Raw genomic sequence first — 50,145 nt, 5'->3', positions numbered from 1 at the left:
GTCGGGACCTAAGTCGAGGCCGAAAGGCGTAGACGATGGATAACAGGTTGATATTCCTGTACCACCTCCCCGCCGTTATCAGCAATGGGGGGACGCAGAAGGATAGGGTGAGCGCGCTGTTGGTCATGCGCGTCCAAGCAGTGAGGTGTGGAACGAGGCAAATCCCGTTCCTATAACATTGAGCTGTGATGGCAAGGGGAATTATCCCCGGAGTCCCTGATTTCACACTGCCAAGAAAAGCCTCTAGCGAGGCGGGAGGTGCCCGTACCGCAAACCGACACAGGTAGGCGAGGAGAGAATCCTAAGGTGATCGAGAGAACTCTCGTTAAGGAACTCGGCAAAATGACCCCGTAACTTCGGGAGAAGGGGTGCTCTGGTAGGGTGTTAAAGCCCGAGAGAGCCGCAGTGAATAGGCCCAGGCGACTGTTTAGCAAAAACACAGGTCTCTGCAAAACCGTAAGGTGACGTATAGGGGCTGACGCCTGCCCGGTGCTGGAAGGTTAAGAGGAGAGGTCAGCGCAAGCGAAGCTTCGAATTGAAGCCCCAGTAAACGGCGGCCGTAACTATAACGGTCCTAAGGTAGCGAAATTCCTTGTCGGGTAAGTTCCGACCCGCACGAAAGGCGTAACGATCTGGGCACTGTCTCAACGAGAGACTCGGTGAAATTATAATATGCGTGAAGATGCGCATTACCCGCGACAGGACGGAAAGACCCCGTGGAGCTTTACTGTAGCCTGATATTGAATTCCGGTGCAGCCTGTACAGGATAGGTAGGAGCCTTGGAATCCGGAGCGCCAGCTTCGGAGGAGGCAATGGTGGGATACTACCCTGGCTGTATTGGACTTCTAACCCTTGCCCGTGATCCGGGCAGGAGACAGTGTCAGGTGGGCAGTTTGACTGGGGCGGTCGCCTCCTAAAGTGTAACGGAGGCGCCCAAAGGTTCCCTCAGAATGGTTGGACATCATTCGTAGAGTGCAAAGGCATAAGGGAGCTTGACTGCGAGACCTACAAGTCGAGCAGGGTCGAAAGACGGGCTTAGTGATCCGGTGGTTCCGCATGGAAGGGCCATCGCTCAACGGATAAAAGCTACCCCGGGGATAACAGGCTTATCTCCCCCAAGAGTCCACATCGACGGGGAGGTTTGGCACCTCGATGTCGGCTCATCGCATCCTGGGGCTGTAGTCGGTCCCAAGGGTTGGGCTGTTCGCCCATTAAAGCGGTACGCGAGCTGGGTTCAGAACGTCGTGAGACAGTTCGGTCCCTATCCGTCGCGGGCGCAGGAAATTTGAGAGGAGCTGTCCTTAGTACGAGAGGACCGGGATGGACACACCGCTGGTGTACCAGTTGTCTTGCCAAAGGCATCGCTGGGTAGCTATGTGTGGACGGGATAAATGCTGAAAGCATCTAAGCATGAAGCCCCCCTCAAGATGAGATTTCCCATTACATTTGTAAGTAAGATCCCTCAAAGAAGATGAGGTGGATAGGTCCGGGGTGGAAGCGTGGCGACACGTGCAGCTGACGGATACTAATCGATCGAGGACTTAACCTTAAGTTACTTAAGTACGGTTGAACTTGAAGTTCAGCGACAATGTTGGTTTTATCCGGTTTTGAACGAACAAGTATCGTTCAGTTGTCTGGTGACGACGGCGAAGAGGTCACACCCGTTCCCATACCGAACACGGAAGTTAAGCTCTTCAGCGCCGATGGTAGTAGGGGGCTTCCCCCTGTGAGAGTAGGACGTCGCCGGGCAACCCATCACTTTTCGATAAGAATGTGATCAGGTTAGAATTGATCAATTACATTGAATTTGCAGTTAAAGAACCTTGCATTCTATCGAAAGGTTATACATATGGTCCCGTGGTGTAGCGGTTAACATGCCTGCCTGTCACGCAGGAGATCGCCGGTTCGATCCCGGTCGGGACCGCCATCTTAATTTAAACTGTCAACCGATTATGGATTTATTCCAGGATCGGTTTTTTGTTGTTTTTATATTTTGTTAGCGAATTTTTTTTGCAGATTCGGTTTACTTTAAGTCCAAAATTATTCATTTACATACCTCCACCAAACCTCTTGGCTTTCGAAATCGCCTTATTTTCGGTACACTAAAGCAAAGTGGAGATGAAAGGAAAATACGATGACTATAGAATTCAATGTTCATTCCTTATCGGAAGCTGAACAGATTGCAAATACATTAGCAGGGCTGCTTTCGCCTCCCGACGTTTTGACGTTGGAAGGAGATCTTGGGGCAGGGAAGACGACCTTCACAAAAGCACTTGCACGCAGCTTAGGTATTACTCGAACGGTAAACAGCCCGACGTTTACAATTTTAAAGCAATACGAAGGAAGGGTTCCTTTTAATCATTTGGACGTCTATCGACTGGCAGATAGTGATGAAGATCTTGGATGGGACGAACTGTTTTACGGGGATGCGATTTCAGTCGTTGAATGGGCGCATCTAATTGAAGATGATCTACCGAAAGAACGATTGGAGATTCAAATTCTTCATACCGGAGAAACTTCGAGAAAGTTTGTGTTCACTCCAAAAGGGGAACGTTTTGAAAAGATTTGTGAGGCGATGACGTTATGATATGGTTAGGAATAGATACGGCGAACACGCCTTTGTCTGTCGCGATTGTGAAAGATGGAGCCATTTTGGCCGAGGTGAACTCTTCGATAGCTGTCAATCATTCGTTGCGAGCGATGCCGGTTATTGAGGAGCTATTTGAGACGGTGCAACTCAAGCCGAAAGATATAGATGCAATTGCAGTATCGGAAGGACCTGGCTCGTATACGGGAGTCCGCATCGGAGTGACAATTGCGAAGACGTTGGCTTGGACGTTGAAGAAGACATTGTTTGGCGTCTCAAGCTTAAAGGTCCTTGCAGGGAATGCTGTTTATTTTGACGGGTTGATCTGCCCGATTGTGGACGCACGAAGAAATAATGTGTACGCAGGGGTATATGAATTCGTGAATGGCGAGCTAATCGCCAACGCGGAGGACGGGCATTTTGCGATTGAGGATCTGCTGGATGTTTTAGCGAAGAAGGAGCGTCCAGTCCTTTTTGTCGGTAAGGATGTTGCAATGCATGGAGAGCTTATAGTGGAGAAGTTAAAAAAGAATGCAGTTATTGCACCGTTCCCGCTGCAGCTTCCACGGGCGTCTTCATTGATCTTCATCGCGCAGCAAAGCGGGCAAGAGGAGAATATACATGCATTTACGCCGGAATACCGCCGTATCGCAGAGGCGGAAGCGAATTGGCTCATGCAGCAACGGAAGGATCATAGCGGTGAATAAAAGTATCGAATATCGGAAGATGACAATAGAAGATATCCCCGCAGTTGTCGAAATCGAGCAGGAAGCGTTTGCGACTCCGTGGACGCAAGAGGTTTTCGAGCATGAGATGACCGGGAATGATTATGCTCATTATATCGTTGCAGTCGCGGATGGCGAAGTGATCGGGCATTTTGGAATGTGGGTCGTGCTCGATGAATGTCATATCACGAATGTGGCAGTGAGGAAGCATATGAGAGGCCATGGAATCGGTGAGGCGCTCATGCGCAAGGCGATTGAGCTGTGCAAGGTGAATGATGTGAGGCTGATGACGCTTGAAGTCCGCGTGAGCAATCATACAGCGCAAAACTTGTACCGCAAGCTGGGCTTCCAAGATGGCGGCATACGGAAAAACTATTATACGGACGACCATGAAGATGCGCTCGTCATGTGGGTGGAATTGTAATGGACAAAGATATGTATATACTAGGAATTGAAACGAGCTGTGATGAGACAGCGGCTTCGGTCGTGAAGAATGGGCATGAGATCGTCTCGAACGTCGTTGCTTCGCAAATTCAGAGCCAGCAACGGTTCGGAGGCGTGGTGCCGGAAATCGCTTCTCGACATCATGTCGAACAGATTACACTCGTCATAGAGGAAGCGTTAGCAAAGGCTGAGCTTACTCCATCGGATTTGGATGCGGTTTCTGTGACGGAAGGTCCCGGGCTTGTTGGCGCATTGTTGATTGGCATTAATTCGGCGAAGGCGTTCGCGTTTGCTAACGGATTGCCGATTGTCGGCGTTCATCATATCGCAGGGCATATTTATGCGAATCAATTGATGCAGCCAATGGAGTTTCCGCTGCTAGCTCTTATCGTATCCGGAGGGCATACGGAGTTAGTTCTAATGGAGAAGCATGGGTCTTTCAAATTGATTGGCGAAACGCGGGACGATGCAGCAGGAGAAGCATATGACAAAGTCGCCCGTGTTCTTGGGCTCCCTTATCCAGGAGGGCCGCATATCGATAAACTTGCGCTTGAAAGCGATGAAGCAGTCGATTTTCCGCGGGCTTGGCTAGAGCCGGATTCATATGACTTCAGCTTTAGTGGGTTGAAATCAGCTGTTATCAATTATAAACATAATATTGAGCAAAAAGGCGGGGAAGTCAACCCGGCTCACGTAGCGGCAGGCTTCCAGCAAAGTGTCGTCGACGTGTTAACGGAGAAGACGTTGAAGGCTGCGAAGGAATTCGGTGTGAAGCAAGTTATCGCAGCAGGTGGTGTAGCTGCGAATAAAGGATTAAGAGCTTCATTGGATGCAGCATTTGAAAAAGAAGGAATTCCTTTTTACGTTCCTCCGATTTCCCTTTGCACGGACAATGCGGCAATGATTGCGGCGGCAGGAAGTGAGATGTATGCGAGCGGCAAACGAGGTACGTTGGGAATGAACGGCAGGCCTGGCATGGAGCTTGCTTCATGGGATGAATAATAATAAATGAAGGAAATCGTCGAGTTGTGACGATTTCCGTTTTTATTTGTCCTAGAACGAATTCGTCTTGTCAAGAGGGAACGTTCGTACTTATGCACAATTGTTAATAAGTTGTGGATAATTAAAAGATTCGTGTGAATGACTATGACATCTTTTGGATAACTATGTGGGTATTGAAGACAGTTAATGTGGATAACGTGGATAACTATGTTCATATCCTATTATATCAACGTGGATGATGTTGATAAGATTGTGGAAATCAAAAGGGAACCCTTGTCGAAAACAAAAGAAAGCTGTCGAAATGGTGTTCATTCCATTCGACAGCTTTATCCCGCTTTACCTCTGTAAGATTCCCAGTGGGGAATCAACAGCCAGTAAAAATCCCGATTGGTTCAACTAACATTCAGTTGATCCCCACTGGTTGAAGTTTCACTTTATGTGAATTATGAATTCAATATCTCGAGCTCTTCCTGCAAATTCAACCATTCCTCTGATTGGTTGTCGTGCTGCATTTGGAGTTCGTCGATCTGTTCTTGCAGCTCCATCAGTTTCACATGATCATCAGCGAAATCGGGGTTCAACAACTCTTCCTGCAGAACAGCGATTTCGGCATCCATTTTTCCGAGCGACTCTTCAATTTCAGCAATCGCTCTTGTCAATCGGCGTTCTTGCCGTTTGAATTCCTTGTCTTCTTCATTCCGTCCGTTTTTCTGCTGTTTTGGCTGTTCCGAATTACTATTATCGGCTTTCAGCTCTTCCAGCTCATTTTTCTTTTCAACGAAATAATCGTAATCACCAAGATACTCTGTGACACCGGAAGGACCGACGTCAATTACTTTCGTCGCGATCCGGTTAATGAAATAACGGTCATGAGAAACGAAGAGGATTGTGCCCGGAAAGTCGTCTAACGCATTTTCCAGAACTTCCTTGCTGTCGAGGTCAAGATGGTTTGTCGGTTCGTCAAGCACGAGTGTGTTCGATTTTTGAAGCATGAGCTTCGCTAATGAAAGACGTGCTTTCTCGCCGCCGGACAATGAAGCGACAGGCTTCTCGACGTCTTCGCCTGTGAACAGGAAGCGTCCGAGTACGGAGCGGACGTCCTTTTCATTCATCATCGGCCACTCATCCCACAGTTCTTGAAGGACTGTTCCCGTACCGAGGATCGTCGCTTGATTCTGGTCATAATACCCAAATTGGACATTTGTTCCGTAGCGGATCGTTCCGTCGATAGGCTCCTGTCTTTTAACGAGCGTCTTCAAAAGCGTCGACTTTCCGATTCCGTTCGGTCCGATGATTGCAATCCGGTCTCCTTTGTATGCATGCATATGAATATGCTCAGAAACGGCTTGGCCGTTATAGCCGACAGCGATGTTGTCCAATGTGAGCACATCGTTGCCGCTTGGCCGTTCGATGGAGAATGAGAAGCTGGCGGACTTTTCATCACCATCAGGCGCTTCCATCCAATCCGTCCGTTCAAGCAGCTTCCGTCGACTTTTCGCCATTTTGGAAGTGGAAGCACGGGCGATATTCCGTTGGATGAAATCTTCGAGCTTTGCTTTTTCACTCGTCTCGCGTTCGTACAACTTCTTATCGCGTTCATAGTTCTTCGCCTTCTCAACTAAATAAGCGCTATAGTTGCCGACGTACTTCGTCACTTTCTTCCTCGACACTTCATACGTAATCGTCACGATCTGGTCAAGGAAATAGCGGTCGTGGGAAACGATGAGAATCGCGCCTTCATAGGAGACGAGGTATTTTTCGAGCCAGCCTAATGTCTCGATATCCAAGTGGTTCGTCGGCTCGTCCAATATGAGCAGATCCGGTTTGCTGAGCAGCATTTTCGCAAGCGCCAGCCGCGTTTTTTGCCCGCCGGACAACAGATTGACTTGCTTCTCGTAGTCTTCAGGATAGAATCGCATTCCGTGAAGAACCGAACGCATATCAGATTCGTATTGATACCCGCCCGAATCCTTGAATTCGATTTGCAACGTGTCATAATCTTTCATGACACGCTCATATTCTTGCTGGTTCTCATAAACGGAAGGATCCGCCATTTGCGCTTCCAGTCCGCGGAGTCGATTTTCCATTTCAAGCAACGGTCCGAAAACAGTCAGCATTTCTTCCCAAATTGTTAGGGGAGAATCAATGCCCGCATGTTGTTCGAGATAGCCGACTTGTACGTCTTTCGGCATGATTAAATCGCCGGAATCTGCGGACATTTCTCCCGCAATTATTTTTAATAATGTCGATTTGCCGGCACCATTCCGTCCGACGAGCGCAACCCGGTCACGGTGCTGCACTTCGAGACGGACGTTTTTCAATATATCAGTTCCAGAAAAGGATTTCGTAATTCCATTCACTTGTAATACGATCATTCAGCACACCTCTATTCCACTTTTAGTGTAATCGAATGGGCCTGTCGGTGCAATGGTTGGCTTTACATCAGCACGCATCTGGAGTACGATAAAAAAAGGTCCATTGCACGTATAGGAGGTAAGCTATGGCTGATACGACTCAGAGAGTTCCACAGGCAACGTCAAAACGCCTTCCTTTATATTATAGATTTCTGCAAAACTTCGCGAATGCGGGCAAGAAGCGCGTCTCTTCCAGTGAATTGAGCGAGGCAATGAAAATCGATGCCGCTACAATTCGCCGTGATTTCTCCCATTTTGGGGCGCTCGGGCGCAAAGGCTACGGCTATGACGTGAACGACCTTCTTTTATTCTTCCGTAGGGCGTTGGATCAAGACGAAGAGACGGATGTCGCGTTGATTGGCGTTGGAAGTTTAGGAAATGCATTCTTGAAATACAATTTCCAGAAGAACCATAATACGAGGATTGTTGTCGCATTCGACCCGAAAGCACCGAAGGAAGGAAAGATGGTCAGCAATATCCCGGTGTTCCATCCGGATATGATGGAAGAGAAAATTAAAGAGCTAGGCATTCAACTCGTCATCTTAACTGTTCCGACAAAGGCGGCGCAAGAAATCGCTGATCGGATGGCGGCAATCGGAGTGAAAGGAATTCTCAATTTCACTCCGGTCCGGCTGGCAGCACCCGACTGGATGCGTGTTCATACAATCGATTTGTCGGTGGAGCTGCAGACGATGATTTATTTCATAAAAAATGACGAAAAAGATTCACAAATATAAAGGTATTGTCAATAGTAATACAAGCTGTTTTCATGTAAGATGGATTATATATGAAGGAGGTGTCCGAAATGGCTCCAGGTGTAGGAAGTCTACTTATAATCGCTGTCATTGCATTGCTCATTTTTGGACCGAAGAAGTTACCGGAAATCGGAAAGGCATTTGGCTCTTCACTGCGCGAGTTTAAAAATGCGACAAAAGGTCTTGCGTCCGATGATGATGAACCGAACAAAAAAGTGGAAGACAAGAAAAATGATGTGCAATAAGTAAGGATGTCTGTCCGATGAAAGAAAAAAATTTAACAGTCATTGAACATATAGATGAAATTAGAAAACGACTGATGGTAATCGTCGTTTTCTTTGTTATTGCGGTAATCGGCAGCTTTTTCATCGCGAAGCCGATTATTAAGTTTTTGCAAGCAGAGGCAGGGTATGAGGAATTTCACGCATTCAATGTCGTTGATCCAATTGCCCTGTACTTGAAAGTCATCATCTTTTTAGCAGTGGTGATCATTTCACCGGTCATCATGTATCAGTTCTGGTCGTTCATATCGCCGGGGCTTCATGAGACGGAGCGAAGAGTGACGTTAAGCTATATCCCGTTTGCGTTTATCCTAATGATTGTAGGGATTGGGTTTTCCTACTTCGTTCTCGTGCCATTCGTCATGAACTTCATGAAGGAATTATCGGGAGAGCTCGGGATTACTCAGACGGTCGGGATTAATGAATACTTTACGTTCTTATTTCAAATACTGATCCCGTTCGGAATTGTCTTTCAGTTGCCGATCGTCCTTTTATTCCTATCGAGGCTTGGCATATTGAACCCGAATAAGTTAGTGAAAATCCGGAAGGTAGCATATTTCGTCCTGTTCGTCATTGCCGCGTTCATCACCCCGCCGGATATTATGTCGCATTTATTAGTAACCGTCCCGTTATTAGCACTTTATGAAATTAGCATCGTCATCTGCCGCGTCGGGTATCGAAAATTCCTGAAGGCGGAGGAGAAGCGGAAGCTGGAAGAAATAAAGGCAGAGCAGCAGCGTCAAATCGATGAAGTGATGGGGAATTTAGAAAAATAAAGCAGTGTCCCGCTTCCTGGGTAGTTTTCAGGGAAGCGGGATTTTTTATGTAATGAAATTCCAAAATGATTCCAGTATGATAGGAAGTGAAGAACTGACATATACATAAGAAGTAAAGGGGGATACACATGAATCCATTACTATCCATTTGGAACCAGCCGACGAAGACGCTGCAATATATGTTGGAAAAAAAGTCGGCGGGATATGGCTTTCTCATTTTTCTGCTAAGCTCAATTAGCGCCGGCTCTATCGCGATGGCGACGACTGGCATTTTTGGCGGCATGCCGTTAGCATTTATCATTATTGTATCTATTATCATTACATATGGGGGCGCACTTATTGGCTGGGTGATCACTGCAGGAATGTATACGTGGGTCGGAAAATGGCTCGGTGGGAGAGGCAAGTTCACTGATATGATTTACATCACACCTGCATCATCGATTCTGACGATTTGGATTGCGCCTCTAAATTTCCTGCTCATCGCGATATACGGTTCCCGGCTATTTGTGGTACCGACAGATAATTTTGGAATTACGAACTTGCCGCTAGGCATTTATTTCTTGCAAAATTTGATCACGATCGGCATCGGCATATATGGAACGGTCATCGCTTGTAAAGGAATCGGCCTCGTCCATGGATTCTCTGCATGGCGCGGGCTCGGTGTTGTTGCAATTATCTTCGGCATCTTCTTCGTTATTATCTTTATGTTTATGCTAATCTTCGGGGCTATTATCTTTTCATTAATAGCGACACTTGGGTGAATGAAAAACGACCTCCCTTTAACCGGGAAGTCGTTTTTTTATTGAAGAAACATGATGAATGCTTGCTTCATGTTTTGCAATTGCTCGATCCTGTCGTAATTCAGTTGAACAATCATGACGAAGCCGTTCATAAGAAAATGGGCAATCATCGGAGCCCAAATTCGCTTCGTGTGATGATAAATAAACGCAAATACCATTCCCGGTGCCATATAGACTAATGTGTGCTCAAGCTCGCCGTGGACGACCGCGAAAATGACTCCGCTCAAAATGGCTGCAATCCAGAAATTCGATTTTGCATAAATGCCACCGAATACTACCCTTCTGAATACAATTTCCTCTAGAAGCGGTGCGAAGATGACAATCGAAAAGATGATAATCGGCGACAGTTTGGCAATGTCGCTCAGTAAGGTTGTATTTTCAGAGCCGGGCATGATACCGAGCGCCATTTCGATAATGCCGGCAATCATTTGTCCAGCCATTGCCATGAAAAATCCTAGTACCCCCCAGAGGACTGTCATCCAAGGAGTCGCTTTCTTCCCTTTTTTAAAGATATCCCAAAAGCGCTTATTGCGCGTCGTCATGAACAGGATAATAGGGGCGGCGATCAGATTGGTAATGAATAGCGCCCAAGCGAAGCTGTAATAGGCCGCGGCTTCCTTTTCCATACCGGCAGTATCTTGAAAATAGTTGAAGAAACCTTTCGAGATCGGAACGCTTCCGAACTGCATGGCGATATATAAAAGAACGATCGAAATAGAGATTTTCCAGTTTTTCATTGCCAACTTCCTTTCTATTACTGTTTATTTTAGCTGTTTCAATGATGACAAGCAAAGAGAAAAGGATGTAAGGGTTGTAGACTGCCAGAAGTCATGGAAAACGGTCAAACTTTGTTCAGTTTTTATCCATTGGGACATAAGTATTTTGCTTGCAATTTTTGGGCAACTTGATTATGATAAGAAATGTATTAGCACTCTTGATTGATGAGTGCTAAAAAAGAAGATAATATGTCGAGGAGGTTGTTTCACTTGTTGAAACCATTAGGTGACCGTATCGTAATCGAACTAATCGAAGCAGAAGAAAAGACGTCTAGCGGTATCGTATTACCGGATTCTGCGAAAGAAAAACCGCAAGAAGGAAAAGTTGTAGCGGCAGGTACTGGACGAGTTCTTGAAAACGGCCAGCGTGTTGACCTGGAAGTAAAAGAAGGCGACCGCATCATCTTCTCAAAGTATGCTGGAACTGAAGTAAAATATGAAGGCAATGAATATTTGATCCTGCGTGAAAGCGATATCCTAGCTATCATCGGCTAAGTCGCCCCTTATAAATAAGTACAATCAAAACCAGGAGGGAATTCATAAATGGCTAAAGAAATTAAATTCAATGAAGACGCGCGCGGCGCAATGCTACGCGGTGTAGATACACTTGCTGACGCTGTTAAAGTGACGCTTGGACCAAAAGGACGCAACGTCGTTCTAGAAAGAAAATTCGGTTCACCGCTTATCACGAATGACGGTGTAACGATCGCAAAGGAAATCGAGCTTGAAGATGCATTCGAAAACATGGGTGCGAAACTCGTAGCGGAAGTTGCTTCCAAAACGAACGAAATTGCTGGTGACGGTACGACAACAGCGACAGTTCTTGCACAAGCGATGATCCGTGAAGGCTTGAAAAACGTAACAGCTGGTGCGAACCCTGTCGGCATCCGTAAAGGAATCGAAAAAGCGGTAGCAACGGCAATTGAAGAGTTGAAAGGCATTTCCGATGAAATCGAAAGCAAGCAAGAGATCGCACAAGTTGCGGCTATCTCTTCTGGCGACGAAGAAGTCGGCGAATTGATCGCTGAAGCGATGGAGCGCGTCGGCAACGATGGCGTCATCACAATCGAAGAGTCAAAAGGCTTCACAACTGAGCTTGACGTCGTAGAAGGTATGCAATTCGACCGCGGATACGCGTCTGCTTACATGGCTACTGACACAGACAAAATGGAAGCGGTTCTCGACAACCCTTACATTTTGATCACAGATAAGAAGATTTCCAATATCCAAGAAATCCTACCGGTTCTTGAGCAAGTTGTTCAACAAGGCAAACCATTGTTGATGATTGCGGAAGACGTAGAAGGCGAAGCACTTGCAACTCTCGTTGTGAATAAGCTTCGTGGTACTTTCAACGCGGTAGCTGTTAAAGCACCAGGCTTCGGCGATCGTCGTAAAGCAATGCTTGAAGATATCGCAATCCTTACAGGCGGGGAAGTCATCACTGAGGATCTTGGCCTTGACCTTAAATCCGCTGACATCACTCAACTTGGACGCGCTGCGAAAGTCGTTGTCACAAAAGACCATACGACAATCGTTGAAGGAAACGGAGATACTGATCAAATCGCATCACGTGTCGGCCAAATCCGCGCGCAACTTGAAGAAACAACTTCCGAGTTCGACAAAGAGAAGCTGCAAGAACGCCTTGCGAAACTTGCTGGCGGCGTAGCAGTCATCAAAGTCGGAGCGGCAACTGAAACAGAATTGAAAGAGCGTAAACTTCGCATCGAAGACGCATTGAACTCAACTCGTGCGGCTGTTGAAGAAGGAATCGTATCCGGTGGTGGTACAGCGCTTGTGAACGTCTATACAAAAGTTGAAAAACTTCTTGAAAGCACAGAAGGCGACGTTGCAACTGGCGTGAAAATCGTCCTTCGTGCACTTGAAGAGCCAGTTCGCCAAATCGCGACAAACGCTGGCCTTGAAGGCTCCATCGTCGTTGATCGCCTAAAACGCGAAGAAGTCGGCATTGGCTTCAACGCAGCAAACGGCGAATGGGTCAACATGATGCAAGCAGGTATTGTAGACCCTACAAAAGTTACGCGTTCAGCACTTCAAAACGCAGCGTCCGTAGCGGCAATGTTCTTGTCCACTGAAGCGGTCGTTGCAGATATCCCAGAACCAGCTGCAGCAGGAATGCCTGATATGGGCGGTATGGGCGGAATGATGTAATAAAAGCTCCCAACCCTTGATACAACAGGGTTTGGGAGCTTTCTTTTTGTGTTTGGGCAACTAACCGGCAACAATGGAAAAATGACAGGCCCCTTTATTGCAGTTTTGCCGTCAAACTGGATAGATGGCTGCTGAACATATTGGCCGCCTGATCCTTGGTCTGTTTGGTCATATGAGTGTATATGTTCATGGTCGTATTTATATCATTGTGGCCAACTCTCCGCTGAATTTCAGCGATTGGCACACCCGCTTCAATAAGCAGGGATATATTCGTATGCCGGAAGCTGTGCGGCGTGATGTGCTTCCGCTGATTCTCCGGCTTGTCCTGGTTCAGCTTCTTCATGAGACGCTGCAAGCGCAAGGCTACCATCTTGATAGGCATAGGGTAGCCTATCTCATCCACGAACAGAAAGCCCTGGTCATTATAGAGCATTCGGTTCTTCATCTTTTCCTCTTTCAGCCGCTTGATCTGCTCTTTAATCAGACCGATGACGAATGGATCTAATTCCACTGTAAAGTTTTCGATGCGACAAAAATATTGGAGAAGTCAGAGCGGTTTGTGCGCATCAGATTACAGAGAAACATACTTCCGTTTGGATATGTCGTGCAACTGTCTTTGAGGTGGAACTAGCTGACTAACTTGCATGATCGGTTATTGGAATTTACAAATACCTGAAAAATAAACAGACTGCCTTAAGGTCCTTCGGAAAACAATGTTTGATGACAGCTTTGCGCTGAATCATTAATCATATCCAGAGGTTTTTTAAAGAATGTAAGTTCGTTCAAATTTTATTGTTAAAATTGATTTGATTAAGCGGTAACGTTCAGATTAAAATATATAATTAGAGATATATGTGACAATCGTTCAGGGATATGCTATTGTGAAGAGGAGGTGGTTTTATGAAGTATTCTATAGAAATTGGGAAAATTGTAGAAGGTGCATTAAAACATGATCGGGTTAAAGTAAGAAATTATGCAGAAAAACTAATTCAGCAATTAGAACTGAATGGTGAAACAATCACGGCAAAAAAGTTTAAACGGATTTTAGCTACGACTGATGAAAATACATTAAAAGCAATGAGTGGCAATGAGATAACGAAGGTTCCTGTTGATAGTGAATCAAGAGCAATGCTTGCCGATATTATTTTGCCCCATGAAAATAATATACAAGTTATTCTTTCTAAACGTAATGAAGAACAGCTGAATGACTTTATATCCAGCTATAAACATGCAGATCAATTAAATGAGTTAGGGATAGGGGTACCGAATTCATTATTATTATATGGCCCACCGGGTTGTGGAAAAACTAAAGCAGCAAGTTATATCGCAAAGGAAATAGGGTTGCCTTTAGTTGTAGCTAGATTAGATAGTTTAATTTCTTCATTTTTAGGAACTACAGCAAAGAATATCCGCAATTTATTTGAATTTGCTCAAAGGACACCTTGTGTTTTATTCTTAGACGAATTTGACGCTATTGCTAAGGCTCGAGACGATAATAATGAATTAGGTGAGCTAAAAAGAGTAGTTAATAGCTTGTTGCAAAACATAGATAGTTTAAATGAAAATAGTTTACTTTTATGTGCCACAAATCATGAAAAATTATTAGATGGGGCTGTGTGGAGAAGGTTTGATTATAAAATAAATATCAATCAACCTGATCGAGAAGCAAGAGAGAAATTAATCCATTTATTTTTGAAAACAAAAAAGATGTCAGCAAAAGAAGTAAACGAATTTGCGGCTGTTACAGAAGAATTAAGTGGTTCGAATATAGAAGAGATTATAACTAAAGCGTTAAGAAAATCGATTCTAAGAAAAGAGAATTTCAATCTCCAACTACTTTATACAGAATTTTTTAGGTTTAAAGGGTTAATAGCTGAAAGGGAAGAGGATGAGAAAAAAATGCAAATTTTACAAGCTAAATACCTTAGAACGAGTGATGAAAAGATTTTCAGTTATAGCAAAATTGGCAGCATTCTAGGTGTTTCTAAAACAACAGCTTCAAATCTTATTAATGAGGTGAAAGTGGATGAATGAAAAGAATTTACCTATTAAATTAGTTATGCAACAGGATAGTCATATCTTTCCAAATCAACCTGGAGGTTCACCGAAATTTTTCGGTGAAGTTACAGAAAGCTTGAAAGAGGAAGTAATTAGTGAGTTGGAAGATATCACAAGGTATTACAATGACTTTTTCGAAGAACATCCTGTGCTTCCTGTAATAGGGAAAGTGAAAATGAAAGAAGAGGCCATCGCTAAATCTCATAAACCTAATACATTATGTAAATTTTGTCCTATTGTTGGCGGTGAAGATCTTGAGGAAAATTATATTAAAGTCACAAAAGAGGGGGTTCAAAAAACGATTGAGTATATTAGAACATCCGATTCTCAATATTTAAGTGCAAATCTTACAGCAATTGCGGAAATATCCGCTTTTAAACCGAAGGATAAATTATCTATTGGCTTAAGAAACGAGTTAAGCGAAGAAAGATTTTCTAAAAGAGTTAAGTTGAAATGTTTTGATTTTGGAAGTGATTACGATAATCAGCAAATCCATGCATATGTTAAACGAAAGTTAAGTGAACTAGATCTCACTTATGAATACAAAGATTTTGGAGCGAATTTAAATTATTATGCGTTAGACGTTTCGGATTCGCAAATTATACAGCAATTGGCTGAAATAAATGGAGTTAGAAAAATTGATACTTTTCAAAAGTATTATCTGCCACAACAATTACAACAGGTCTCTATAGATTCTATTTTTAATGGCAGTCCAGATGTTGCTTTGAGTGATGTTATTATAGGAATTATTGACGGAGGGATTAGCCCTAACAATGAATTGTTAGCTCCCTATATTTATGCGCGTAAAGAATATGTGGCGCAAGAATATCAAAATCACAGTCATGGAACATTCATTGCTTCTACAATTCAATTTGGTAATCAACTAAATAACATACCTAGTAATAGGGATATTAGGTTTCGATTTTTAGATGTAGTAGCAATGCCGAATAGTAATGAAATGCATGGTCCTACTGATAGTCTTAGCGAAGAAGAATTACAAGAAATTATTTTGGAAGTGCTTGAGGAATTTCCAGAAGTGAAAATTTGGAATTTGTCTCTAGGGTTGAAAAATAGGGTTAGTGATTCAAAGATTTCTGATTTAGCTATATTCTTGGATGAAATGCAAGCTAGATATAACGTGCAATTCTTTATAGCAAGCGGGAATATAAACGATCTATCTTTACAAAGAGCATGGCCTGCTGATGAAGATAGTGATGAGTTTGATCGAATGGGCTCACCGGCAGATTCGGTGTTGGGCATAACCGTGGGATCTGTAGCGTTAAAAGAATCGGACGAATCAATTGTTAAAAAAGATGAACCATCTTCCTTTAGTCGAAGAGGGCCAGGTGCAAATTATATTGTGAAGCCTGATGTTGTAGATTACGGAGGGAACATTTCTAAAACAGGTAGTACAGTTGATTTAGGTCTAATTGGTTTAGATTGTGAAGGAAATGTAGTAGAGGATATAGGGACAAGCTATGCGACTCCAAGGATCGTTCAAAAGTTTGCAACCATTTATCATGAGTTAACAGATAGAAATCTATTAATTGCTAAAGCAATGTTAATGCACTCGGCAAGATTAGAAACTAAGGCTATAAGGAAAAAAGAACAACATCTGATGAAATACTATGGTTTTGGGATGCCATCCAATAACACAAATAACATTCTTAAATGTAGTGAAAATGAAATTACATTAGTTTTTAACCAAACGATTGTACGTAGCAAACACCTAGAGTTGATTGATTTTCCTTATCCACCTTCGTTGATTCGAAATGGTAAGTATTTAGGGGAAGTTACAATGACTTTAGTATATGAACCACCGTTAGATTCAAGGTACGGAAGTGAATATTGTCGCACAAATATTGATGTTAGTTTTGGAGCATATATTACAAAGAGTGATGGTAAATTAGATTTTAAGGGCGAAGTTCCATTAGATGCTCGTTGGGACCAAAAGTTTGAACAAGAGAGAGTGAGAAATGGCTTTAAGTGGAGCCCGACTAAATCCTTTTATCGGAAGATGAGTAAAGGAATCCAAGAAAAAGACGGTTGGAAATTACGAATCGATTTAACACCACGAAATGATTTGGAGTTTACAGAGCAAGAGTTTGTTTTGATTGTAACTATTAAAACAGACGAAGATGCAGACATCTATTCAGAAATGGTGAGGGAATTGAGGCAACAAGGACATATCACAAATAACCTTGAGACTCGTCAAGATATCCGTACTAGAATTTGAAAAAGAGATACTTTCAACTCTTTAAGTCCGTGAGTAGTGGTCCAGCGACATTTGAATAAGGACTTTGCCAACGGTGGGATTGCCGGAAGAACTTCAGCGGTAGCTATTTGAGATAATAAATTCAAGAGTAAAATTGAAATAAGTTCTTCAATGGGCGGATTGATGTAATAAGAAAAGCGGAAGCGGCTTGTTAAGCCCCGACACCTTGAGGGGCAAGACATAAACGTTACCAAATAAGAAAAGCTCCTCATAAGTCATTGGACTTGAGGAGCTTTTCTCATTCTATTCGTTAGTCTGGGATTTTCTCATACGCCATCTTTTTGATGACATCTTCATGTTCAGGATATTTTGTTAAAAGCTCTTGTTGTGTAAATAATTCAAAGTCCTCATATTCAAAACCTGGTGAAACCATACATCCAACTAAAGAGAACGTATCCGCCTCCATCACAGATGAACCGAAAATCGTGTTTTTTGGAACTAGCGCCTGTGGGACTTCTCCTTTATCCAAGTTCAGTCCTAATTTAATTTCTTTATAATTCCCATTTTCCTCAATCACATGAATGGTTAAAGGACTTCCCGCATGATAATACCATAATTCATCGGATTTCAGACGATGAAAATGGGAAATGTCTTTTGACGTTAATAGAAAGTAAATACTCGTATATAGCTTGCGGTTCCCATCAAAATTCATCATTACTTCTTGATCGGAAATCGATTCGGTCGAATGGAATGACTGTTTATAATAACCGCCCTCTCGATGGGGAATTAGTCCAAGTTGGGATATGAAAAATTGTGGATCATGGTTATTCACTTCTAAATACCTCCGATTATTATTTGTAGTATACCAATTTCACGCTTCTTTGCTGTTCCTTTTCTCGAAGCATCCCCCTAATTGTACAAATTAAGTAAGGGAATTACAAACTTTTTAAGATTTCTTTCAGGTCTAGGAGTTTAGAAAATACAATAAAAGAGGATGTTAACCATTGTTTTTAGCTGATAATTCTCGCCATTCATATAATTACCGAACAATGAAGTTGTTTTATTAAAAAACATTCGCCTTTTTATTGACGCGTAGATTTTCGGGTGTTATTATAAGGATGTAAAAATTGAATAATATTCTCGTATAATGTTGGGGATAGGGCTCATAAGTTTCTACCAAGCTACCGTAAATGGCTTGACTACGAGGTTGTGTATATAACAAAAGAAATAAGTACTTTTTTATTTCTTCTGTCTACCTTCCTGAAGTCAAGCACCGGTATCTATACGGTGCTTTTTTTTGATTTTTACACAGACAATCATTCACAGGGAGGATCATTTCAATGACGAACAGTACAAAGAAAATAGCAATGGTATTATTCCTTGCTTTCATGACTGTTGTTATGGCCGCGTGCGGAAATAACGCAGATAATAAAAAGGAAGCTACGGCGGGAACTGGTGAAGAAGGATTGAAAATTGCCATCGTAACAAGCCCTTCTGGTGTTGATGATGGTAGCTTCAATGAAGATAATTACAACGGTATTTTAAAGTTTATCGAAAATAATCCAACTGCAACAGTAAAGGCAGTTAAAGAACCAACAGGCGATCCAGCTTCAGCTGTCCAAGCTGTTGCTGACATTGTTGCAGATTATGATGTAATTGTTACACCTGGGTTCCAATTTGCTGGGGTTTCTAGCATCGCTGTAGAAAATCCGGATAAAATCTTCATCATGAATGACACTGAGCCAACTCCAGTAGATGGTCAAACTGATTTCGATAATATTTATGCGATGAATTTCGCTGAACAAGAAAGTGGTTTCTTTGCAGGAATGGCTGCAGCACTTGAAACGAAGACAAACAAAGTGGCAGTTGTAAATGGGATTGCCTATCCTTCAAATGTAAACTATCAATTTGGTTTTGAATCAGGCGTAAATTACGCTAACAAAGTTTATGGGAAAAATGTTGAACTTGTCGAACTATCTGGGTATGCAGGGACAGATGTAACGGGCGCTGATGTAGGTGGTAACTATGCAGGATCCTTCGCAGATGAAGCAACTGGTAAAGTCATTGGAAATGCATTGATCAAACAAGGCGTAGATATCATCTTTGTTGCTGCAGGCGGCACTGGAAATGGTGTATTCACAGCAGTCAAGGAAGCTAAGGACAATGTAAAAGTAATTGGTGTGGATGTTGACCAATATGATGACGGTGCAAATGGCTCCGAAAATATCGTGTTGACATCTGGTGTAAAATTCATGGCGATGAACATTGAAAAGGCATTGAACTCTGTTGCTGACGGATCCTTTAAAGGTGGGAATGTTGTTCTTTATGCAGATACAGATTCAACAGGTTTTATTAAAGAAGAAGGTCGTCACCAATTATCTGAGGATACGCTAAGCAAAATGAATGAGGCGTACGAGTTAGTGAAAGATGGCACGATCGTACCTGCATCTAATTTCAATGAGCACACTCCAGAAGCGTTTCCAGGACTATAAGAATTAGAAACACAATAGAAGTTTATCACTTCCCTAATAATCGGATGATCAGGGAATGATGAACTTCTATTATTTTTCCGATTGTCGTGAGGAAGGAGAACGAACGATGTCTGATTATATCGTAGAAATGAAACATATAACGAAACGTTTCCCTGGGATTGTAGCAAATGATGACGTATCCATTGGCATTAAAAAAGGAGAAATTTTTGCCTTGCTTGGTGAAAATGGTGCAGGTAAATCAACATTAATGAGCATTTTGAGTGGGATGTACGAACCCGATGAAGGCGAAATATATATTCGGGGAGAGAAGGTTCAAATCAGTTCGCCGAACCTTGCAGCAAACCTTAACATCGGAATGGTCCATCAGCATTTTAAGTTAGTGGAAGATTATTCGATTACAGAGAATATCATTTTAGGGATTGAGCCAATCAAAAAATTTGCTGGCCTCTTTCCATATGTAGGTATTCGAGATGCCAATCGTAAAATTGAGGAACTGTCCAAGAACTTTGGCTTGGAAGTGGATCCTACGAAAAAAATTGCCAATCTTACGGTTTCCATGCAACAACGAGTAGAAATATTAAAAGTGCTTTATCGTGAAGCTGAAATTCTTATATTCGATGAACCAACGGCAGTCCTCACACCACAAGAAATCGATTTCTTGCTCGGTATTATTGAAGGTCTCCGAAACAGTGGGAAAACAATCATACTAATCACACATAAGTTAGATGAAATTAAAAAAGTAGCCGATCGATGTGCCGTATTGAACAAAGGTAAATTGATTGATGTGTTGGATGTGAAGACAACATCGGTCAATTTGATGGCTCAATTAATGGTCGGTAGAGAAGTAAGTTTCGAATCTGAAAAAGTAACTGCCCAATTTAAAGAAGAAGTATTGAAAGTAGAACAATTAACCGTGAAAAACGAGGACGGATTTGAAGTCGTCAAAGATGTTTCTTTTACGATACACAGTGGTGAAATATTTGCGATCGCAGGCGTCGCAGATAATGGCCAAGTCGAAATAGCGGATGCCATTGCCGGATTGACAAAGGTAAGTGGTGGAAGGATATTCCTCAATGGACAGGACATTACGAATGACAGTATAAGAAGCAGAACAGAATCTGGAATCTCTTATATACCTGAGGATCGGCAAAGATTTGGACTGTTTTTAGACTTTGATATATCAACGAATTTAGCATCAAAGCAGTACTACAAGAAGCCCTTTTCTACTAATGGAATATTGAACAAACAGGAATTCGAGCAGCTTGGCAGTCAGTTGATAGATAAATATGATATTCGAAGTGGACAAGGGATCAATACGCAAGTTCGTTCAATGAGTGGCGGGAATCAGCAAAAGATCATTATAGCTCGAGAGATTGAATTACAATCTCCACTCATGATTTTCGTGCAGCCAACGCGGGGAGTAGATATTGGTGCGATCGAAAATATTCATAAGATGATGATCGAACAACGTGATCAAGGAAAAGCGATCTTACTCGTTTCATTGGAGTTGGACGAAATTATGAATGTAGCGGATACGATCGGGGTTATCTATAATGGCCAACTACAAAAAGTTGCGAGCAGTGATTCATTAACGACGAATGAAGTCGGCGAATATATGATGGGGGCAAAACATGAGTAAGGATAAAAAGAAAACAAGCGTTAGTTATCGTCTGTTTTGGCCAATACGAAATGAGAAATGGCAGCCGATCACAATTCCGGTAGTCGCTATACTAATTAGTTTTATTGCCGCGGCTATCGTTATACTATTGCTTGGTAAAAATCCATTCCAGGCATTTTACAGCTTGTTCCAAGGGGCAGGGATTTTGCCGAAGACAACGTACGCTGGCTACAAGAGCATGCTGACTGATTTTTTGAGTTTGTTAGACGCCATGACTCCACTAGTATTTGCCAGCTTGGCCGTGGCTGTTGCTCTTAGAGCGGGCCTCTTTAATATTGGGGTTTCCGGTCAAATGCTCGCTTCCGGTTTTATAGCGACTGTTATTGTTGGCTACAGCGGTTTGGATGCCGTCGTAGCAAAACCACTTGTATTGTTGGTCGGAATGGTTGCCGGCGGCTTGATGGGCGGCCTCGTAGGGTGGCTAAAGCATAAATTTAACATTCATGAAGTCGTAACGACGATTATGCTAAATTATATTGCTCAATACGTCATCAGCTTCTTCATTCATATGTATTACATTGATCCGATTTCAAGACAATCCAAATATATTACAGAAGCGGCACGTTTGACGTTAGTAAATGTCGAGATTGCAAACTTGAAAATGGATATTCCATTGGGCTTTATTTTGGCCATTGCCATCGCGATTTTCATCAAGTTTCTTTTGGACAAAACAGTTGTTGGTTTTGAAATTAAGGCAGTAGGATCCAACCGAAATGCGGCAAAGTATACAGGGATAAAGGTCGGAAGTAATACAGTCTTAGCCATGATCATTTCTGGCGGATTGGCTGGTCTTGCAGGTGTAACGTATTATTTAGGTGATTTTGCTTCCATTCAACCAAAGGTCTTATCAAGTCTTGGATTTGACTCTATTGCGGTAGCGTTATTAGGTAACTCCCATCCGATCGGGATTATTTTTTCCTCCTTCTTAGTTTCAATTATTGACCAAGGAAGCACGTATATGAGTTCACAGGCTGGGATCAGACAAGAAATTGCTTCTGTGATCATCGGGTTAATTCTCTTGTTTAGTGCATGTGGTGAGTACTTGAAGCATAAAGTCAGCCGCCTGAAGGAAAAAGAAGTGGATCGAAAGGACAGTGAATCATAAATGGATACGATTATTATTGATGGATTATCCTTTGCTCTGCCTCTTTTTATCATGGCAATCGGCGGTATATATAGTGAAAAAAGTGGGATTACCAATTTAGCACTTGAAGGCTTTCAAGGTTTCGGGGCATTCATCGGAGCGCTGTCAGCTGTGTTGATCGCGAACGCTTTTGGTACGGATGTTCAAAATCTATTTTACGTGTCGTTACTATTCGCGATGATTGGAGGGATGGGTTTTTCCGTAATCCACGCAGTATTAAGTATTAAATTTAAGGCAAATCAAGTCATCAGCGGTGTTGTTATTAATATCTTGGCGTTAGCTCTAACGACTTTCTTAACAACACAAATCAATGCGCTTGTATTCGGGGCGGCTTCGGACAAGTTCCGATTAGGTGTATCAGAGCGGTTTACGATTGACGCTTTAGCCAATATACCTGTGATTGGTGCGATATTTACAGATGTGTATCCGTTCGAAGTAATCATCATTGTGATTGCTATTTTTGCTTGGTATGTTTTATATAAAACAAAGTTCGGATTACGCCTAAGAGCGAGTGGGGAGAATCCTCAATCCGTTGATGCAGCTGGCGTAAATGTTTCAAAAATACGGTTTTCTGCGGTTTTGATATCAGGTCTATTATCAGGTCTGGCAGGAATGTGTTTTGCCTATTCCATTTCAGCCCAATTTTCTTCAGGCATTTATATGGGATATGGGTTCTTAGCCATTGCCGCTTTAATCTTCGGCAACTGGAGAATTCTCCCGACTTTAGCAGCTTGTCTATTATTTGGTTTTGCAAAATCCGGGGGCATGTTTATTGCCCAGTCCATGGCATTGCCAAGTAGTTTCACCGATTTATTCATGATTTTACCTTATGTAGTAACGTTATTGTTATTGATCTTTTTCTCTAAATCAAACCGTGCTCCAAGGGCGTTAGGCGAGATTTATGATAAAGGAAAGAGATAAATGAATTTCATAATGTCATAAGGTTTACCGCATAAGAAGAAGTCTCCAAAAAAATCGGAGACTTCTTTTGGTTATTTCAAACAATAACATTAGCTAAAGTGAACAAATCCTGCTATAATTGCATAGCACTCAGAGCGGTTTAGAACGGCTTTTTCGGTGCATACTTCGGTTAGTAAATATTTATCAAGAAGGGAAATCGTATCATGAGCAACTATAACGCAGTAGCAGCAAGAAATACGGAAAATGCTCCAAACGGTAATGGTCTTTATTCACAATCCGTAGCTTTCTCTCATTACAACAATCTTTCAGCACAATTGCCGATCGATCCAACTACAGGTAAATTGGTAGCTGGTGGAATAAAAGAGCAAGCTGAACAGTGCTTTAACAATATTAAGGCGATTGTAGACAGCATCGATCATGTGATGAGCGATATTGTACGAATTACAGTATTCGTTAAAGATATTAAAGACGTTGACGCTGTAGATGAAGTGTATAAAACATTCTTCCCAACTTATGTTCCTTCACGGACGACAGTTGCAGTTGCAGCTTTGCCAATGGATGCTTTAGTACAAGTTGAAGCACTTGTTTCACACGGTGAAGGTACAATTCCAAATGCCCCACAAGCAGGCGACCTCATCAAGCTTACAAATAACACAACGAATGCACCAACAAGTCCTCTATCTACACAAACCGTGTCGTTCTCTCATTACAACAACCTTTCAGCTCAATTGCCGATCGATCCAAAAACAGGCCGATTGGTAACTGGCGGTGTAAAAGAGCAAGCTGCACAGGCTTTGAAAAATATCAAGGCAATTTTAGAAAGCATCGACGTTCCTTTTGACGATATTGTCAAAATTAATATCTTCCTTAAAGACCTTGCAGATACGGAAGCTGTCAATGAAGTATATTCTACATTCTTCCCAGACTCCGCTATCGCTAGAGCTGTAGCCTATGTCCCTGCACGCACAGTTGTTGCAGCTGCAGCGTTGCCAATGGATGCTTTAGTACAAATCGAAGCGGTCGTGTCACACGGAGACGGTACACCTCCACAAGCGATTGAAGACAGACACGGAATCGTTATTTGGGCACGCAACACTGACAATGCACCAAAGGATTCTTTATCTACACAAACTGTAGCGTTCTCTCATTACAATCACCTTTCAGCTCAATTACCTGTAGATCCAAAAACAGGCCAAATGGTAGCTGGCGGCGTAAAAGAACAAGCTGAACAGTGCTTGAAAAATATTAAGGCAATTGTTGAAAGCATCGACCACGTTATGGACGATATCGTTAAAGTAAATATCTTCGTTAAAAATATCGCGGATATGGATGCTGTAGACGAAGCGTACAAAACATTCTTCCCAGGCGGTGTTCCTGCACGAAGAACAGTTGGCGTATCAGCTTTACCTAAAGACGCTCTCATCCAAATCGATGCAATTGTAGGAAACGCTGAAGGAACTCCTCCAAAAGCATAATAGAAATAAAATGGATAAACCTCTTTCAAGTCCGATTGCGGATTTGGAAGGGGTTTATTTTATTGCAGTACGATTTTTTCACTTACAGACAGGTTAGTGCGATAATGGAGCCAAGAATAAACAGGACAATGTTAGAGTATCGTAGAAAAAGGGTGAAGAAAAAATGCCGACGAATTCTTTTGAAGATTATCCGATGAGCTGGAAGCCTTCTATAGATAAAACAAAAAAGCCGATGTATCAAGTACTTGCAGATCAGCTAAAGCAGGATATCGTAAATGGGGTTTTATTGCCCGGTACAAAACTTCCTCCACAGCGGGAACTGGCGGATTATTTGGAAGTCAATTTGAGTACCGTCTCAAAGGCATTTAAAGTATGTGTGCTCAATGGGTTGATAAGCGCCTCTGTTGGAAGTGGTACCTATGTATCGTACGATGCTATGTCGAATGCGTACTTGCTGGAAGACTCAAAGCCGGAGCATCTGATCGAGATGGGAGCCACTTTGCCGGACCAAGCGTCTTTTGAGCCGCTTTTGCTTCAACTGAAAAATATGCTGCAAGAATCAGAGTATGAAAAATGGTTTGGCTACGGTCGGGCAGGGGGAAGCGTTTGGCAAAAAGATGCTGCAGTCAAGTTGATCCGAAGAGGGGGATTTGAAACAACGATTGATCATATCTTGTTTGCAACGGGAGGCCAAAATGCAATTGCTGCTACGTTGGCGAGTCTATGTAAGCCGGGGGATCGCATTGGTGTCGATCAACATACATATCCAGGCTTGAAAACGGCAGCGGCGATGCTGCATGTCCAGTTAGTGCCGATCAGGCCGGAGAACGGTGAAATGAGTCCGAGTGCATTAAAAGAAGTGTGTAAAAATGATAATATTAGCGGCATCTACTTGATCCCTGATTATCATAATCCGACAACTACGCGGTTGTCTGTTAGAAATCGAAAAGCGATTGCGGAAATTGCCAAGACACATGATTTGTTCATTATTGAGGATGCAACCTATCATCTTCATAATGAAAAGCCGTTCCCTGCGATTGCATCTTTTGCCCTGGAACAAGTCATCCATATTGCGAGTTTGTCGAAATCAATCGCACCGGGACTGCGGCTCGCTTATATCGCTGTACCGATGCGATTCAAGGAGCGAATCGCTAGAGCTTTGTACAATATGAATATATCGGTGTCTCCATTATTGGCGGAGCTGAGCGCACGCCTGATCGTTTCCAATCAATTCGAAGCATTGATTGAGGGGCATCGAGAGCAAGCCGTTCAGAGAAATCAAGTCGTCGATCAATATTTGGCGGATTTCACATGCTTAGGCGAGGAGACAGGCATCTTTCGCTGGCTGTTGTTGCCAAGCAACATTACAGGTGCAGAATTTGAAACGTTAGCTGCCAGGCATGGGGTGCAAGTGTATGCAGCTGAACGTTTTGTCGTTGGAAACAGCTGTCCGGAACGGGCGGTAAGGATTGCTGTTTGTGCAACTGAAACCATTGAGGAATTTGAAAAAGGATTAAAAATCCTGAAGCGTTTGCTGACTGAAGTTTCATTATAAATTGTACGCCATACAATTAAAATATTGTATGGCTTTTTTACTCATGATACGATAGTTGAAATCTATAAAAGAATGAATCTTTCAGAAAGGCGGGCTAGCGCATGGCGAGTAATCGTATGAAAAAGAGGGATGCCCAATCGGCTTTGGTACAAAGCTATGTCGGTTCCCCGGAAAAACAACAGCAATTATATAAAAGAACGTTAATCGTTGTCATCATTTCCCAAATCTTTGGAGGGGCAGGACTTGCTGCCGGTATTACGGTAGGGGCACTTCTAGCACGTGATATGTTAGGTGCGGACAGTGTAACGGGAATCCCTACAATGTTATTCACGCTAGGTTCAGCTGGGGCTGCGCTGCTCGTAGGTCGTCTCTCTCAACGGTACGGACGTCGTTCCGGACTAGCCGCAGGATTTTTGGTCGGTGGACTCGGGGCGATTGGAGTCGTTCTCGCAGCGATAACAAATAACATTTTCCTTCTATTTGGTTCATTGCTTATATACGGTGCCGGATCAGCGACGAACTTGCAAGCAAGATATGCGGGAGCTGACTTGGCCAGCTCGACGCAAAGGGCAAAGGCCGTCAGTATGGCCATGGTTTCTACCACATTCGGTGCTGTTGCCGGACCGAACCTCGTAGGAGTAATGGGTGGGGTTGCTACATCCATTGGAATCCCATCCTTGGCGGGGCCGTTTCTATTAGCTGCGACCGCTTATATACTTGCCGGCTTGGTTCTCCTAATTTTACTCCGTCCGGATCCTTTACTTGTCGCGAAGGCTATTGCTGCCGAAAGCGCAAACAGCAAGTTGCAGGCAGGAGGGGATTCTGTTCCGTTCTCAATGAACAAACGGGGTGTTATTGCAGGAGCTACAGTAATGATCATTACTCAATTCGTGATGACAGCGATCATGACGATGACTCCGATTCATATGGGGCATTACGGCCACAGTTTACAAGCGGTAGGAATTGTTATCGGCTTCCATATTGGAGCTATGTTTTTACCTTCGTTAGTGACGGGCTATCTTGTCGATAAAATCGGACGTGGTGTAATGGCGATCGCTTCTGCCGTCACATTGCTTTTGACGGGCATCATAGCGGCAATCGGACCAGCCGATTCAATGTTTGCACTTGTGACGGCACTTGTATTACTTGGGCTTGGCTGGAACTTTGGATTGATCAGCGGAACGGCGATTATTGTGGACGCCACATCGACAGCCACTCGGGCGAAGACACAAGGTTCTGTTGACGTAGGAATTGCATTGTCCGGAGCGATAGGTGGAGGATTATCCGGTTTGGTTGTCGCACATTTCAGTTATGGAATCCTTTCGATCGCCGGAGGAATGTTCTCCTTACTATTGATCCCTATTATTATTTGGGCTCGTATCGGCAAGCAGAAGGAGCCGAGTCGCATCCAAGCGACCGAAAACTAACTATCATAGTGAGGATCCCAAATGAGCTGAAAAGATTGGCGCATGTAGTAAATTCATCGTTAGAAAGAGGAAGGTATATATGAAAAACCCGATAGTCATTGTCGGAGCTGGGGTAAGTGGCCTTTGGGCTGCCTCTCTCCTAGCAGAGCGAGGCATTACATGCAGGCTTCTCGAAGCTAGAGAACGGATTGGCGGCAGGGTTTTAAGTTCATTTGCCCCGAATCGGCCAGACTTAGGCGAATTTGATCTTGGGCCAACATGGTATTGGCCGCAGTATGAACAAACAATTGACGGCATCGTAAAAGAGTTGAATATCGCGACATTGGAACAATATACAGAAGGGGCCATGCTTGCAGAACGGTCTCCGAACGAATCACCGAAGCGTTACGTACTGCCGGGAAATCAAAACGCAAGGTCAGTCCGGTTCAGAGGAGGGGTGCAGACGCTTGTTGATGCGATAGCAGACACAATCCCTGAAGATGTGATTGAGCTCGGTATGAGAGTGACGGCAGTGAGGCGGGAGGAAAATGGGGATGTTACGGTTGAAGCTATCAGTGCAGATGGGGAACCAATAAACATCCCTGCGCATGCAGTCATCATGGCATTGCCGCCACGAATTATCGGACGCCATATTGAATTTACGCCGTCCCTCCCTCCGAATCTGATGACTGATCTTCTGAACAAACCTACTTGGATGGCTGGGCATGCCAAGGTAGTCGCGATTTATGACCGCCCTTTTTGGAGGGAGGCCGGACTTTCAGGATTCGTCTCAAGCTGGGTCGGACCTCTGCAAGAGATTCATGATGCTTCTCCTGAAACGGGTTCGGGTGCATTATTTGGGTTCGTTGGAATCCCGGCGCAGGTCCGTCAAGAACTTGGGAAGGATGAGATTTGTCAATTGGCGATTGAGCAATTGGTGAGGCTTTTTGGATCCGAGGCTCATAATGTAAGTGCTATCCTTTATAAGGACTGGGCGGTGGAAGCTGAAACAGCTGTTGAGGAAGACTGGCTCCCACTTCGGGACTTCCCGCGATACGGTCGACCCCCGGCGGCAGGGGATTGGAGAAAAAACATTGCTTTTGCCGGAACCGAAGCAGATCCGCAATTCGGAGGACATTTGGAAGGCGCACTGCGGGCAGCTGAGAACGCTGTTGTTGAAATTCTCGGTGATGAGTAATTGTGTGGGTGCCTGTGCAGCACACTGTTCAGACAATGCACTACAATTGCATAAGTAAAATGAAGAAGCTGATCAACTCAACATTCGATCAGCTTCTTTTTGCATTTATATAAAAAACATTGAATTGTCATAAATGCGTGCTGAACAGGCACTTTGCACAACTGTTATACTCGGAATTATCATTAAAAAATGAATTTAATGCACAATTAGTTGTGCAATGTTAACAGATTGTGTTTTTTCATTGTATTTTCTTAACAATGCAACTAAATTTAATTGGCTAGAAGGTCTAACGACTTAAGCGCAGTAAGCTTGTATAATAAGCATAGTTAACGACTGCAAGCGAGAATAACTCAGACTGATGTTTTAAAAATTGTTGATAAAAAAACAATCGATCCATTCGTCTGTATAAATTTACTTAATGGAGGTTCAAATGGAAAAGGAAAAGAGAGTGAAGAAGAAGTTTCAACTCCCCCATATTTATGTCATCCTATTTATATTCAGTGCTCTGGCAGCTATTTCGACGTACTTTATTCCAGCAGGGCAGTTTGAGCGTGTGCCAGGTCCTGACGGAAGAACAGCGATTGACCCGAACTCATTTACAGAAGTGGAAGCTTCCCCAATTGGCATAGCTGATTTTCTTACTGTTATTCCGCGTGGATTGATTGACGCGGGAGAGATTGTATTTTTCACATTTATTATCGGCGGTATGTTTGCGGTGCTGAAAACAACTGGAATCATTGAAGTTGTTGTGGACAGGCTGGCAAACCGTTTTGCGAAAAACAGTATTTTGCTAATCCCGATTTTAACAACAGTATTTGCGATTGGGGCGACATTAATCGGAACCCCTGAACTATCGCTCGTTTATATTCCCGTTATTATGCCTTTAATCATTGCTTTAGGGTACGATTCCATTGTAGCTGCATCCATTGCGCTAGTCGGTACGGTTGTCGGGTTTACTACTGGAGTGTTAAACCCGATTAACGTAGGATTGTCGCAAAAAATTGTAGGTGTCCCGGTGTTTTCAGGTTTGCCGTTGCGTGTAGCTCTATTTATTGTTTGTATATCGGTGGGGATATTCTTCATCATGCGCTATGCAAAAAAGGTACAAAAGGATCCTTTGCACAGTTATGTGTATGAAGATGACCAAGAGAAAAGGAAACTTTACAAGCAGAAAGATAAAATTGATGCGAAAAGCATGAACACAAGACAAAAATATGCTTCAGTTGCGGCTTTCATCTTCCTTGGAATATTAGTATATGGTGTGCTTCAGCACGGTTGGTTCATGGTAGAGATGGCAGGCCTATTTATCTTTATGGGGATTGTCGTCGGCCTAATTGCCGGTCTGAACGCAACTCAAATTTCTAACGCATTTACGGAAGGATTCCGTGATGTGCTCATGGGAGCCATTATTATTGGACTTGCCCGTTCTGTCGCTGTTGTGCTGGAAGACGGACAAATTATGGATTCCATCGTTCACAGCCTAGGTTCTTTGGTCGGCGAAATGCCATCTGTCCTCGGTGCGGTAGGTATGTATCTAGTACAGCTGACGATTAATTTCATTATCCCGTCCGGAAGTGGACAAGCCTTAGTCACGATGCCAATCATGGGGCCACTTTCAGACATGATCGGCGTAACAAGACAGACAGCTGTACTTGCGTTCCAGTTCGGGGACGGCTTTGCCCATATTCTATTCCCGACTTCTGGTTACTTTATGGCTGCACTCGTGATCGCCGGCGTTTCTTGGCAAAAATGGATTCGTTTCTATATGCCGCTATTCCTTGTGTTTTCAGCAATTGGGGTTGTCACATTAGTGATTGCTCAGATGATTCAATATACAGGCTGAGCGCATTTGATTAGAAAAAAATCATCCCGAACCTTCGTTAGTAAAGGTTCGGGATTTTTTATTGCTTTAGACACTGCCTACTATTTTAATACTCAACGCCACTTCGAGAATGCGTCTTGAATGCTTCTTCATCCGGTTCGAAATAATCTTCTGTGTAGTTCGCTACGAATTCACCGTCTTGTATATAGCCGGCGCCCCATGTCGGGTCCATTGTGAGCCATTCGCCGTCCACCTTCACTTCCACCCATGCGTGGCGGGACCAGTTGAAGCCGGATCCGGCAGTGCCTGCTACATATCTTGCTTCCATGCCGGATGCGCGGAGCAAGGCGAGGGCGAGATACGTGTAGTCCTGGCAAATTCCTTTTTCAAGCTCTAGTACTTTTAATGCGCTATCATCCCACTCAAATTCACTGTTTTTCTGTTTTTCCACGTCATACGCGATTGACTTTGCCGTAAATTCATAAATGGCCTTCGCTTTCTCGCGGTCTGACATATCATCGGTTATAAGGCCTTCCGCAATCGCGATAATATCAGGGGCATCGGATTGAACCCCGCGTGATGGCAATAAATCTCGTAAGTCCTCCGTGCCAGTGCTTTCGACTGTGAATTTAGCTACGTCATAATAATAAAACTTGGAACTATTTTTCTCTTTTATTTCCGGAACACTAACGGTTACGTCATATGTACCCGGTCCGAAGCGCAAGTAGAATTCGTCATCGAATTGGTAATCGACAACAGGAATGACGGCTAATGCCTTATCGTCATCTTTTTTTGTCGCAATATAAAGATGTGTCGTCTCTTTTGCGAATGGGGCGTCTTTGTCAATCGTGCCTTTTATGCGATACGTTAAGTTGGTTTCTTCACCGCCGGCTGTCGGGTAGGTGAGATTGACGCCGCGTTCGTTATAGGTCGTCATGTAATTGATCGGTTCAGTGACAAGGTCAGATTCGTTGTCGATGTATAGGATCGTTCCTTCTTGAAAATAATTGTCTCTTTCCTCGTCAGGAACATAGACTTTTAGCTGATGGACGCCTTTTCCGTAAAATAAAGGAACGTCATATGCGAATTTCCCATCTTTAACTGGAAGCACGTGCTTCCACGTTTCACCGTCCTTTTTGAGCTCGAGCATCAGCTGCTCGTTTGTCCCTTTGATGGAAGAGATTTTCCCTTTCAATGTGAAGACTTCGTTTTCATTCACATAACCGCTAGCAGGGGCCTCAAGTGATAATCCGGCATCCTGGGCAAAAGGGGTATACGTAAGATCTCGCTGCATCGCAGGGTTGACGTTAAAGACAGTGAATTTTGCAAGGTCATAATAGTAATTTTTCCGATCCTTGCTTGGGAGCATAACAGTAACTTGGTATTCTCCCTCTCCATTAAACAGCCTGACGTCTTTTTTGAATTTCCCATCTTGGATAGGCGCATAATATTCCATCGAGTCGTCGGAAAGCGCTTCTCCATCAAACCTGATTTTGATCCATACATACTTTTCTTGTAATTGGTCCTGATTTTCAACCGTTCCTTCCACTGTGACGAATTCATTCACCGCAAAGTTTGTGTGGGTCGGTTCTAGTAACGTAGCTCCCACTTCTTCGCTATAGGCTGTTAACTCCAATGGAGTCATTTCAAGTTCAGCGTTTTTCTTTTCCACTGCCGCTTCATAATCAACCTTCTGCTCCTGCTTTTGCTCGGGAGTTGGCTGCGGTTCTTTTATAGCGTCAGACTTATCCGTGCATGCGCTTACTAAAAGCAGGCATAGCAACGAAACAATCGGTATATGTATTTTTTTCATAGACGACGCATTCCCCCTGGAATTTTTTTGATAACTATACTATAACAAGTTTTCAAAACTAAATCCTAAGCCTGTCGAATGAAGTATTAAGTACTGGATTTCACCAAGAGTTAATTTATTTTGTTAATTATACATAACGTAATGTTAATAATACTTTACATGATGTTAAGAATACTATACATTTAATATAGGAGGAGTTTACATGCTGAAAAACAAGGTTCGTGAGCTGCGTGCCCGTCAAGAGTTTACACAAAGTGATCTCGCCAAAATGGTAGGTGTCACAAGGCAGACGATCGGCTTTATTGAAAAAGGGGAGTTTTCACCATCTGTTACGTTGGCATTGAAAATTGCGCAAGCATTCCAATGTGATCTTAATGAAGTATTTTGGTTGGAAGGGGAGGAATGAAATGAAAGGCGATATGAGGTATACGTATCCGATATGGCAAATGGGGTGTATTTTATTGCTAATCGCTCTCACGTCGATAATTGGATTCATGTCGGACTTTGAATACTCAAATGGTACGGAAAGCTTTCTATTTCAGTTCAATTTAGATGGCCTTGGCTTTTGGTGCCTTCTCGCTTGGCTCATCGTCTTAGTTATGTATTTACTTATATTTAGATGGAAAATTCATCATCATAATAAGCGGAATCCGAGTCATCAGCTGAAATTCATGACATTAAAGCCGCAGGAATATATGGAAGATGACGAGTTGTTTGAGGAAGTGACAAGACGTGCGACACAGAAAGTCTATTCTTATTTCACAGTCGGCCTTCCGTTCTTGGCAACCATCTTTTTGATTTTACCGATTGGGAAGGTCGGAATGCTGAACATTTTGCTCTTACTCGCCATTGGACAATATTTTATTTATTACCGGTCAATGAGGCGGTATATGAAAGAGGATACTGAATGACTAGGGGAGAAGTGGATGCATGTTTAAAGAAAAGGGGTTTATGGAGTTATATCCTTATTCGGATGACACAAGATTGGATGTCGCTACCTTGCAAGTTCGGAGCTTCAGAAGGTAAAGATTAATAGTTGTCTGATCACCCAGAATGGATCTTGTATATTCGAGTACTATAAAAAATAAGTGCCTATGCAGCGCAGCCATTACAATTGCATAATGTGAAAAAAAGAAGCTGATCAACTCAAGGTTTGATCAGCTTGTTCCCGTATTTATTTAGAAATAGTTGAATTTGCACTAGAACTAATCAGACCCCAAGTTACATGAAAGTTAAGCAAGGATCATTCTATACTTTTATCTTTCAGCATTGAAAGTATAGAAAGGTCAGGAACATAGTTGCCTTCAATAATCCATATGTCTCCCTTGTTAGTTATACCAATATCGAAACCGATTATATCTATGTGTGGGTAGGAATGTTCCAGCTGTTTTGCGGCTAAAATACAAATTTCATCTATTTTTTCTTCAAGCCTATTAGTAGTTACGGATGGAAAAGTTGAAGTCTTAAAAGCCTCGCCAAATGGCAACACTTTCTGAGCAAAATTAGTAACGAAAAATCCTTTGTGAGCAACTTTAATTGCTCGTCCTGTTACTTTCCAAGTTGAATGGATCTTCTGTGCCATCACTCTTACGTCTATTGGGCAATCATTAATTGTTATGAGTGGTATTTTTTGTTGAATAAGATAACTTTCTTTGATTAGATATATTTTATGAACAAAATCATAAGCTTCTTCAAAAGTGGATTTAGTATATTTTCTACCTTCTAAATGAATTTCATAAGAAGAGTGATCATTTGAAGAAACTTGTGCAATTCCAAAACCTTGTTGACCGACACATGGTTTAATGATTACTTGCTTATATTTTTGAAGAAAATCAAAAAAAGTTGTTTGCGTTAGTAAATCGGTATCCGGAACAAATGTAGCAATCTCTAACTTTGCTTTAGTGAGTATTTGATGCTGGTCCCACTTACTGTTCGAAAAATGCAGGTTTGTATCTTGAATCCACATATTTCCCTTCAGATCATACAAAATATCAATTACAATTGTGTTGCATTCTGAAAAACAATCTCCGAGTTTTTTTGCTGCTAAGATCGATAAACACTGTATCTTACGAAGAAGACGTATAGGAATCGAATTCTCCGAAACAGGACTGTATTTATGTGCTGTAGATCTATACTCCCAGTTAGAAAAAGCGGATTCCCTATGAACAGTAATAAAAATTTGGAAAATAGAATCTAGAATTTTAGCCTGTACTATATAATATTTTTGTTTTATTTCATGATGTGAAAGATAAGGATAAATCTCTTCTTTACAAATAAGTGTGGGTACTTTCGTAGAACTAATTACTTTAAATTTATTATTTACTCGAGAGATACTGATTTCCTTAGTACCAAAAACAGGCTTGATCACGAGCGCGTTATACTTTTCCGAGAGTTTTAGAAAAGAGGCCTCCGAGAATAATTCTGTTTCGATTAGATACTTACGTAAGTATTCATTTGAATATAAGATTTTATATAGATTTAATCGTCCTCTACTGCTTTTCAACATTCTATCCCCTTGTAGTAAAAGAGACTTCAGTTAACTTCTAGTTACCATTTATAGATAGCGAATCCAGCAGGATTTTCTAAATTACCCGCATTAAATTGCCCTATATGCACTGGGGTTGTAGGTGAAGAAATATCATAAATCTCTACTGTGTTGCTGCCGAAATTGGCTACATAAAGAGTAGTACCTGTTATTTCCAACCCGGTAGGTTCGACTAAATCTCCGTCGCCGAACTGCCCTATACGCACCGGTGCCGTAGGCGTGGAAATATTATAAATCTCTACATTGTTATTGATTGATAAAAACCCAAAGTTAGCTACATAAAGTGTTGTACCTGTTATTGCTAATCCAACAGGAAAAGTTAAATTTCCACCGTTAAATTGTCCTACACGTACCGGAGCAGCAGGCGCAGAAATGTCATAAACTTCGACATTATTAAATTCATTATTCGCTACATAAAGAGTAGTACCGGTTATTGCCATTCTAGTAGGATTATTTAAATCTCCTTCCCCAAACTGTCCTATATGTACCGGAGCAGCAGGTGTAGAAATGTTGTAAATTTCCACCGTATTATCGTCGAAATTTGATACATACAGTGTGGAACCTGTTATTGCAAATCCGTCAGGTCCAACTAACTCTCCATTCCCAAACTCTCCTACACGTACCGGAGCAGTAGGTGTGGAAATGTCGTAAATTTCTACCGTACTATCGTCTCTGTTCGCTACATATAGAGTGGAAGCTGTTATAGCCATTCCTAGAGGGCCTTCTAAATTTCCTGCATTAAACTCTCCTACACGTACCGGAGCTGTAGGTCGAGTAATATCATAAATTTCTACTGTGTTACTACCGCTATTAGATACATAAAGAAATCTTGCTCGTATACCCATCTATTATCCCTCCCTTCTCAGGTATAGAGTATGGTATGTGTTCGAGCTAATGTATGCATAGACCAATATAAGAGGTTTAGTTAAAGGCCTTGCTACCATTCGATTTATCTTGCTTCTGGGTGCTGGAAATGAATTCAAATGGCTGAGGAAAGAGATGCCTTCCTGGTTCTGTTATAATGAGAAGCAGATTACGTAAAGGGGAGAGATAAATGAACTTTATTCGTAACCGGCTTTTAGGTTACGGTGTGGATGACGCTTTGGTTGACACGCTGTCATTTGTCATCCTGATAACTGTAATCACACTCCTATGTATTATTGCGAACTTTATTACAAAAAAAGTGATTATCCGATTTATCGCACACATTGTGAGAAAGCACAAAATTAAGTGGGGTAATATTCTGTTGGAGAGGAAAGTGCTCCGGAGATTGTCCCATTTTGTACCGGCGATCATTATTTATTCCTTTGCTGCCAGCCTTCCTACGTATCGCGCGGCGATCGAAACGTTGGCGCTGACGTATATGATGATAGTGGCATTCAGTGTCATCAACCGATTATTAAGTGTGTTCAATGATATTTATCAGACGTATGAAATATCAAAAACGAAACCGATTAAAGGGTATATACAAGTTGCTAAAATAGTTGTCATCATCGTAGGTATCGTTTTGGTCATTGCCAATTTAATGGGGAAAAGTCCGCTTATCTTGCTTAGTGGAATCGGGGCCCTTTCAGCGGTGTTCATGTTAGTGTTTAAGGATTCATTATTAGGGCTCGTGGCGGGTGTCCAGTTATCAGCAACTGAGATGGTTCGCATGGGCGACTGGATCGAGATGTCGAAGTACGGTGCGAATGGGGATATTATCGATATTTCCTTAAATACGGTGATGGTGCGAAACTTTGATAAGACGGTGACGATGATTCCGAGTTATGCGCTCATATCGGATTCATTCATCAACTGGCGCGGGATGCAGGAATCTGGCGGGAGGCGCATTAAGCGCGCTTTGCATATCGATATGACAAGTATTACGTTTTGCACAGATGAAATGATTGAGCATTTTAAACAGATCCGCTATCTTTCAGATTATATTGTTAGTCGTGAACAGGAAATTCAGGAGTACAATATTGCAAATAAGATCGACCGAAGCAATATCGTAAACGGTAGGGCGATGACGAATATCGGAGTCTTCCGAGCTTACATTATTGAATACCTTAAACACCATCCCGGCATCCACCAAGAAATGACGTTAATGGTAAGACAATTAGAGCCCGGTGAGAATGGATTGCCGATTGAAATTTATGCATTTGCGAATAGTACACAATGGACTATCTATGAGGGCGTCCAAGCGGACATTTTTGATCATTTATTTGCCATTGCAGGGGAATTTGGACTCCGCGTATTCCAAAACCCAGCAGGAAGTGATTTTAAAGCATTGGCCCAAAGAGAACCGAGTGAATGAATCGTTTGAATTGTTTGGGTGCCTGTGCAATGAACAATCCAGATAATACACTACAATTGCATAAGATAAATGAAGAAGCCGACCAAATCAATACTTGGTCGGCTCTTTTGCTCATTATTATAAGAGACATTGAATTGTCATAAATGTTTGGTGCACAGGCACCGCATTAAAATGTGTATGATTCGCCGTCTTCTGGCACTAATACATTAGAAGAGATTCCTTTTTCGTTTGTAAAGCTTCGTAATTCTTCTCTTGATAATGTCCAATGGTTGACTGCTTCCATATGGCTTGCAATGATTTTGGCATGAGGGGCAGCGTTATATACTTCATACACATCGTCTTTCCCCATGACGAGGGATCCGCCTTGGAGGAATTGATTATCCCCGGCATTCACCACAATGACTTCCGGTTTATGCGTGTCGATTACTTCTTGAACAGCTTCATACCAAACTGTATCTCCTGCGACATATAGCGTTTTCTCGCTTGGATGTTTAAAGACGACACCACAAACGAGTCCGGCAAGTTGAAGGATTTCTCCTCTGCCATGCTCACCTTTTGTTTTAATGAATTGGATGCCTTCAAAGACAGTATCCTCTTGTAAAACTTCTACATTTTGAAAACCATCATTTGTAATGACTTCGGCGTCTTCTACATTTTGTACAAACATTTTTATATCTTTAGGCAATGCTTCTTTGGCTGCTTCATCATAGTGATCCAAGTGGAGATGAGTTACAATGACAGCATCTACATTCGTAATAATTTCGTCAATGGACATTGGCAAGCTTGTCAGTGGGTTATTTTGATCCTGCCTAAGTGAATTAGGGAAAGGTGGATAAGCGCCTTTCTCACCTAAAAATGGATCTATTAAAAACTTCTTGTTTGCATATTGGACGACCAATGTAGCATTTCGAATTTGTTGTATCTTCATGTCCATTCGCTCCTTTTCGTTAATGTACATACAGTTTATCCGAAGACCACGATTGACTTACATAGATAAAATCAAGTCTATATGCAGTTTCACTTGATTATTGAAAGGATTTGAGAAAATGTTAGATAACACGGATAGGCGGATCATCGATGAACTCTCCAAGAACAGTCGCATCACAATGAAGGAGTTAGGTGAGAAAGTACACTTAACGGGGCAGGCAGCTTCCACGAGAGTTGCGAAGTTGGAGGTTAATGGGGTGATTGAGGGGTATAGTATCACGGTGAACCAATCAAAAATGGGGAATTCTGTTCACGCGATTATCCAGGTATTTACGAAAAGTACGGATCATCGACCGTATCTATCGTTCATCGATCGACAAAAACAATATGTCTCACATAATTACAAAGTCAGTGGGGAAAGCTGTTACATTCTTGAATGCAAGTTTCCCTCCAATGAAATTCTTGATGAGTTTTTGACGGATATGAGCAATTATGTAAGTTATAAATTATCGATTGTTATTAGTTGAATAAAGAAGTCGACTCCTATCATGGAATGGATCGTTTATTAAAGAATAAAGCCCTTGAAAACTCCAACCAGAGTTCGCAAGGGCTTTATGAAATTGTTTTAATTTCACCGTGGGGCATACGGTTTAGGCAGGGAATGATGACATTCCCTGTTAGTATGGGATGCATTGATTATTCAGTTTTAGTTTGTTGCAATCTTATTTTTTAAGCAATCCGAAGAATGAGTTGTAAGCTGTGACAACTTGGTTGTAGTATCCAACAAGTTTGTCCCAAACTGTTGTTTGAACATCTTCAGTAACTGTTTCTTCAGCAGCTTCTTCGTCAGTAGCAGGCTCTTCCGCTACTTCTTCACCGTCAGCAGGTACTTCTGTTGCATTTTCTTCGTCAGCCGGAGCATCGGTAGCTTCTTCTTCGTCAGCCGGAGCATCCGTAGCTTCTTCTTCGTCTACTGGCGCATCGGTAGCTTCTTCTTCGTCTACTGGCGCATCGGTAGCTTCTTCTTCGTCAGCTGGCGCATCGGTAGCTTCTTCTTCGTCAGCTGGCGCATCGGTAGCTTCTTCTTCATCTACTGGCGCATCCGTAGCTTCCTCTTCGTCAGCTGGTGCATCCGTAGCTTCTTCTTCATCTACAGGTACATCTGTAGCTTCTTCCTCTTCAGCAGGTGCTTCTTCTGCTTCCTCACCTGTTAAGACGATTCCGAGATGATCTTGAATAGCTAGAGTATAGTAGTCGATCAAACTTACATATTTTTGTAAGATTGATTTATACTCATTTAATTGCTCGTCTGTTATAATAGAATCGGTTGATTGGTCAGTTGACGTAGTATCTTCATTGATATTTTCGTCAGCTGGCTTTTCTGTTTCATTAGCATCATCTTCTACAGGTACCTCTGTAGCTTCTTCATCTTCAACTGGAGTATCTACAGCTTCATCAGCTGGAACGTCAACAGTTTCTTCCTCTTCAGCCGGAGCATCGATAGCTTCGTCTTCGTTCGCTGGCAGCTCAACAGTTTCGTCTTCGCCAACTGGAGCTTCAGTAGCTTCATCTTCGTCAGCTGGTAGCTCAGCATTTTCCTCTTCGTTAACAGGAACATCCGTCGCTTCCTCTTCCTCAGCCGGAGCCTCTACATTTTCCTCTTCGTTAACAGGAACATCCGTCGCTTCCTCTTCGTCAGCCGGAGCCTCTACATTTTCCTCTTCGCCAACTGGAGCATCCGTAGCTTCGTCTTCATCAGCCGGAGTCTCTACAACTTCCTCTTCGTCAACTGGAGCATCCGTAGCTTCATCTTCATTAGCTGGTAGCTCAACAGTTTCGTCTTCGTCAACTGGAGTCTCAGTAGCCTCATCTTCATCAGCTGGTAGCTCAACAGTTTCTTCATCTTCAGCTGGAGTATCTACAGTTTCCTCTTCGTCAACTGGAGTGTCCGCAGCCTCGTCTTCATCAGCTGGAGCCTCTACAGCTTCCTCTTCGTCAGCCGGAGCATCCACAGCTTCATCTTCATCTACAGGTACGTCTGTAGCTTCGTCATCGTTATTAGGTGTATCTGTTGTATCATCTTCATCTGTAGAATCATCTTCATCCGGTTCTGCAGCCACCAAGTTTTTATTGGCGATCGTACGCATGAATTGTCCTTTTTCAGGTGATCCCGGAATGCTTGTTGCGTAATAGGAAACCTTTTCACCATGGTTTTTAAACTCTTTTTCACCATTTTCAGCCGCTAAAGCTGAGCCGCCTGCTCCAAAAATAGCAGCAGTTAGCATTGAAGTCGACATGACAAACGGTAAAATCTTCTTTTTCGTGTTCTTCTCATTACGATTCGTTTCTTTAACCAAGAATGATCAAACTCCCTTTTCTTTAATTTTTTTGACTTGCCTACCAGATAATGAAGCGAAATAACACTCTTTCTATCAAGTCGTTATGTACATCCGCCTCCTTCTCAAGTAAAGAGTATAAGGACTGTTTTTTACTATTCTCTCAAAACTTCCAATCGAATAGTGTAGCAGTGTCCCGTCTGCACATGACTAACAATAACAAAAGAAAATAACAGTGGTGTGACAACCAAATAACAAGTATTCATGGAAATATTAACCTTTGTAATAATATAAATGCGTGTGAAAGGACTAAAAAGAGGATGGAATCTAATCGATTTGACCCTCATTATCCAATTTCTTCCTAACTGAAAATTGTTAACAACGTGCTGTCCGTCTGCGATATATTACTTTATAGACAAACTTTTGAGTGGTCTAAATGGTCTAACGTTATATATTTCTAAATATTACAGCCGGGTTAATCGAAGATGTCACAACCTTGCGAAACTACTAAACTGTGTTATAGTGGAGATGAAAACTGAAAAGAGTTAACCACTGGGGGAGTCTTTGTGAAAGACTGAGACGTGTATCGATACGCGGACCCTTCGAACCTGATCTGGCTCATACCAGCGTAGGGAAGTGGATCGCACGTCTTCCAAAGGTTATCTTACGCCGATTTGCGAGCCGCTTCTTCAACGAATGTGTTGAGTGAAGCGGCTTTTTTGGTTTTCCAAAACAAAAGAGGAGTGGTTGGAATGACATTTTGTGAAGAAGTACGGAAGGAATGCACCGATGTTTGGGAGGCTAGCTTTCATCACCCGTTCATCGCTGCGCTTGCTGAAGGGACATTGCCTGAAGAGGTTTTTAAACATTATGTTCTGCAAGACTCCTATTATTTAAAGCATTTTGCAAAAGTGCATGCATTGGCAGCTGTGCAGGCAACGGATTTATTGACGGTGCAACGGTTTGCACAACATGCGGATGGAACTTGCGGGGCGGAAATTTCATTGCATGAAGGCTTCTTTGGACTATTGGGCGTTACAGATGAGGATATTGAAAAATTTGAGCCGGCGCCGACAGCATACGCGTACACGTCGCATTTATATCGGGCGGCGTTGGAAGGAGACTTGGCCGCCACGTTATCCGCATTATTGCCATGTTATTGGTTGTATTACGAAATAGGCGAGCGATTGAAGGATGCGAAGCCGAATCATCCGATTTATGACAAATGGATTGCTACGTACAGCTCTGAATGGTTCGAACAGGCAACCCGAGAGCAGATCGACCGCTTAAATTCACTGACGGAGCATCTTTCAGATCAAAGACGCGAACAAGTGAAAGCTCATTTCATTAAAAGTGTCCACTATGAATTGCAGTTTTGGGAAATGGCATGGACGAAGCAAAAATGGTCACTTGAAACAAACGAGGTGCATGTATGAAAGTCCAATCCTCAATGTTGGATGACCTACGTCAGCAAAACCCGTTAGTTCATTGCATTACGAACCATGTCGTTGCAAACTTTCAAGCGAACGGCCTGCTGGCATTGGGAGCTTCTCCAATCATGGCGGATTCAATCGAGGAGGCGGCGGAAGTAGCTGCCGTTTCCTCGTGTACATTGCTTAATATTGGAACGTTGGACAGTTCGGCTGTTGAATCAATGATTGCTGCCGGAAAAAGCGCTTCCTTTAAAGGGCGCCCCATCGTATTGGATCCTGTCGGAGCAGGGGCGACTGCTTTCCGAAAACGAACAGTTGCAAAACTTCTAGATGAATTGGATATTACACTCATTCGCGGAAATGCTGGTGAAATTGCATCCATCGCAGGTATTGAATGGAAAGCGCGAGGCGTCGATGCAGGTGCCGGTTCTGCAAATATCGCCGAGGCAGCTAAAGAGGTGGCACGCCGCCATCATTGTCTCGTCGCTGTTAGCGGTGAGACTGACATTGTAACGGATGGTGAAAAAATCATCCGCATCACAGGGGGGCACCCGCTCATGACGCGGATTACGGGCATGGGTTGCCTGTTAAGTGCTGTTTCTGCTGCTTTTCTTTCGGTCGGTAAGGATGCACCGATTGAGACGATCGCTTACAGTCTAGCGTTTTACAAAAAAGCGGGTGAATTGGCGGCAGAACAAGCTTCAGGTCCGGGAGATTTTGCTGTTCATTTCCTAAATGCTTTATATCAAATGGATGGTGAAACATTGAACGACGACCAATGCATTATAAAAGAGGAGGTTGTCAAATGACTTCGGTTGCACTCACAATTGCTGGTTCAGACAGCGGGGGCGGCGCAGGCATCCAGGCAGATTTGAAAACATTCCAGGAACTAGGGGCGTTCGGAACTTCCGTATTGACGGCCGTAACTGCTCAAAATACGTTAGGTGTCCATGCGGTTCAACCGATTGACATCGATATCGTCATTGCGCAAATCGAGGCGGTGCTAACTGATTTCACTGTGGGAGCTGCCAAAACCGGGATGCTGTTTTCTGCTGAGATTATTGAAGCGGTCGCCGATACATTGAGATTTCACGAACGAATCCCTTTAGTCATTGATCCCGTTATGATTGCGAAAGGCGGTGCTTCGCTTCTTCAGCATTCAGCGATTGCAGCATTGAAAGAGCATCTCATTCCATCAGCAACTCTCCTGACGCCTAATATACCTGAAGCGGAAATGTTAACGGGAATGACGATCGTTTCAATGAAGGACATGGAGAATGCCGCAAATCAACTGCTTCAAATGGGAGCTGGAGCTGTACTGCTAAAAGGGGGGCATCGGGTAGATACTCCTTATGCAGAGGATTTATTCATGTCGGAGGACGGCGAATGCTTTCTTATGAGAAGCAAGCGGATCGACACGAAAGACACGCATGGCACGGGATGTACTTTCGCTGCCGCCATTACGGCAGAGCTTGCGAAAGGGATGCCGATTTCTGATGCAGTTGTTACCGCAAAATATTTTATCCATGCGGCGATTGAAGAGGGACTTTCCATTGGTAAAGGACACGGACCGACAAACCATGCGGCGTTTCGGAATCGGGGCAAAGCTGAACGGAAGGAAGTTGAATTGATTGGGAGACGTTGACGTTACGTTGTACTTCATTATGGGCTCGACGAATGCCGAAAAACCGCTATCCGTATTGGAAGCTGCTTTACAAGGTGGAATCACTTGTTTCCAGCTCCGTGAAAAGGGGACGGGGGCACTTGTTGGAAATGAAAAGAAAGTATTCGCGCAAAGTTGCCAACGGTTATGCTCACAATATGGCGTGTCGTTCATCGTGAATGATGACGTCGATCTTGCCCTAGAAATTGACGCGGATGGCGTCCATGTCGGGCAGGACGATGCTGAGGCGCGATTTGTCCGAAAAAGGATTGGGCCTGGAAAGGTCTTAGGGGTTTCTGTCCATACAATAGAAGAAACTGAAGCGGCCATATCGGCGGGAGCGGATTATGTCGGTATGGGTCCAGTTTATCCGACGATTTCAAAAGCCGATGCGAAACCGGTTGCGGGTACAGCGATGATCGAAGAAGTAACAAAATTGTATCCGGATTTGCCGATCGTCGGAATTGGAGGCATTACGGCATTGAATGCCGAACCGGTCTTCCAGGCAGGTGCAAGTGGAATATCTGTCATTTCAGCAATTGCTTCATCTATTAATTCTACAATGGCTGCGCGGCAATTGAAGGAAGCTTCATTGAAATGGCGTAGTGAAAGTGGCGTGTTGCGATGAGTACGCGAAAGCTTGTCTTGATGACTGTATTCACAGCAATTGCGGTGGCGGGATCCGTATTCGTCTCTTTTCCTGCAGGGATAGCACGAGCCTACCCGATCCAGCATGCAGTCAATGTCATCGCCGCAATCCTGCTAGGACCGATACCTGCCGTCATCATTGCTTTCATGACCGGATTAGTTCGAATTTTGACAGGCACTGGGTCATTGCTCGCTTTTCCGGGTGGGATGATCGGCGCAGCGCTTGCCGGGCTGTTGTATAAGCAAACGGGGCGGACATGGTTGGCGGCAATCGGGGAAATGATCGGGACAGGGATCATCGCATCATTATTCGCGGTTCCATACGCGGCTGTCTTGATGGGAACGACAGTCACTGCCTTCTTTTTTATGCCGCCTTTTCTCGTATCTAGTGTAAGCGGATCGATCATAGGAGTAGTCATCGCGATTCGGCTGCAAGGCATGCCGATGGGGAAAAGGATACAAAGCTATTGAATTGCGTGAGAATTGTTTGGGAGCCTGTGCAGGAAATAATTCAGACAATGCACTACAATTGCATGAAATAAATGACGAAGCCAACCAAGTCAGCGTTTGGTTGGCTTTGGTGTGTATTTATATTACTTTTATTGAATTGTCATAAATATGTGTTGCACAGGCACCGGATTGAATTGCGATCATGCCTTTGCTTTCCGGTAACTGTCGAAGATTTCGATGATCACGGTTACGATGACGATTGCGATGACAGTCCATAATGCCCAATCGATAAAGTTATTGACCGAGGACAAATTGATGTTTAGTTCAGCTGCTAAATAAGGAATCATCGCTTCATTGAGAAGGGCAGGATTGCTGGCGATTACAATGAAGACAATTAAGCTGAGCACTTTGATAACGGTATTTATCGTTACGAGCCTCATTGTCCATTGTCTTTCTTTCCATTTGAAAAGCGCTAATCCAATTTCAAGTAATGCAAATGGTAGAATGATAGGCAAGTATGACATCAATACGTCTTGATTAAGGGCAGGCATCGCCATTTGGAGCCCATCACCATCCATTGATCGATAGACGCCTGCAAGATGGTCTGCATTGAAATAAAGAACGACCCAAATCGCTGTCCATACTAAACCAAAAATTACCTCACCCCTTGGAATCGCTTTTTTCTTTGGAATGATATCAACAAGTTTCAATTGTTCTGGAGTCCACTTCGTTCCATACTTTGTCATTGGTAGATCGCTGTTTGATAAGCCGACTCTTTCAATGAATATAAATACAACGGTCACCCAAAAGAACGTTTGGATGAGGACATGTATTATATTGGCGATGATAATTCCGAAGCTTTTTATCACAACATAAAGAACACTTTCATCTCCTGAAAAAAGGACAATGGTTTCAACGACATGAGCTAAAATGGTAATTAAGATAGCCCATGGAATGATCATTTTCATCGTCCATATATAAGCGTCGTAAACTTTCGGGCCAATTAAATGCATTGGTGTGTCACGGTAGCTTGCTGCAAGAATCGCGGGATCGCCCAGTTTCGACAGAGCTTCCATTATTTCTTCCTCAGTAAAGTCATCGGGCAACATATCCTCGATAGTGGATCTAAGTTCAAGGGCAATGTCATTCCGTAATTTTTCGGGCAGTCTTCTCGTTACCTCATAAATATAGGCTTCAATCAGTTTCATCATTCTCATCTCCTTCCAATAATGTCTTCAGTTCAGATGTCATCGTTTCCCATTCCTTTTTCAACTGCTCATAAATTTCACTCCCATACTCACTAATTACGTAATACTTACGGGGTCTGCTTTCCGTCGTATCCCAACTGCTCGTTAACAGTTCTTGTTTCTCCAATCGGCGAAGCAGTGGATATAACGTACTTTGCTCAATGGCAACTCCTGCTTTTTCAAGACGCTGGACTAATGAATATCCATATTGAGGCGTCCGCAATTGACTTAATACAGCAAGAGTTAACGTTCCTCTCCTTAATTCCGTCGTGAATGATTCCAATAATGGACCCATAGTTTGTCACCTCGTCTTCTTATACTATGCATCGTACAGTATTATGATTCACATAACAATAGGGAAATATAAATACAGTTGTCAAAATTGTTATCGGCGCGTGTACAGCAAACAACTCAGATAATGCACTACAATTGAATAAAGTAAAAGTAGAAGCCGACCGAATCAATCTTTGGTTAGCTTCTACTTGCATTTATATTCGTTCTATTGAATTGTCATAAATGTGTGCTTCACAGGTACCGAAACGGTTAATTCACATAAGTTTTATTATATTGTATCTATTGCTTCTATTTTAAATGTTCGATAATCGATAAAGGGTGTGAGTAATTGAGAACTGGATGGGGAATTAATGATTGAATTTTCTTTATTTAAACCGGCGCGCAAGTTTGATGTCACCTCTTGTACATATATTCCATAAAGGTTTATGGGGGACATTGGGGTATCGTTTGACAAAAATCATGGTCTATATGATAATGAATATGTAATTAGAATTATTATAGTTAAGCGGTAGAGGGTTTAACAAAATCATCACTGCGGTTTAGGTTTTGATGAAATAACCTAGACTAACTATGAAAAATCATATTAGGAGGAATTTGTTTTATGTCTCTAATCGGAAAAGAAATACTACCATTCAAAGCGTCAGCTTACAATAGCGGTACTGGTGAGTTCATCGATATTACTGATGAAAGCCTAAAAGGACAATGGAGCGTTGTTTGCTTCTACCCAGCGGATTTCACGTTCGTTTGCCCGACTGAACTTGGAGATCTTCAAGATCAATACGCAACTCTAAAACAACTTGGCGTTGAAGTGTACTCTGTTTCAACTGACACGCACTTTACACATAAAGCTTGGCACGATCACTCAGAAGCAATTAGCAAACTTGAGTACATCATGATCGGTGACCCTTCACAAACAATTTCACGCAACTTTGACGTACTTGATGAAGAAGCAGGTCTTGCACAACGCGGTACATTCATCATCGATCCAGACGGCGTCGTTCAAACTGTTGAAATCAATGCTGACGGCATCGGCCGTGACGCAAGCGTTCTTGTCGACAAAATCAAAGCTGCACAATACGTACGCAACAATCCAGGCGAAGTTTGCCCTGCAAAATGGAAAGAGGGCGAAGAAACACTTAAGCCTAGCCTTGACCTTGTAGGTAAAATCTAATTTATTTCACTATGTGATGGGGGTGGCCCCCCTTCCTTATAAAGGAGAGGGGCTCCCTTTATTTTTGAATCTTTTTCGGCAGATGTCTTAGATTTTGAATCGAATCTTCCGGTTTTTTGATTCAAAATCTAAGGCAATCATGCCGAATATTGTTTAGTTTAAGTACAAGTTAAGGAGTCGATACATGATGTTAGATGCAGATATAAAAGCGCAATTAGCCCAATACCTTGAATTGATGGAGGGCGATGTGCTCCTAAAAGTTAGTGTTGGAGAAGACAAGGTGTCCCGTGAAATGGCATCACTAGTGGATGAATTGGCTACAATGTCATCTCACATTAAAGTGGAGCATGCGGAATTGGAAAGAACACCAAGCTTCAGCGTTAACCGTATCGGAGAAGATACTGGCATTACGTTTGCCGGCATTCCGCTTGGACACGAATTCACTTCATTGGTGCTCGCTTTATTGCAAGTGAGTGGTAGAGCTCCTAAAGTGGATGAGAAAGTGATCGAGCAAGTGAGAAAAATTGAAGACAAACTTCATTTTGAATCATATATTAGCTTGAGCTGCCAAAACTGTCCGGAAGTAGTACAAGCACTTAACTTGATGAGCGTGCTAAACCCGAACGTTACGCATACGATGATTGACGGTGCTGCGTTCAAAGAAGAAGTGGAAAGCAAAAATATCCTTGCTGTTCCGACGGTCTACTTGAATGGCGAGCCGTTTACGAACGGTCGTAAGACGATCGAGGAAATCCTTGCTGAGCTTGGAAGCGGCCCGGATGCATCTGAATTTGCGGATAAAGATCCGTTTGATGTACTTGTTGTTGGCGGTGGTCCTGCGGGAGCAAGCGCGGCAATCTACGCAGCTCGTAAAGGAATTCGCACAGGTATTGTCGCTGATCGTTTTGGCGGTCAAGTTTTGGATACAGCTGCAATTGAGAACTTCATTAGTGTGAATCACACGGAAGGCCCTAAACTTGCAGCGAACCTTGAGGAGCATGTGAAAGAGTACAACGTTGACGTGATGAACTTGCAGCGTGCGAAGCGTTTAGAGAAGAAAGATCTCATTGAGATTGAATTGGAAAACGGAGCTGTTCTAAAGAGTAAATCCGTAATTCTTTCAACAGGAGCGAGCTGGAGAAATATCGGAGTTCCTGGAGAAAAGGAATTCAGAAATAAAGGTGTCGCTTACTGTGTGCACTGTGACGGTCCTTTATTTGAAGGTAAAAACGTTGCGGTTGTTGGTGGCGGAAACTCCGGTATCGAAGCGGCAATCGACCTTGCGGGTTATACGACTCATGTAACAGTGCTTGAATTCAACTCCGAATTGAAAGCTGATTCTGTTTTACAAGAGCGTCTGCGCAGCTTGCCGAATGTCACTGTCGTAACGAATGCTCAAACGACAGAGATTACGGGAACAGATAAAGTAAACGGTGTTTCGTATGTTGAACGCGAAACTGGCGAAGAAAAGCATATTGAGATAGCGGGAATCTTCATCCAAATCGGCCTTGTACCGAATACGGCTTGGCTCGGCGACACTGTTGAGCGCAACAAATTCGGTGAAATCCTTACTGATAAGCGTGGAGCAACGAACGTACCTGGCGTATTTGCTGCAGGAGACTGTTCGGACAGCCCGTTCAAGCAAATTATCATTTCCATGGGATCCGGCGCAACAGCTTCACTAGCTGCGGTTGATTATCTCGTTAGGAACTAATTGGAACATCAATAGATTTGAAGAGGAACAGGTCTAGCAAGTAGACCTGTTCCTTTTTGTTAATTTCTCTAGGGATTCTTTCTCGTAATGTTGTCAATACGTTCCATTTTGGATGGTCGGTAAGAGCCCTTTTACATGAATTCCGTTTATCACACGCCAAATAGTGAATTGTATAGGTATCAATACTTTGCTAGAGGGAGCGTGTGAAAATGAAGAAATGGATATGGCTAACGATGATTCTCACTTGCGCTTTTGTTTTTGCAGCATGCGCCGACGGGAAGGACGACGCGGCTCCGGCTAATGAAACAGAAGGAGCGACAGATGGTGAGGTCAACGATGGGAAGAATACAGATCCGGCAGAGGTGGATTTAGTCGAAGATGATAAATTACCATTCCTTACTGTCAATCTAACAGATAGAGATGGGAAATCGGTTGGAACGGCAGAATTGACCGAGGAAGAGGACGCGTTACGGATTATGGTGGATGCAAAGAATTTGCCTGAAGGTACCCACGGTTTTCATTTCCATGAAAAAGGGGTTTGTGAAGCGCCAGACTTTGAATCGGCAGGAGGACATTTCAATCCGACAGGTGCGAGCCATGGACTTGACCATGAAGAAGGCCCGCATGCCGGCGATTTGCCGAACCTCGAAGTAGGCCCTGATGGAACAGTGAAAGAGGAATTCTTCGTTGAAAATCTTACATTGTTAGCAGGAGAGGAACATTCACTATACCATGAAGGCGGCACATCCCTTGTCATCCATGCGGAAGCGGACGACGGCAAAACCCAACCATCCGGCAACTCCGGCGACCGCATCGCGTGTGGAGTAGTGGAATAATATTTTCAGAATCTTTCCGGTGCCTGTGCAATAAACAATTCAGATTATGCACTATAATTGCATGAAATAAATGAGG

44 protein-coding genes, 1 tRNA gene, 2 rRNA genes and 2 riboswitches (1 of these 49 cut by a window edge) are annotated in these 50,145 nt (G+C 43.0%); of the genes, 36 read left to right on the top strand and 11 right to left on the bottom strand.

Features of this window, described 5'->3' with window-relative positions; translation table 11 throughout:
- The 7 genes from AC0L13_RS17240 to tsaD all read left to right on the top strand — a co-directional run.
- Positions 1–1,549, top strand: a 23S ribosomal RNA gene (locus tag AC0L13_RS17240) (it extends 1,385 nt beyond the left edge of the window).
- 84 nt (positions 1,550–1,633) lie between these two features.
- A 5S ribosomal RNA gene (gene rrf / locus AC0L13_RS17235) occupies positions 1,634–1,749 on the top strand.
- A gap of 102 nt (positions 1,750–1,851) precedes the next feature.
- A tRNA-Asp gene (locus AC0L13_RS17230) sits at positions 1,852–1,927 on the top strand.
- A gap of 207 nt (positions 1,928–2,134) precedes the next feature.
- Positions 2,135–2,587 (top strand): tRNA (adenosine(37)-N6)-threonylcarbamoyltransferase complex ATPase subunit type 1 TsaE, encoded by a 453-nt coding sequence (gene tsaE / locus AC0L13_RS17225; RefSeq protein WP_473641773.1) that lies wholly within the window; start codon positions 2,135–2,137, stop codon positions 2,585–2,587.
- Complete coding sequence (tsaB, locus tag AC0L13_RS17220; RefSeq protein ID WP_473641771.1) at positions 2,584–3,294, top strand: tRNA (adenosine(37)-N6)-threonylcarbamoyltransferase complex dimerization subunit type 1 TsaB; 711 nt, start codon at positions 2,584–2,586, stop codon at positions 3,292–3,294. The genes tsaE and tsaB overlap by 4 nt, the downstream gene beginning before the upstream one ends.
- Positions 3,287–3,736 carry a ribosomal protein S18-alanine N-acetyltransferase gene (gene rimI / locus AC0L13_RS17215; protein WP_440501778.1) on the top strand — a complete coding sequence of 150 codons (450 nt, stop codon included), beginning with the start codon at positions 3,287–3,289 and terminating at the stop codon, positions 3,734–3,736. The genes tsaB and rimI overlap by 8 nt, the downstream gene beginning before the upstream one ends.
- Positions 3,736–4,758, top strand: a complete 1,023-nt coding sequence (tsaD, locus tag AC0L13_RS17210; protein WP_473641769.1) for a tRNA (adenosine(37)-N6)-threonylcarbamoyltransferase complex transferase subunit TsaD — start codon at positions 3,736–3,738, stop codon at positions 4,756–4,758. Before rimI ends, tsaD begins: the two co-directional genes overlap by 1 nt.
- A gap of 443 nt (positions 4,759–5,201) precedes the next feature.
- Here tsaD and AC0L13_RS17205 read toward each other — a convergent pair whose 3' ends face one another.
- On the bottom strand, positions 5,202–7,133 hold the full coding sequence (locus AC0L13_RS17205; protein ID WP_473641767.1) for an ABC-F family ATP-binding cassette domain-containing protein: 1,932 nt from the start codon (positions 7,131–7,133) through the stop codon (positions 5,202–5,204).
- Between the two features lie 125 nt (positions 7,134–7,258).
- Here AC0L13_RS17205 and AC0L13_RS17200 point away from each other — a divergent pair, with 125 nt between their 5' ends.
- The 4 genes from AC0L13_RS17200 (at position 7,259) to AC0L13_RS17185 (ending at position 9,745) form a co-directional block, all read left to right on the top strand.
- Positions 7,259–7,909, top strand: a complete 651-nt coding sequence (locus AC0L13_RS17200; RefSeq protein ID WP_473641765.1) for a redox-sensing transcriptional repressor Rex — start codon at positions 7,259–7,261, stop codon at positions 7,907–7,909.
- A gap of 68 nt (positions 7,910–7,977) precedes the next feature.
- Positions 7,978–8,172, top strand: coding sequence for a twin-arginine translocase TatA/TatE family subunit (locus AC0L13_RS17195; RefSeq protein WP_473641763.1), 195 nt, complete (start codon positions 7,978–7,980; stop codon positions 8,170–8,172).
- A 17-nt stretch (positions 8,173–8,189) separates the two neighbouring features.
- The gene (gene tatC, locus AC0L13_RS17190; protein ID WP_473641761.1) at positions 8,190–8,984 is read left to right on the top strand and encodes a twin-arginine translocase subunit TatC; all 795 of its coding nucleotides are present in this window, start codon (positions 8,190–8,192) and stop codon (positions 8,982–8,984) included.
- 128 nt (positions 8,985–9,112) lie between these two features.
- A complete protein-coding gene (locus AC0L13_RS17185) occupies positions 9,113–9,745 on the top strand; it encodes a YIP1 family protein (RefSeq protein ID WP_473641759.1) in 633 nt (210 codons plus the stop codon).
- Between the two features lie 38 nt (positions 9,746–9,783).
- Here the strand turns inward: AC0L13_RS17185 and AC0L13_RS17180 are convergent, their stop codons facing one another.
- Entirely contained in the window at positions 9,784–10,521 is a 738-nt protein-coding gene (locus AC0L13_RS17180; RefSeq protein ID WP_473641757.1) for a lysostaphin resistance A-like protein, read from the bottom strand.
- A gap of 249 nt (positions 10,522–10,770) precedes the next feature.
- Here AC0L13_RS17180 and groES point away from each other — a divergent pair, with 249 nt between their 5' ends.
- Positions 10,771–11,055, top strand: coding sequence for a co-chaperone GroES (groES, locus tag AC0L13_RS17175; RefSeq protein WP_251628351.1), 285 nt, complete (start codon positions 10,771–10,773; stop codon positions 11,053–11,055).
- A gap of 48 nt (positions 11,056–11,103) precedes the next feature.
- On the top strand, positions 11,104–12,729 hold the full coding sequence (gene groL, locus AC0L13_RS17170) for a chaperonin GroEL (protein WP_440501793.1): 1,626 nt from the start codon (positions 11,104–11,106) through the stop codon (positions 12,727–12,729).
- A gap of 94 nt (positions 12,730–12,823) precedes the next feature.
- Here the strand turns inward: groL and AC0L13_RS17165 are convergent, their stop codons facing one another.
- A complete protein-coding gene (locus tag AC0L13_RS17165) occupies positions 12,824–13,162 on the bottom strand; it encodes a tyrosine-type recombinase/integrase (RefSeq protein ID WP_473647096.1) in 339 nt (112 codons plus the stop codon).
- Between the two features lie 467 nt (positions 13,163–13,629).
- Between AC0L13_RS17165 and AC0L13_RS17160 the strand changes: the two genes are divergently transcribed.
- Positions 13,630–14,763, top strand: a complete 1,134-nt coding sequence (locus AC0L13_RS17160; protein ID WP_473641754.1) for an AAA family ATPase — start codon at positions 13,630–13,632, stop codon at positions 14,761–14,763.
- Positions 14,756–17,023 (top strand): S8 family peptidase, encoded by a 2,268-nt coding sequence (locus AC0L13_RS17155; protein WP_473641752.1) that lies wholly within the window; start codon positions 14,756–14,758, stop codon positions 17,021–17,023. Before AC0L13_RS17160 ends, AC0L13_RS17155 begins: the two co-directional genes overlap by 8 nt.
- A 289-nt stretch (positions 17,024–17,312) precedes the next feature.
- Here the strand turns inward: AC0L13_RS17155 and AC0L13_RS17150 are convergent, their stop codons facing one another.
- Positions 17,313–17,834 carry a cupin domain-containing protein gene (locus tag AC0L13_RS17150; RefSeq protein ID WP_473641750.1) on the bottom strand — a complete coding sequence of 174 codons (522 nt, stop codon included), beginning with the start codon at positions 17,832–17,834 and terminating at the stop codon, positions 17,313–17,315.
- 288 nt (positions 17,835–18,122) lie between these two features.
- A riboswitch (purine riboswitch) is annotated at positions 18,123–18,224 on the top strand.
- 118 nt (positions 18,225–18,342) lie between these two features.
- Here AC0L13_RS17150 and AC0L13_RS17145 point away from each other — a divergent pair.
- The 9 genes from AC0L13_RS17145 to AC0L13_RS17105 all read left to right on the top strand — a co-directional run bounded on the left by AC0L13_RS17145 (position 18,343) and on the right by AC0L13_RS17105 (position 30,714).
- Positions 18,343–19,494 (top strand): BMP family lipoprotein, encoded by a 1,152-nt coding sequence (locus AC0L13_RS17145; protein WP_473641748.1) that lies wholly within the window; start codon positions 18,343–18,345, stop codon positions 19,492–19,494.
- A 106-nt stretch (positions 19,495–19,600) separates the two neighbouring features.
- Positions 19,601–21,133 carry an ABC transporter ATP-binding protein gene (locus AC0L13_RS17140; protein WP_473641746.1) on the top strand — a complete coding sequence of 511 codons (1,533 nt, stop codon included), beginning with the start codon at positions 19,601–19,603 and terminating at the stop codon, positions 21,131–21,133.
- A complete protein-coding gene (locus AC0L13_RS17135) occupies positions 21,126–22,277 on the top strand; it encodes an ABC transporter permease (protein WP_473641744.1) in 1,152 nt (383 codons plus the stop codon). Before AC0L13_RS17140 ends, AC0L13_RS17135 begins: the two co-directional genes overlap by 8 nt.
- On the top strand, positions 22,278–23,237 hold the full coding sequence (locus AC0L13_RS17130; protein WP_473641742.1) for an ABC transporter permease: 960 nt from the start codon (positions 22,278–22,280) through the stop codon (positions 23,235–23,237).
- 203 nt (positions 23,238–23,440) lie between these two features.
- Positions 23,441–24,712, top strand: a complete 1,272-nt coding sequence (locus AC0L13_RS17125) for a RidA family protein (RefSeq protein ID WP_473641740.1) — start codon at positions 23,441–23,443, stop codon at positions 24,710–24,712.
- A gap of 163 nt (positions 24,713–24,875) precedes the next feature.
- The gene (locus AC0L13_RS17120) at positions 24,876–26,267 is read left to right on the top strand and encodes an aminotransferase-like domain-containing protein (protein WP_473641738.1); all 1,392 of its coding nucleotides are present in this window, start codon (positions 24,876–24,878) and stop codon (positions 26,265–26,267) included.
- Positions 26,268–26,368: 101 nt separating this feature from the next.
- Positions 26,369–27,694, top strand: a complete 1,326-nt coding sequence (locus AC0L13_RS17115; protein WP_473641736.1) for an MFS transporter — start codon at positions 26,369–26,371, stop codon at positions 27,692–27,694.
- Positions 27,695–27,773: 79 nt separating this feature from the next.
- Complete coding sequence (locus tag AC0L13_RS17110; RefSeq protein ID WP_473641733.1) at positions 27,774–28,871, top strand: flavin monoamine oxidase family protein; 1,098 nt, start codon at positions 27,774–27,776, stop codon at positions 28,869–28,871.
- 430 nt (positions 28,872–29,301) lie between these two features.
- Positions 29,302–30,714, top strand: coding sequence for a YfcC family protein (locus AC0L13_RS17105; protein WP_473641731.1), 1,413 nt, complete (start codon positions 29,302–29,304; stop codon positions 30,712–30,714).
- An 85-nt stretch (positions 30,715–30,799) separates the two neighbouring features.
- Here AC0L13_RS17105 and AC0L13_RS17100 read toward each other — a convergent pair whose 3' ends face one another.
- Entirely contained in the window at positions 30,800–32,506 is a 1,707-nt protein-coding gene (locus AC0L13_RS17100; protein WP_473641729.1) for a transglutaminase domain-containing protein, read from the bottom strand.
- A 202-nt stretch (positions 32,507–32,708) separates the two neighbouring features.
- Here AC0L13_RS17100 and AC0L13_RS17095 point away from each other — a divergent pair, with 202 nt between their 5' ends.
- Both AC0L13_RS17095 and AC0L13_RS17090 read left to right on the top strand, forming a co-directional pair.
- Positions 32,709–32,912, top strand: coding sequence for a helix-turn-helix transcriptional regulator (locus AC0L13_RS17095; protein ID WP_440501801.1), 204 nt, complete (start codon positions 32,709–32,711; stop codon positions 32,910–32,912).
- A gap of 1 nt (position 32,913) precedes the next feature.
- The gene (locus AC0L13_RS17090) at positions 32,914–33,417 is read left to right on the top strand and encodes a hypothetical protein (protein WP_473641726.1); all 504 of its coding nucleotides are present in this window, start codon (positions 32,914–32,916) and stop codon (positions 33,415–33,417) included.
- 332 nt (positions 33,418–33,749) lie between these two features.
- Here the strand turns inward: AC0L13_RS17090 and AC0L13_RS17085 are convergent, their stop codons facing one another.
- A complete protein-coding gene (locus tag AC0L13_RS17085) occupies positions 33,750–35,009 on the bottom strand; it encodes a YheC/YheD family protein (protein ID WP_473641724.1) in 1,260 nt (419 codons plus the stop codon).
- A gap of 44 nt (positions 35,010–35,053) precedes the next feature.
- Positions 35,054–35,896, bottom strand: a complete 843-nt coding sequence (locus AC0L13_RS17080) for an LVIVD repeat-containing protein (protein ID WP_473641722.1) — start codon at positions 35,894–35,896, stop codon at positions 35,054–35,056.
- Between the two features lie 209 nt (positions 35,897–36,105).
- Here AC0L13_RS17080 and AC0L13_RS17075 point away from each other — a divergent pair, with 209 nt between their 5' ends.
- Positions 36,106–37,350, top strand: coding sequence for a mechanosensitive ion channel family protein (locus tag AC0L13_RS17075; protein WP_473641720.1), 1,245 nt, complete (start codon positions 36,106–36,108; stop codon positions 37,348–37,350).
- A gap of 166 nt (positions 37,351–37,516) precedes the next feature.
- On the opposite strand, the gene AC0L13_RS17070 is transcribed toward AC0L13_RS17075, so the two are convergent.
- Entirely contained in the window at positions 37,517–38,278 is a 762-nt protein-coding gene (locus tag AC0L13_RS17070) for an MBL fold metallo-hydrolase (RefSeq protein WP_473641718.1), read from the bottom strand.
- 118 nt (positions 38,279–38,396) lie between these two features.
- On the opposite strand from AC0L13_RS17070, the gene AC0L13_RS17065 reads away from it, so the two are divergent.
- A complete protein-coding gene (locus AC0L13_RS17065) occupies positions 38,397–38,804 on the top strand; it encodes an Lrp/AsnC family transcriptional regulator (protein ID WP_473641716.1) in 408 nt (135 codons plus the stop codon).
- A 195-nt stretch (positions 38,805–38,999) separates the two neighbouring features.
- Here the strand turns inward: AC0L13_RS17065 and AC0L13_RS17060 are convergent, their stop codons facing one another.
- Positions 39,000–40,634: a hypothetical protein gene (locus tag AC0L13_RS17060; protein WP_473641714.1), complete on the bottom strand. Its 1,635-nt coding sequence runs from the start codon at positions 40,632–40,634 to the stop codon at positions 39,000–39,002.
- 523 nt (positions 40,635–41,157) lie between these two features.
- Positions 41,158–41,265: riboswitch (TPP riboswitch) on the top strand.
- 100 nt (positions 41,266–41,365) lie between these two features.
- Here AC0L13_RS17060 and tenA point away from each other — a divergent pair.
- From tenA to thiW, 5 genes are read left to right on the top strand one after another with little or no spacing between them, the layout of a single operon-like run.
- Positions 41,366–42,049, top strand: a complete 684-nt coding sequence (gene tenA, locus AC0L13_RS17055) for a thiaminase II (RefSeq protein WP_473641713.1) — start codon at positions 41,366–41,368, stop codon at positions 42,047–42,049.
- Positions 42,046–42,855 (top strand): hydroxyethylthiazole kinase, encoded by an 810-nt coding sequence (gene thiM, locus AC0L13_RS17050; RefSeq protein WP_473641711.1) that lies wholly within the window; start codon positions 42,046–42,048, stop codon positions 42,853–42,855. Before tenA ends, thiM begins: the two co-directional genes overlap by 4 nt.
- A complete protein-coding gene (gene thiD, locus AC0L13_RS17045) occupies positions 42,852–43,691 on the top strand; it encodes a bifunctional hydroxymethylpyrimidine kinase/phosphomethylpyrimidine kinase (protein WP_473641709.1) in 840 nt (279 codons plus the stop codon). The genes thiM and thiD overlap by 4 nt, the downstream gene beginning before the upstream one ends.
- A gap of 19 nt (positions 43,692–43,710) precedes the next feature.
- Entirely contained in the window at positions 43,711–44,337 is a 627-nt protein-coding gene (gene thiE / locus AC0L13_RS17040) for a thiamine phosphate synthase (protein WP_473647093.1), read from the top strand.
- A complete protein-coding gene (gene thiW / locus AC0L13_RS17035) occupies positions 44,334–44,828 on the top strand; it encodes an energy coupling factor transporter S component ThiW (RefSeq protein WP_473641707.1) in 495 nt (164 codons plus the stop codon). Before thiE ends, thiW begins: the two co-directional genes overlap by 4 nt.
- 179 nt (positions 44,829–45,007) lie before the next feature.
- Here the strand turns inward: thiW and AC0L13_RS17030 are convergent, their stop codons facing one another.
- Together AC0L13_RS17030 and AC0L13_RS17025 are read right to left on the bottom strand one after the other, a co-directional pair.
- Positions 45,008–46,015, bottom strand: a complete 1,008-nt coding sequence (locus AC0L13_RS17030; RefSeq protein WP_473641705.1) for an HAAS signaling domain-containing protein — start codon at positions 46,013–46,015, stop codon at positions 45,008–45,010.
- Positions 46,002–46,349: a PadR family transcriptional regulator gene (locus AC0L13_RS17025; RefSeq protein WP_473641704.1), complete on the bottom strand. Its 348-nt coding sequence runs from the start codon at positions 46,347–46,349 to the stop codon at positions 46,002–46,004. Before AC0L13_RS17025 ends, AC0L13_RS17030 begins: the two co-directional genes overlap by 14 nt.
- Before the next feature lie 600 nt (positions 46,350–46,949).
- Between AC0L13_RS17025 and ahpC the strand changes: the two genes are divergently transcribed.
- The 3 genes from ahpC (at position 46,950) to AC0L13_RS17010 (ending at position 50,069) form a co-directional block, all read left to right on the top strand.
- Positions 46,950–47,519, top strand: a complete 570-nt coding sequence (gene ahpC / locus AC0L13_RS17020; RefSeq protein WP_473641702.1) for an alkyl hydroperoxide reductase subunit C — start codon at positions 46,950–46,952, stop codon at positions 47,517–47,519.
- A 184-nt stretch (positions 47,520–47,703) separates the two neighbouring features.
- Positions 47,704–49,233: an alkyl hydroperoxide reductase subunit F gene (ahpF, locus tag AC0L13_RS17015; RefSeq protein ID WP_473641700.1), complete on the top strand. Its 1,530-nt coding sequence runs from the start codon at positions 47,704–47,706 to the stop codon at positions 49,231–49,233.
- A 209-nt stretch (positions 49,234–49,442) separates the two neighbouring features.
- On the top strand, positions 49,443–50,069 hold the full coding sequence (locus tag AC0L13_RS17010) for a superoxide dismutase family protein (protein WP_473641698.1): 627 nt from the start codon (positions 49,443–49,445) through the stop codon (positions 50,067–50,069).
- The last annotated feature ends 76 nt before the right edge of the window (positions 50,070–50,145 follow it).

It is taken from the genome of Sporosarcina sp. QA0331 (assembly GCF_055808055.1).
The sequence above is the reverse complement of the archived record's forward strand: the minus strand, read 5'-3'. Positions and strand labels throughout refer to the sequence as shown.

What these genes read in the sequence shown, in the direction of transcription:
- AC0L13_RS17135 (WP_473641744.1), top strand. Translation starts at nt 21,126, where the DNA reads ATGAGTAAGGATAAAAAGAAAACAAGCGTTAGTTATCGTCTGTTTTGG.
- AC0L13_RS17105 (WP_473641731.1), top strand. Translation starts at nt 29,302, where the DNA reads ATGGAAAAGGAAAAGAGAGTGAAGAAGAAGTTTCAACTCCCCCATATT.
- AC0L13_RS17185 (WP_473641759.1), top strand. Translation starts at nt 9,113, where the DNA reads ATGAATCCATTACTATCCATTTGGAACCAGCCGACGAAGACGCTGCAA.
- ahpC (WP_473641702.1), top strand. Translation starts at nt 46,950, where the DNA reads ATGTCTCTAATCGGAAAAGAAATACTACCATTCAAAGCGTCAGCTTAC.
- tenA (WP_473641713.1), top strand. Translation starts at nt 41,366, where the DNA reads ATGACATTTTGTGAAGAAGTACGGAAGGAATGCACCGATGTTTGGGAG.
- AC0L13_RS17180 (WP_473641757.1), bottom strand. Translation starts at nt 10,521, where the DNA reads ATGAAAAACTGGAAAATCTCTATTTCGATCGTTCTTTTATATATCGCC.
- AC0L13_RS17140 (WP_473641746.1), top strand. Translation starts at nt 19,601, where the DNA reads ATGTCTGATTATATCGTAGAAATGAAACATATAACGAAACGTTTCCCT.
- AC0L13_RS17030 (WP_473641705.1), bottom strand. Translation starts at nt 46,015, where the DNA reads ATGAAACTGATTGAAGCCTATATTTATGAGGTAACGAGAAGACTGCCC.
- AC0L13_RS17095 (WP_440501801.1), top strand. Translation starts at nt 32,709, where the DNA reads ATGCTGAAAAACAAGGTTCGTGAGCTGCGTGCCCGTCAAGAGTTTACA.
- thiD (WP_473641709.1), top strand. Translation starts at nt 42,852, where the DNA reads ATGACTTCGGTTGCACTCACAATTGCTGGTTCAGACAGCGGGGGCGGC.
- AC0L13_RS17155 (WP_473641752.1), top strand. Translation starts at nt 14,756, where the DNA reads ATGAATGAAAAGAATTTACCTATTAAATTAGTTATGCAACAGGATAGT.
- AC0L13_RS17120 (WP_473641738.1), top strand. Translation starts at nt 24,876, where the DNA reads ATGCCGACGAATTCTTTTGAAGATTATCCGATGAGCTGGAAGCCTTCT.
- AC0L13_RS17115 (WP_473641736.1), top strand. Translation starts at nt 26,369, where the DNA reads ATGGCGAGTAATCGTATGAAAAAGAGGGATGCCCAATCGGCTTTGGTA.
- AC0L13_RS17080 (WP_473641722.1), bottom strand. Translation starts at nt 35,896, where the DNA reads ATGGGTATACGAGCAAGATTTCTTTATGTATCTAATAGCGGTAGTAAC.
- thiM (WP_473641711.1), top strand. Translation starts at nt 42,046, where the DNA reads ATGAAAGTCCAATCCTCAATGTTGGATGACCTACGTCAGCAAAACCCG.
- AC0L13_RS17110 (WP_473641733.1), top strand. Translation starts at nt 27,774, where the DNA reads ATGAAAAACCCGATAGTCATTGTCGGAGCTGGGGTAAGTGGCCTTTGG.
- tatC (WP_473641761.1), top strand. Translation starts at nt 8,190, where the DNA reads ATGAAAGAAAAAAATTTAACAGTCATTGAACATATAGATGAAATTAGA.
- tsaB (WP_473641771.1), top strand. Translation starts at nt 2,584, where the DNA reads ATGATATGGTTAGGAATAGATACGGCGAACACGCCTTTGTCTGTCGCG.
- tsaD (WP_473641769.1), top strand. Translation starts at nt 3,736, where the DNA reads ATGGACAAAGATATGTATATACTAGGAATTGAAACGAGCTGTGATGAG.
- thiE (WP_473647093.1), top strand. Translation starts at nt 43,711, where the DNA reads ATGGGCTCGACGAATGCCGAAAAACCGCTATCCGTATTGGAAGCTGCT.
- tsaE (WP_473641773.1), top strand. Translation starts at nt 2,135, where the DNA reads ATGACTATAGAATTCAATGTTCATTCCTTATCGGAAGCTGAACAGATT.
- AC0L13_RS17025 (WP_473641704.1), bottom strand. Translation starts at nt 46,349, where the DNA reads ATGGGTCCATTATTGGAATCATTCACGACGGAATTAAGGAGAGGAACG.
- AC0L13_RS17090 (WP_473641726.1), top strand. Translation starts at nt 32,914, where the DNA reads ATGAAAGGCGATATGAGGTATACGTATCCGATATGGCAAATGGGGTGT.
- AC0L13_RS17160 (WP_473641754.1), top strand. Translation starts at nt 13,630, where the DNA reads ATGAAGTATTCTATAGAAATTGGGAAAATTGTAGAAGGTGCATTAAAA.
- AC0L13_RS17195 (WP_473641763.1), top strand. Translation starts at nt 7,978, where the DNA reads ATGGCTCCAGGTGTAGGAAGTCTACTTATAATCGCTGTCATTGCATTG.
- AC0L13_RS17165 (WP_473647096.1), bottom strand. Translation starts at nt 13,162, where the DNA reads ATGCTCTATAATGACCAGGGCTTTCTGTTCGTGGATGAGATAGGCTAC.
- AC0L13_RS17200 (WP_473641765.1), top strand. Translation starts at nt 7,259, where the DNA reads ATGGCTGATACGACTCAGAGAGTTCCACAGGCAACGTCAAAACGCCTT.
- AC0L13_RS17145 (WP_473641748.1), top strand. Translation starts at nt 18,343, where the DNA reads ATGACGAACAGTACAAAGAAAATAGCAATGGTATTATTCCTTGCTTTC.
- AC0L13_RS17065 (WP_473641716.1), top strand. Translation starts at nt 38,397, where the DNA reads ATGTTAGATAACACGGATAGGCGGATCATCGATGAACTCTCCAAGAAC.
- thiW (WP_473641707.1), top strand. Translation starts at nt 44,334, where the DNA reads ATGAGTACGCGAAAGCTTGTCTTGATGACTGTATTCACAGCAATTGCG.
- AC0L13_RS17070 (WP_473641718.1), bottom strand. Translation starts at nt 38,278, where the DNA reads ATGAAGATACAACAAATTCGAAATGCTACATTGGTCGTCCAATATGCA.
- AC0L13_RS17205 (WP_473641767.1), bottom strand. Translation starts at nt 7,133, where the DNA reads ATGATCGTATTACAAGTGAATGGAATTACGAAATCCTTTTCTGGAACT.
- groL (WP_440501793.1), top strand. Translation starts at nt 11,104, where the DNA reads ATGGCTAAAGAAATTAAATTCAATGAAGACGCGCGCGGCGCAATGCTA.
- AC0L13_RS17130 (WP_473641742.1), top strand. Translation starts at nt 22,278, where the DNA reads ATGGATACGATTATTATTGATGGATTATCCTTTGCTCTGCCTCTTTTT.
- AC0L13_RS17100 (WP_473641729.1), bottom strand. Translation starts at nt 32,506, where the DNA reads ATGAAAAAAATACATATACCGATTGTTTCGTTGCTATGCCTGCTTTTA.
- AC0L13_RS17075 (WP_473641720.1), top strand. Translation starts at nt 36,106, where the DNA reads ATGAACTTTATTCGTAACCGGCTTTTAGGTTACGGTGTGGATGACGCT.
- AC0L13_RS17125 (WP_473641740.1), top strand. Translation starts at nt 23,441, where the DNA reads ATGAGCAACTATAACGCAGTAGCAGCAAGAAATACGGAAAATGCTCCA.
- ahpF (WP_473641700.1), top strand. Translation starts at nt 47,704, where the DNA reads ATGATGTTAGATGCAGATATAAAAGCGCAATTAGCCCAATACCTTGAA.
- AC0L13_RS17010 (WP_473641698.1), top strand. Translation starts at nt 49,443, where the DNA reads ATGAAGAAATGGATATGGCTAACGATGATTCTCACTTGCGCTTTTGTT.